The sequence below is a fragment of the Pseudomonadota bacterium genome (assembly GCA_022572885.1).
Classification (GTDB): domain Bacteria; phylum Pseudomonadota; class Gammaproteobacteria; order Steroidobacterales; family MnTg04; genus MnTg04.
Genome location: JACZVC010000002.1, coordinates 1 through 57,671, shown reverse-complemented (window position 1 = coordinate 57,671; position 57,671 = coordinate 1). Strand labels below are relative to the sequence as shown.

The 57,671-nt window shown below is 58.2% G+C and carries 57 protein-coding genes and 1 tRNA gene (1 of these 58 running past the window's edge); 35 read left to right on the top strand and 23 right to left on the bottom strand.

What is annotated here, in order from left to right:
- The 4 genes in view from panB to pcnB are tightly spaced (at most 15 nt apart) and all read right to left on the bottom strand, a layout consistent with a single transcriptional unit that may run on beyond the window.
- Positions 1-296: the beginning of a 3-methyl-2-oxobutanoate hydroxymethyltransferase gene (gene panB / locus IIA05_01105; protein ID MCH9025697.1), read on the bottom strand. 535 nt of this gene lie to the left of the window's left edge; 296 of the gene's 831 nt are visible here — the first part of the coding sequence; it begins with the start codon at positions 294-296; the stop codon falls past the left edge of the window.
- 11 nt (positions 297-307) lie between these two features.
- Positions 308-961 carry a deoxynucleoside kinase gene (locus IIA05_01100; GenBank protein MCH9025696.1) on the bottom strand — a complete coding sequence of 218 codons (654 nt, stop codon included), beginning with the start codon at positions 959-961 and terminating at the stop codon, positions 308-310.
- Entirely contained in the window at positions 958-1,464 is a 507-nt protein-coding gene (folK, locus tag IIA05_01095; protein ID MCH9025695.1) for a 2-amino-4-hydroxy-6-hydroxymethyldihydropteridine diphosphokinase, read from the bottom strand. The genes IIA05_01100 and folK overlap by 4 nt, the downstream gene beginning before the upstream one ends.
- A gap of 15 nt (positions 1,465-1,479) precedes the next feature.
- Entirely contained in the window at positions 1,480-2,829 is a 1,350-nt protein-coding gene (pcnB, locus tag IIA05_01090; protein ID MCH9025694.1) for a polynucleotide adenylyltransferase PcnB, read from the bottom strand.
- Between the two features lie 80 nt (positions 2,830-2,909).
- On the opposite strand from pcnB, the gene IIA05_01085 reads away from it, so the two are divergent.
- A tRNA-Glu gene (locus tag IIA05_01085) sits at positions 2,910-2,984 on the top strand.
- Between the two features lie 359 nt (positions 2,985-3,343).
- Here the strand turns inward: IIA05_01085 and IIA05_01080 are convergent.
- Positions 3,344-4,132 carry a hypothetical protein gene (locus tag IIA05_01080; GenBank protein ID MCH9025693.1) on the bottom strand — a complete coding sequence of 263 codons (789 nt, stop codon included), beginning with the start codon at positions 4,130-4,132 and terminating at the stop codon, positions 3,344-3,346.
- A gap of 254 nt (positions 4,133-4,386) precedes the next feature.
- Here IIA05_01080 and IIA05_01075 point away from each other — a divergent pair, with 254 nt between their 5' ends.
- The 3 genes from IIA05_01075 (at position 4,387) to IIA05_01065 (ending at position 9,420) form a co-directional block, all read left to right on the top strand.
- Positions 4,387-6,687 carry a winged helix-turn-helix domain-containing protein gene (locus tag IIA05_01075; protein MCH9025692.1) on the top strand — a complete coding sequence of 767 codons (2,301 nt, stop codon included), beginning with the start codon at positions 4,387-4,389 and terminating at the stop codon, positions 6,685-6,687.
- Between the two features lie 93 nt (positions 6,688-6,780).
- Positions 6,781-7,143, top strand: coding sequence for a 6-carboxytetrahydropterin synthase QueD (queD, locus tag IIA05_01070; GenBank protein ID MCH9025691.1), 363 nt, complete (start codon positions 6,781-6,783; stop codon positions 7,141-7,143).
- A 12-nt stretch (positions 7,144-7,155) separates the two neighbouring features.
- Positions 7,156-9,420, top strand: coding sequence for a tetratricopeptide repeat protein (locus IIA05_01065; GenBank protein ID MCH9025690.1), 2,265 nt, complete (start codon positions 7,156-7,158; stop codon positions 9,418-9,420).
- 44 nt (positions 9,421-9,464) lie between these two features.
- Here the strand turns inward: IIA05_01065 and IIA05_01060 are convergent, their stop codons facing one another.
- A complete protein-coding gene (locus IIA05_01060; protein ID MCH9025689.1) occupies positions 9,465-9,773 on the bottom strand; it encodes a hypothetical protein in 309 nt (102 codons plus the stop codon).
- A 273-nt stretch (positions 9,774-10,046) separates the two neighbouring features.
- Here IIA05_01060 and IIA05_01055 point away from each other — a divergent pair, with 273 nt between their 5' ends.
- The 3 genes from IIA05_01055 to IIA05_01045 are packed head-to-tail and all read left to right on the top strand — an operon-like array spanning position 10,047 to position 13,634.
- Entirely contained in the window at positions 10,047-11,150 is a 1,104-nt protein-coding gene (locus IIA05_01055; GenBank protein MCH9025688.1) for a hypothetical protein, read from the top strand.
- Complete coding sequence (locus IIA05_01050; GenBank protein ID MCH9025687.1) at positions 11,135-13,162, top strand: hypothetical protein; 2,028 nt, start codon at positions 11,135-11,137, stop codon at positions 13,160-13,162. The genes IIA05_01055 and IIA05_01050 overlap by 16 nt, the downstream gene beginning before the upstream one ends.
- A 43-nt stretch (positions 13,163-13,205) precedes the next feature.
- The gene (locus IIA05_01045; protein ID MCH9025686.1) at positions 13,206-13,634 is read left to right on the top strand and encodes an RDD family protein; all 429 of its coding nucleotides are present in this window, start codon (positions 13,206-13,208) and stop codon (positions 13,632-13,634) included.
- On the opposite strand, the gene lptG is transcribed toward IIA05_01045, so the two are convergent.
- The gene (gene lptG / locus IIA05_01040; protein MCH9025685.1) at positions 13,628-14,698 is read right to left on the bottom strand and encodes an LPS export ABC transporter permease LptG; all 1,071 of its coding nucleotides are present in this window, start codon (positions 14,696-14,698) and stop codon (positions 13,628-13,630) included. The two genes, IIA05_01045 and lptG, sit on opposite strands and share 7 nt — an antisense overlap.
- Positions 14,695-15,813, bottom strand: coding sequence for an LPS export ABC transporter permease LptF (gene lptF / locus IIA05_01035; protein ID MCH9025684.1), 1,119 nt, complete (start codon positions 15,811-15,813; stop codon positions 14,695-14,697). Before lptF ends, lptG begins: the two co-directional genes overlap by 4 nt.
- A 147-nt stretch (positions 15,814-15,960) precedes the next feature.
- Here lptF and IIA05_01030 point away from each other — a divergent pair, with 147 nt between their 5' ends.
- From IIA05_01030 to IIA05_01000, 7 genes are all read left to right on the top strand, one after another.
- Positions 15,961-17,445: a leucyl aminopeptidase gene (locus IIA05_01030; GenBank protein ID MCH9025683.1), complete on the top strand. Its 1,485-nt coding sequence runs from the start codon at positions 15,961-15,963 to the stop codon at positions 17,443-17,445.
- Positions 17,446-17,452: 7 nt separating this feature from the next.
- Positions 17,453-17,884: a DNA polymerase III subunit chi gene (locus IIA05_01025; GenBank protein MCH9025682.1), complete on the top strand. Its 432-nt coding sequence runs from the start codon at positions 17,453-17,455 to the stop codon at positions 17,882-17,884.
- Positions 17,885-17,897: 13 nt separating this feature from the next.
- Positions 17,898-18,212 carry a hypothetical protein gene (locus IIA05_01020; protein MCH9025681.1) on the top strand — a complete coding sequence of 105 codons (315 nt, stop codon included), beginning with the start codon at positions 17,898-17,900 and terminating at the stop codon, positions 18,210-18,212.
- Positions 18,213-18,237: 25 nt separating this feature from the next.
- Complete coding sequence (locus tag IIA05_01015; GenBank protein ID MCH9025680.1) at positions 18,238-21,006, top strand: valine--tRNA ligase; 2,769 nt, start codon at positions 18,238-18,240, stop codon at positions 21,004-21,006.
- A 154-nt stretch (positions 21,007-21,160) separates the two neighbouring features.
- Positions 21,161-22,120: an AAA family ATPase gene (locus IIA05_01010; protein ID MCH9025679.1), complete on the top strand. Its 960-nt coding sequence runs from the start codon at positions 21,161-21,163 to the stop codon at positions 22,118-22,120.
- 14 nt (positions 22,121-22,134) lie between these two features.
- Complete coding sequence (locus IIA05_01005) at positions 22,135-23,115, top strand: DUF58 domain-containing protein (protein MCH9025678.1); 981 nt, start codon at positions 22,135-22,137, stop codon at positions 23,113-23,115.
- Positions 23,112-25,070 (top strand): DUF3488 domain-containing transglutaminase family protein, encoded by a 1,959-nt coding sequence (locus IIA05_01000; protein ID MCH9025677.1) that lies wholly within the window; start codon positions 23,112-23,114, stop codon positions 25,068-25,070. Before IIA05_01005 ends, IIA05_01000 begins: the two co-directional genes overlap by 4 nt.
- Positions 25,071-25,096: 26 nt before the next feature.
- Here IIA05_01000 and IIA05_00995 read toward each other — a convergent pair whose 3' ends face one another.
- The 6 genes from IIA05_00995 to ilvC form a co-directional block, all read right to left on the bottom strand.
- Positions 25,097-26,305 (bottom strand): MFS transporter, encoded by a 1,209-nt coding sequence (locus IIA05_00995; GenBank protein MCH9025676.1) that lies wholly within the window; start codon positions 26,303-26,305, stop codon positions 25,097-25,099.
- A 143-nt stretch (positions 26,306-26,448) separates the two neighbouring features.
- Positions 26,449-28,050, bottom strand: a complete 1,602-nt coding sequence (locus IIA05_00990; GenBank protein ID MCH9025675.1) for a peptide chain release factor 3 — start codon at positions 28,048-28,050, stop codon at positions 26,449-26,451.
- A 29-nt stretch (positions 28,051-28,079) separates the two neighbouring features.
- Positions 28,080-28,589: a ribosomal protein S18-alanine N-acetyltransferase gene (gene rimI, locus IIA05_00985; GenBank protein MCH9025674.1), complete on the bottom strand. Its 510-nt coding sequence runs from the start codon at positions 28,587-28,589 to the stop codon at positions 28,080-28,082.
- Entirely contained in the window at positions 28,589-29,368 is a 780-nt protein-coding gene (locus tag IIA05_00980; protein ID MCH9025673.1) for a uracil-DNA glycosylase, read from the bottom strand. Before IIA05_00980 ends, rimI begins: the two co-directional genes overlap by 1 nt.
- Before the next feature lie 5 nt (positions 29,369-29,373).
- A complete protein-coding gene (gene pssA / locus IIA05_00975; GenBank protein MCH9025672.1) occupies positions 29,374-30,150 on the bottom strand; it encodes a CDP-diacylglycerol--serine O-phosphatidyltransferase in 777 nt (258 codons plus the stop codon).
- A 91-nt stretch (positions 30,151-30,241) separates the two neighbouring features.
- Complete coding sequence (gene ilvC, locus IIA05_00970) at positions 30,242-31,240, bottom strand: ketol-acid reductoisomerase (GenBank protein ID MCH9025671.1); 999 nt, start codon at positions 31,238-31,240, stop codon at positions 30,242-30,244.
- 140 nt (positions 31,241-31,380) lie between these two features.
- On the opposite strand from ilvC, the gene IIA05_00965 reads away from it, so the two are divergent.
- Positions 31,381-33,093 carry a proline--tRNA ligase gene (locus IIA05_00965; GenBank protein MCH9025670.1) on the top strand — a complete coding sequence of 571 codons (1,713 nt, stop codon included), beginning with the start codon at positions 31,381-31,383 and terminating at the stop codon, positions 33,091-33,093.
- 2 nt (positions 33,094-33,095) lie between these two features.
- Entirely contained in the window at positions 33,096-33,674 is a 579-nt protein-coding gene (locus tag IIA05_00960; protein MCH9025669.1) for a lytic transglycosylase domain-containing protein, read from the top strand.
- 7 nt (positions 33,675-33,681) lie between these two features.
- Here the strand turns inward: IIA05_00960 and IIA05_00955 are convergent, their stop codons facing one another.
- Both IIA05_00955 and IIA05_00950 read right to left on the bottom strand, forming a co-directional pair.
- Complete coding sequence (locus tag IIA05_00955) at positions 33,682-33,978, bottom strand: acylphosphatase (protein MCH9025668.1); 297 nt, start codon at positions 33,976-33,978, stop codon at positions 33,682-33,684.
- Between the two features lie 38 nt (positions 33,979-34,016).
- Positions 34,017-34,277 carry a DUF4398 domain-containing protein gene (locus IIA05_00950; protein MCH9025667.1) on the bottom strand — a complete coding sequence of 87 codons (261 nt, stop codon included), beginning with the start codon at positions 34,275-34,277 and terminating at the stop codon, positions 34,017-34,019.
- A 173-nt stretch (positions 34,278-34,450) separates the two neighbouring features.
- Between IIA05_00950 and arsC the strand changes: the two genes are divergently transcribed.
- On the top strand, positions 34,451-34,801 hold the full coding sequence (arsC, locus tag IIA05_00945; protein MCH9025666.1) for an arsenate reductase (glutaredoxin): 351 nt from the start codon (positions 34,451-34,453) through the stop codon (positions 34,799-34,801).
- Positions 34,798-35,394, top strand: a complete 597-nt coding sequence (gene wrbA / locus IIA05_00940; GenBank protein ID MCH9025665.1) for an NAD(P)H:quinone oxidoreductase — start codon at positions 34,798-34,800, stop codon at positions 35,392-35,394. Before arsC ends, wrbA begins: the two co-directional genes overlap by 4 nt.
- Position 35,395: 1 nt before the next feature.
- Here the strand turns inward: wrbA and IIA05_00935 are convergent, their stop codons facing one another.
- From IIA05_00935 to IIA05_00920, 4 genes are read right to left on the bottom strand one after another with little or no spacing between them, the layout of a single operon-like run.
- Positions 35,396-35,692, bottom strand: a complete 297-nt coding sequence (locus IIA05_00935; protein ID MCH9025664.1) for a DUF2069 domain-containing protein — start codon at positions 35,690-35,692, stop codon at positions 35,396-35,398.
- A gap of 37 nt (positions 35,693-35,729) precedes the next feature.
- Positions 35,730-36,437, bottom strand: coding sequence for a DnaA regulatory inactivator Hda (gene hda / locus IIA05_00930; protein MCH9025663.1), 708 nt, complete (start codon positions 36,435-36,437; stop codon positions 35,730-35,732).
- Complete coding sequence (locus IIA05_00925; protein MCH9025662.1) at positions 36,434-36,991, bottom strand: CDP-alcohol phosphatidyltransferase family protein; 558 nt, start codon at positions 36,989-36,991, stop codon at positions 36,434-36,436. Before IIA05_00925 ends, hda begins: the two co-directional genes overlap by 4 nt.
- On the bottom strand, positions 36,988-38,022 hold the full coding sequence (locus IIA05_00920) for a DUF2066 domain-containing protein (protein ID MCH9025661.1): 1,035 nt from the start codon (positions 38,020-38,022) through the stop codon (positions 36,988-36,990). Before IIA05_00920 ends, IIA05_00925 begins: the two co-directional genes overlap by 4 nt.
- A gap of 160 nt (positions 38,023-38,182) precedes the next feature.
- On the opposite strand from IIA05_00920, the gene purM reads away from it, so the two are divergent.
- From purM to IIA05_00905, 3 genes are read left to right on the top strand one after another with little or no spacing between them, the layout of a single operon-like run.
- On the top strand, positions 38,183-39,214 hold the full coding sequence (gene purM, locus IIA05_00915) for a phosphoribosylformylglycinamidine cyclo-ligase (protein MCH9025660.1): 1,032 nt from the start codon (positions 38,183-38,185) through the stop codon (positions 39,212-39,214).
- Between the two features lie 20 nt (positions 39,215-39,234).
- Positions 39,235-39,879, top strand: a complete 645-nt coding sequence (locus IIA05_00910) for a phosphoribosylglycinamide formyltransferase (GenBank protein MCH9025659.1) — start codon at positions 39,235-39,237, stop codon at positions 39,877-39,879.
- Positions 39,880-39,901: 22 nt separating this feature from the next.
- Positions 39,902-40,639 carry a DUF3108 domain-containing protein gene (locus IIA05_00905; protein ID MCH9025658.1) on the top strand — a complete coding sequence of 246 codons (738 nt, stop codon included), beginning with the start codon at positions 39,902-39,904 and terminating at the stop codon, positions 40,637-40,639.
- Between the two features lie 19 nt (positions 40,640-40,658).
- Here IIA05_00905 and IIA05_00900 read toward each other — a convergent pair whose 3' ends face one another.
- The 3 genes from IIA05_00900 to IIA05_00890 are packed head-to-tail and all read right to left on the bottom strand — an operon-like array spanning position 40,659 to position 42,516.
- Positions 40,659-41,225 carry a dCTP deaminase gene (locus tag IIA05_00900; GenBank protein ID MCH9025657.1) on the bottom strand — a complete coding sequence of 189 codons (567 nt, stop codon included), beginning with the start codon at positions 41,223-41,225 and terminating at the stop codon, positions 40,659-40,661.
- On the bottom strand, positions 41,225-42,319 hold the full coding sequence (gene apbC, locus IIA05_00895) for an iron-sulfur cluster carrier protein ApbC (protein MCH9025656.1): 1,095 nt from the start codon (positions 42,317-42,319) through the stop codon (positions 41,225-41,227). Before apbC ends, IIA05_00900 begins: the two co-directional genes overlap by 1 nt.
- Positions 42,316-42,516: a hypothetical protein gene (locus IIA05_00890; protein MCH9025655.1), complete on the bottom strand. Its 201-nt coding sequence runs from the start codon at positions 42,514-42,516 to the stop codon at positions 42,316-42,318. Before IIA05_00890 ends, apbC begins: the two co-directional genes overlap by 4 nt.
- Positions 42,517-43,164: 648 nt before the next feature.
- On the opposite strand from IIA05_00890, the gene IIA05_00885 reads away from it, so the two are divergent.
- From IIA05_00885 to IIA05_00820, 14 genes are all read left to right on the top strand, one after another.
- Positions 43,165-44,925 (top strand): HEAT repeat domain-containing protein, encoded by a 1,761-nt coding sequence (locus tag IIA05_00885; GenBank protein ID MCH9025654.1) that lies wholly within the window; start codon positions 43,165-43,167, stop codon positions 44,923-44,925.
- 146 nt (positions 44,926-45,071) lie between these two features.
- Positions 45,072-46,157, top strand: coding sequence for a PilT/PilU family type 4a pilus ATPase (locus IIA05_00880; GenBank protein ID MCH9025653.1), 1,086 nt, complete (start codon positions 45,072-45,074; stop codon positions 46,155-46,157).
- 14 nt (positions 46,158-46,171) lie between these two features.
- A complete protein-coding gene (locus IIA05_00875; GenBank protein ID MCH9025652.1) occupies positions 46,172-47,248 on the top strand; it encodes a type IV pilus twitching motility protein PilT in 1,077 nt (358 codons plus the stop codon).
- A gap of 65 nt (positions 47,249-47,313) precedes the next feature.
- Positions 47,314-48,984 (top strand): methionine--tRNA ligase, encoded by a 1,671-nt coding sequence (locus IIA05_00870; protein MCH9025651.1) that lies wholly within the window; start codon positions 47,314-47,316, stop codon positions 48,982-48,984.
- A 34-nt stretch (positions 48,985-49,018) separates the two neighbouring features.
- The gene (gene rsxA / locus IIA05_00865) at positions 49,019-49,594 is read left to right on the top strand and encodes an electron transport complex subunit RsxA (GenBank protein MCH9025650.1); all 576 of its coding nucleotides are present in this window, start codon (positions 49,019-49,021) and stop codon (positions 49,592-49,594) included.
- 2 nt (positions 49,595-49,596) lie between these two features.
- Positions 49,597-50,145, top strand: coding sequence for an electron transport complex subunit RsxB (gene rsxB / locus IIA05_00860; GenBank protein ID MCH9025649.1), 549 nt, complete (start codon positions 49,597-49,599; stop codon positions 50,143-50,145).
- Between the two features lie 4 nt (positions 50,146-50,149).
- The gene (gene rsxC, locus IIA05_00855; GenBank protein ID MCH9025648.1) at positions 50,150-51,715 is read left to right on the top strand and encodes an electron transport complex subunit RsxC; all 1,566 of its coding nucleotides are present in this window, start codon (positions 50,150-50,152) and stop codon (positions 51,713-51,715) included.
- Positions 51,712-52,746, top strand: coding sequence for an RnfABCDGE type electron transport complex subunit D (locus IIA05_00850; protein ID MCH9025647.1), 1,035 nt, complete (start codon positions 51,712-51,714; stop codon positions 52,744-52,746). Before rsxC ends, IIA05_00850 begins: the two co-directional genes overlap by 4 nt.
- A gap of 22 nt (positions 52,747-52,768) precedes the next feature.
- The gene (gene rsxG, locus IIA05_00845; GenBank protein ID MCH9025646.1) at positions 52,769-53,410 is read left to right on the top strand and encodes an electron transport complex subunit RsxG; all 642 of its coding nucleotides are present in this window, start codon (positions 52,769-52,771) and stop codon (positions 53,408-53,410) included.
- Complete coding sequence (locus tag IIA05_00840) at positions 53,407-54,093, top strand: electron transport complex subunit E (protein MCH9025645.1); 687 nt, start codon at positions 53,407-53,409, stop codon at positions 54,091-54,093. The genes rsxG and IIA05_00840 overlap by 4 nt, the downstream gene beginning before the upstream one ends.
- A complete protein-coding gene (nth, locus tag IIA05_00835; protein MCH9025644.1) occupies positions 54,090-54,788 on the top strand; it encodes an endonuclease III in 699 nt (232 codons plus the stop codon). Before IIA05_00840 ends, nth begins: the two co-directional genes overlap by 4 nt.
- Before the next feature lie 95 nt (positions 54,789-54,883).
- Positions 54,884-55,735 (top strand): DUF692 domain-containing protein, encoded by an 852-nt coding sequence (locus IIA05_00830; protein ID MCH9025643.1) that lies wholly within the window; start codon positions 54,884-54,886, stop codon positions 55,733-55,735.
- On the top strand, positions 55,728-56,495 hold the full coding sequence (locus IIA05_00825) for a putative DNA-binding domain-containing protein (protein ID MCH9025642.1): 768 nt from the start codon (positions 55,728-55,730) through the stop codon (positions 56,493-56,495). Before IIA05_00830 ends, IIA05_00825 begins: the two co-directional genes overlap by 8 nt.
- 64 nt (positions 56,496-56,559) lie before the next feature.
- Complete coding sequence (locus IIA05_00820; protein MCH9025641.1) at positions 56,560-57,237, top strand: DoxX family protein; 678 nt, start codon at positions 56,560-56,562, stop codon at positions 57,235-57,237.
- Positions 57,238-57,671 lie beyond the last annotated feature (434 nt).

Here is a 57,671-nt window from a genome sequence, read left to right as displayed (position 1 = left end):
AGAAACGGCAGGTCACCGACCAGGAACGACCGGGTCAGGCCGCGGGCAACTGCCTTGCAGTGATAAACGACGTCATCGACGGTGACCGGCACCGTCGTCGGATGCCCCTGGATCACCATGCCCAGCGAATCGCCGGCCAGCACCAGGTCGACGCCGGCCTCATCCACCAGGTTGGCAAAACTTGCATCGTATGCGGTCAGGCAGGCGATCGGCATCCCCTCTGCCTTCATTTTTTCGAGCGTCGAGATCGTTACCGGCGGCTTGTCCGAGTCTCTTTGTTGCAAATGCGTATACATGCGGTCTCCTGTCAGGCGATGCTGCGACTAACCGGGTTGTAAAAATGCCGGCCGCTGCGAATCGAATTCACCTGCTCCAGCAACTGCTGGAAATCAGTATCGTTGCCCACCGGATCGATATCCGCCGTGTTGATAATCAGTAACGGCGATTCGTCGTACTGGTGAAAAAATCGGGCATAAGCTTCCATCAGTTGCTCAAGGTAGTCACGCTTTATCAATTGTTCAAATCTGACGCCGCGCCTGGCGACTCTTTCCAGCAATACCTTGACCGGCGCCTGGAGGTAGATCACCAAATCGGGGGTCGGCGGCTGAATATCGAGGCGCTCATAGATCTGCTGATACAACTCCCACTCCTGCGGGTCCAGTATCAGTTCCGCGAACAGCCGGTCCTTCTCCATCAGGTAGTCGGCCACCTTGACCGGGCTGAACAGGTCGCGCTGGCGTTCCTCCTCAAGCTGACGGGCGCGCTGAAACAAGAAAAACAATTGCACCGGCAACGCGCCGCCGCGCGGGTCCTGGTAAAACCGCTCGAGGAATGGGTTCGACCAGGGCTTTTCTTCGACCAGGTCGCAAGCGAAACTGTCCGCCAGGCGCCTGGCGAGGCTGGTCTTGCCGACGCCAATCGGGCCTTCCACCACGATATAACGCGGACTGGCGACAATCATGTATTGCTGTCTCCTGTATCGGCATAGCGCTGCAAACCTTGTCGTCCGCAAGCGGCCGCCAGTTGGCTCACTCTTCCCCGCCCAGGTATTTCAAGGGCCGGAGCGATTTCTGCCAGAGGATACAGGACAAAACTGCGTTCATGAACACCAGGATGCGGCAACCTCAGCTCGGCGTCATCACTGAGCTCGCGGCCATACACGAGCAGGTCGAGGTCCAGGGTGCGCGGGCCCCAGCGCTGACTTCGCCGTCTGCCCCTTTGCGCTTCCAGTTCGTGCAGCACGCTGAGCAGGTTCGCGGCGGACAGACTGGTCAGCAAGCCACAAACCGCATTGTGGAAATCGGGCTGATCCGGCGGGCCCATCGGCGCGCTGAGGTAAATGCCGGAACAGGTCAGGCTGCGTATATCGGACCGCTGTTTGAGTTTGGCCATGGCCCAGCGAAGCTGCCCGCAAGGATCGTCCAGGTTGCTGCCCAGGCCAACATACGCGGGTTGCCAGCGCATCGTCGCAATACCCGGTTATTCCTGGCCGCCCTGCCCGGCTGAACGCTTGCGCGCGCCCCGCCGCCGCGGGCGGCGCTTGCGTTTGCCGGAACCGGCGCCGCGCCCGACCTGCGCCATTTCACGCTGGGTTTTGTCATCGGCCAGTTGTATGTCTGTCCACCACTGCGCGGCTTGCGTATCGAAATCGCCACTGGATGCCCTTAACAACATGAAGTCATAGGCGGCACGAAACCGCGGGTGATGCAAAAAGCGCAGGCTGCGAACGCCCTTGCGCACGTTGAAACGCGATTGCAAGGCCAGCATTTCCTTCATCGGGATGGTTGTACGTCGCGGAACGCTGATCTGCGATTGCTGTGCCTTGACGATGTCCTCGACCGCCTGTTGCATGGCCGGAATCGGCGGCATGCCACTGCCGTGCAACCGGTCGAAACGTCTTTTGATAGGCGCCCAGAGGAGAACCGCGAACAAAAAGAACGTCGTGACCGGTTTGTCTTCCCTGACCCGCTGATCCGTGGTCGCGAGACCCTCGAGCAACAGTTTCCTGAACTGACTGTCTGTATCTTTCCCCGACTCGGAAACCAGCGCCGGGAAAAGATGGGCAAGCAGACGATAATGTTCGAGTAGTCGTAAACTCTCGACCGCACGGCCGGCCAGGAACATCTTGATGATTTCCTCATAAAGACGCGCGGGCGGCACACCTTCGAGCAAGTGCCCCAGTTCCCACAACGGCACCTCCGATGGATCGTCGATCGAAAAGTCAAGCTTGGCGGCAAAACGCACGGCGCGCAGCATGCGGACCGGATCTTCGCGATAGCGGGTCTCGGGATCGCCGATGACCCTGAGCACGCGTTGTTCGACATCTTTAAACCCGCCGACGAAATCCCAGATGCTGTAACCATCGAGCGTGTAGTACAGCGCATTGGCGGTAAAATCGCGCCGCCAGACATCGTCTTCGAGCTTGCCATAGCGGTTGTCGCGCAGGATGCGCCCGCCTGCGTCCGTCTGCCCGCGGATATCGTCGTCATCCAGTTCGTCATGGGTCGCCCTGAACGTGGCGACCTCGATGATTTCGCGGCCAAAATGAATGTGCGCCAGGCGAAACCGGCGGCCGATCAGGCGGCAGTTGCGAAACAGCTTGCGAACTTCATCGGGGCTGGCATCGGTCGCAACATCGAAATCCTTGGGCTGATGCCTGAGCAGCAAGTCACGGACACAGCCACCGACCAAAAAAGACTGGAAACCGCCCTTGTGCAGCCGGTGCAAGACCTTGATGGCATTGTTCGAGATATTGGCCCGCGACACCGTATGATCTGAACGGGGAATAATCGACGGGCGATGGGTGTTTCGCCCTGTTTGGTCACTCAAATGGGATGCTCCGGTTGAGCAAATCAGACGGGGCCGTATAATACCATCCCACCGCCACCGGCGGCACCCAGAACCACAGCGCTCCCTTCGTCTAGCGGTCAGGACGTTGGCCTCTCACGCCGAAAACAGGGGTTCGATTCCCCTAGGGAGCGCCATAATTTGGAAACTTTCCAATGTAAATTCGAGAGAATGTTTCCGCGGAAATATTTCTGGCATTGACTACGGTCTAAATGGTCCGGCGCCGTCGGCACAGGCTATGTGATCACTCTGTGTTCTCACCGCCAAAAGCTTCATATTGGCACCCGATTAGAAAAGCAGACCTTCGTGGAGCTAAATCTCAACCCCCCATATTTCTCTCAGATGGCCCGATCAAGCCACCCGCACAGGTCGTTGCCTATCAGGCCGCCGAAAGAAAACGACCCCTGGAAGGCTATTTAGCCCCAGGGGTCGTCCAGGCGTCGAATTTCAGAGTGAGGAATCAGCTTTTATCTTAGTCGACTATTCTGGTACATCATCAATCATGATCATGTCCATGTTCAGCATCAGGGTCATGTTCAGTGACCGTAACATTGACATACACCTCCCCATCGCCGATACAAGAGGCGCTCTTTACAGCCTGCCCTTTGTTCGTTGCGGTCAACTGCCAGGCCGTCATGGCTATCACAACAGATTCACCTCCAGTAGGAGGCAACGATATCGTATCCCCGGTCAACAGGAGGGCATAAAGAACCGTCACGATTTCCTCGTCAACTTCGGTGTGCGTGAAGCCATGGAACCAAAAGCTGGCTTGCGCTCTGCCGCCCCGTCCCTCTTGAACGCGCCCCTGATGTATCGAAAAGGTGCCGACGTCCCTGTGATTCTTCTCGTCCTCGTCCTTCTCCTCGTCCCCGTCCTTCGGAAAGCACTTCTTGCCCTGCGTGGTTGAGAATGGAGGAAATGGAGGAGAATCACCCGGTAGGGTATGGAAAAAGCTCAGATCCGTGAACTCACCAATCCCTGGCCGGGCAGGTCCTGGCGGCGACAGTGTCGCATCACCTAGGCCAATCGACGTTCCGTTCCCGAAGGTAAGCCAGGGGTGATCGTCGTCACTTTCGCCAGCAATAAAATCGCCACTAGCAGACATTGGGCCGATCACCACGTCGTAAAAAGTTTCGTCGCGGTCACCGCCGTTACAACCTTTGTGCGGCCCATGGCAACCGGTGTTCGGGTCGGGTTGGTCAGCCAACGCCGGCACGGCTGCAAGGCCCAGCGTAATTACAGCTATAGCTATGGTCACAGCCATAACACGAAATTTGCTTAACATAATATTCCTCCGACGAAATCGGGTTTGAAATGGATTTCGTGCATATTCACTCCGACATTGATTTATACGTCCTGGTGGCAGGAAAAACCTGAAAAAATCCTGAAATTTGTCTGAGCATTTTTCTTGCTCGGTCAGCGAATCACTGGTAGCCAGCCGACTGCAGGCGTAACCTAGGTTTCTTCGCCAATCGGAATCGATGCGGTATGTCTCGACAGCCGAATATGTTGATTGGGGACTGGACCGTTGACCCATCGATGGGTCAATTGACTCGGGATGGCCAAACAGTCCACCTTACGCCGCGGGCCATGGACCTGCTGCGGGTGCTTGCGGACCATGCGGGTGAAGTCGTCGGTCCCGACGAACTCATGGACGCAGTATGGGCGGATATACAGGTCGCACCGGAGACTCTTTATCAGGCGATCGGAGCCATCCGTCGCGCACTCGGCGACGATTCCCATCGACCGAAATATCTGGAGACCATCCCGAAGAGGGGATACCGGCTCGTGGCGAGCGTCCGCTACGAATCTGATTCGGAATCCGGCGACGTAAAATTACCGGCGAGGCGATGGCTCTCGATGTCCCGTTCGGCCGGGAAGCGTGCGGCAATCGCTATGACGCTGATCATCGCGGCGGCTGCCTGGGTGATGGTATACGTGGATAGACGAGGCGTCGCCGAGATACAACCATCGTTGAGCCTGGCGATGATGCCCGCAGTATCGCAATCGGCGAACTCGGACGAGATTCTGCAGCGTATTTCTGATCAGCTGGTGGAGCGCCTTATCTACTTCGACGATGTGACCGTCGTCATTCCGGATGTGCCCGTGTATGGCGGCGAGAATCTCGGACCCTATGTGGCCACGGGTCGCTCGTTAGGGGTGGATGCAGTTCTCATCCTCAGAGCCGATGCCTCGGGGCGCACTACTCTGGATGTGGTCGACCCGGAATCGGAGACGCTTCGCGCGAGCATCCCGGTAGATGCAAATGTGTCTGATGAGGGCGTGTCCACCGACGAACTGATCTTGCGACTCGAACAGGAACTCGATGTGGCGGGGAGCTGGAGCCAGGAGCTTGCCGAGCTCGAAGGACAAAGTCTCGACCCAAGGGAACTGGCAGTCCTCGGTCGTTACTACATGCAGCGTCGCTTTAAGCCTAGCGAGGGCGTGTCCACGTTAGCAGATTCGCTGTCGGTAATGGTTAAATCAATCGCCGCGTTGCGGGCGGCGGTCGATGCGGATCCGGACTTTGTCGACGGCTGGACAGGGCTGGCCCTCGCATTGGCCCTGCGGTTTTCGTACGGAACGGATCAGGCCGCAAAGGAGAGGAGCCTTGATGATGGTCGTGTTGCCATTCAGCGGGCACTGGCACTGGACCCGGACTCGGCCGAGGCATACGCGGCCATGGGTTTGATCCATGATTTCGAGCGCGACCCCGTCATGGCACGGGCTGCGTATGAACACTCACTTGCCCTGAATGCCGATAGCCCGATGGTTTTAAGATGGTTGTCCCGAACCGTCGACACCTTCGGAGAATTCCACCTCGCGGCCGGCTACGCTCGGCGCGCCGCCGAACTCGCGCCCTTCTCCACCGAGTTCCTGGCAACAGCAGCAATGTCCAGCATGATGGTAAGGGACTTCGATAGTGCATCCCGGTTTCTGAATGCTCAACTGCATCTGATACCAACCCATGTCTCCGCGCTGAACAACCTCATAGTCGCACACAGAGACGCCGGACAACTCGACCAGGCGATAAACCTGGGTCCGCGCCTGGATCGTGCGCTTCAGCATCCGTACACGATCCGCCACATGAGCTGGCTGCCAGGGATGATGGCGAACATTTATATTCAAATCGACGCACCTTCGAGTAGCGAGTTGCTGATTCGACAGGCCGAGCGAGATTTTCCGAACGATCAGTACACTTACTGGACCCGATCAAGCTATCTGCTGGCGACCGAAAATATCGACGGCGCGAGGGCGCACATCAGGAACTGGCCAGTAGACCCGGAATTGGCGCACCTGGTAGTCGCCCACGCAACGATGGCCGGTTTGCACGACTACGCGCAGCAAGTACTTGACCAAATGCCCGAAGCAAATGGCCCATTGCCATCGGCCGATCCATTCCTGGTTCGCGGGAAATGGCTTACCAGAGGTCAATTGATGATGGCTGCCTTACCTGCTGTGTACAAGGCATACATCGATGATAATGCGGGGAATTCCAGCGCCGCAGACGCCTTGCTCACAGAGACCTCGGAGTTTCTCGATTATTGGATACAACGCGACGTCGGGACACCCAGCGTCCTTTATTTCCGGGCTGCGATCCATGCTCTGCAAGGGCGGCCCGACGAAGGCGTTGCAGATCTTGCCGCCGCCGTTGAAAAGGGCTTCCGGTACGCGTGGCACATCAGGATCGACCCGGTCCCCGATGGCTTGCGGGGACATCCGGGTTTCGCCGCCGTGCTCGCCGAACTTGAGGATGAACTGGCCAGGCAGCGGGCGCTCATTGATCTCCCGGCAGGACGTGAATTATATGTGGGCAGCCATAGCGCTCTAAATTATTGAGCCGCGCTGGGTGCATTCAGGACCCATCGTTCAAGCGCAAGACCGCCCGGCATTTTCTCCGCGAAAATCTTCCGATTCGATTAAACTCTGCGCATGGAAATCTTCAAGGGCTTTCAGATCGAAGCGGCGCATCGTTTGCCAAACGTGCCCGAAGATCATAAGTGCAGCCGTCTGCATGGGCATTCGTTCCGGATCGAGGTGCACGTGTCCGGCGATGCCGGTGGCGACAGCGGCTGGGTCATGGATTTTGCCGAGCTAAAAAAAGCATTCCAGCCTTTGTTCGAGCAACTCGATCACCATTATCTCAACGACATCCCGGGCCTGGAAAATCCGACCAGCGAAAACCTGGCGCGCTGGATCTGGCAGCGGCTGATCGGCGATCTCACCGGCCTGTGCCGGGTCGTGGTTTGCGAAACCTGTAACTCAGGCTGCAGTTATACCGGCCCGTCTGCCTGACCAGGCCCAGTCTTGCCGGAGCAAAAACTCAACCAGGCGATCGCTTGTTACCAGCAGGGCCAGATCGACCAGGCGCACGGTCTTTGTGCCGAGATTCTGACAGAGCAGCCCGCGCACCCGGCCGCCAATCGCCTGATGGCGGCCCTGTTGGGGGCAAGTGGTAAAACTGATTCGGCGCTGGTCCATATCCGGCGCGCGCTGGACCAGGCACCCGACGATCTCGAAGCCCTGCTCACGCTGGCCAGCCTGCAACGCCGTGCGGGCGAGCCCGGCGAGGCCGAGGCAACACTGGGGCGCACCCTAGTTCTGCACCCGCAGGCAGCTGCCGCGCATTCCAATCTCGCCAATTTATTGCTGGCCATGGGACAAAGCAAACAGGCGATCACGGAATTCGAAAACGCCTTGTCCTGCCAACCGGACTTTCCGGACGCGCTTTATAACCTGGGTGTGACGCTGATGCAGACCGGTGATTATGCCAGTGCGGTGGAAAACCTGGTGCGCTGTTTGTCGGTCGCGCCGGCGGATGCCGATGCCGCTTACAACCTCGGCCTGATTTTTTCGGCGCTGCGAAATCCGGATGCGATCGAGGCCTTCCAGCAGGCGCTGCATTACCGGCCGGATCATCACGAGGCGCATTTCTCTTTGGCCCTGGCGCTGGCCGACCGGCAGCAGTACGAGCCTATGCGCAAACATTTCCGCGCGGCTTGCGAACTTGCGCCGGCGAATGCGGCTTATCGTATTTCCTATGCCGTAGCGCTCGGCCGCTGCCAGCCCGCCGGCGACGATGCCGAACTCGAAAAGGAACTGCTGGCGCTATTTTCCGCGACAGACTTGAACCTCGAGTTGTTGTTGCGGCCGGCGCTGAATTACCTGAGGGCGAAAGCGGGTTTTTGCCTGCTACAGGCGGATGGGACGGCATCAAACATCGACCAATTCCCGGTCGAGCAACTGCTCGAGCAGCTTTGCGAGCCGCTGCTGCTCGCCGTCCTGCGCCACTGCCTGGCGGCGGATGCGGCGATGGAAACCTTGCTGAAAGCGAGCCGGCGCAAGATTCTGCTGTGGGCGACGGCTGCCCCGCCCGCTGGCGCCATCCGAACCAAACTGACCGGGTTTCTTCAAGCCCTGGCCCGTCAGCTGCATGCCAACGAGTACCTGTGGCTGGCCGATCACGAAGAAATAGTGGCGGTTGACGGCTTGCTTGGCGAGGCGACCGGCAACGATTCCTGGCGCGTCTTGCTCGCCGCCTGTTATCGCCCGATCACGGAATTCCCCGAAGCTCTGCGGCAAGCGCTGAGCGACAATCCCGCTTGCGCGGATTTATACCGCTTGCAATTAACCGACGCCATAGAACGCGAGCGGCTTGCCGGCCAAATGGAGTCGCTCGCAACAATCGACGACGAGGTTTCCAGAAAGGTCCGCAGGCTGTATGAGGACAACCCCTATCCGCGCTGGCAGACCGCCAGCCGTGAAAACGGCAAGGATTTCGTATCGCAGATTCGCTCCGTGTTCCCGTTGCTGGACCCGGCGGGGCTGGCCAAACCCGCCCGTCCCGAGATCCTGATCGCCGGTTGCGGCACCGGCCGGCACGCGATCGAAACCGCCGCCAAATTCAAAGACAGCAAGGTACTGGCGGTCGACTTGAGCCGGGCCAGCCTGGCGTATGCGCAGCAGATGAACCAACGGCTCGGTCAGGACAACATCGATTTTCTGCACGCGGATATTTTGCACCTCGCGGCGCTGGAGCGAAAATTCGACTTGATCGAATGCTCAGGCGTGCTGCATCACTTGGCCGACCCGGTGGCCGGCTGGCGGGTGCTGGTCGGTCTGCTCAGGGACGACGGCCTGATGCGCATCGGTCTGTACAGCGAACTCGGGAGAACGGATGTCCTGGCCGCAAGGCAAATCCTGCCTGCGGCCGAGTCGGTCACCGCGGATGACATCCGGAAGTCCAGGGCAGACATCCTGGCGCTGGCGGACGGCCACGCGGCCGCCGGTATCCGCAAGAACCTGGATTTTTTCTCCTTGTCCACCTGCAGAGACTTGTTGTTTCACGTGCAGGAACACCGCTTTACGTTGCCGCAGATCGGCGACTGTCTCGATGAACTCGGCCTGGAATTGATCGGCTTTGACCCTGGCCCGGGCCGCGCAGACAAATTATATCTGCAACGCTTCGCCGGCAATCCGCGAATGGACAGTCTCGACGACTGGCATCAGCTCGAGCAGGAAAATCCGGCGTTGTTTGCCGGCATGTACGAGTTCTGGTTGCGCAAGCGTTAGCGCTACGCCCGCCGGGCGATCGTCAACGCTGGCAGGAACGCAAACTACAAATTCTTGCTACGCGATGCCGCTAGCTGACCATACAGGCTGACAATGGTCTCGGCGGCGCAGTCCGCTTCTTCTTTCGACATTTTCCGGACGCTGGCGAAGACAGGCCCTTCACCGTTGATCGCCGTGACCCGGGTCAAATCACCGGTCAGACGCTCGAACTTGCTCCTGGCGCTTTTGGGTAATTGATCTGGTTCCAGATCACCCAGGTGGCCAATATAGGCGCCGACCAGGCGCTTTTTAATGGATCCGGAACCGGCCAACTCCAGGGTTGCCCGGAAAAATCGCTCTTTGGTATCCAACATCTTGTCCCCTTGGTTATATTCGGACCATTTATCATGGTTGCCGACTTTTATGAGGCTCTCTTGGCGTGCGGCCAAGACCTGTATCGGGCAATTCCGTATGCAATTCAACAGGCTGGCTAAACAATATATACAATTTTGTGGCTTATGCAAATTGGTCCGAATCTAATCTGACAAATTTGCTCGCTGGGGAACTCGCAACCGGGCTATCAGTCGCACCGGAATAACGGTACAAATAAACAAAATCAGCCATAGAAATCTTCGGGAGCCCGGAACATGCCAGCAAAACCATCGCAGCCACGAGTGGCCCCGATTTTGGTCAGCCTGTTGATGTCCGTGGCAACGTTAGCGCCCACGGCGGCACCGGCCAACGAGGCGCAGGCGGCTGCGCGCCTGCAGCAACTTGGCGATATCGTGTCGAACGACCGCCAGCCCGCCGCCAGGACATGGCTTCTTGAGGTCAGCTCAGACCCGGCGCTGACAGTGAATGCGCGGGAGCACCTGCTCTATGAGGGGCTGCTGGCGCTCGGATCGTTGGCCACCCCTGATGATCAAACAACCCAAGCGGTCAAGGAACTGCTGGGTTATCAGTCAGAATCGACGACGATTCTCACGGAGGGCAACCACCGGTTGACCGTCGCGCTGCACGATGTCGCCTCGGCTGCCCGGCTGACCCTGGGAAACTGGCGCATACAAGCTGCCCGCGGCGAAATCCTCAGGAAGATTGCCCGCGGCCAGGCGCCGTTGCCCGCCTGGTCCGCTGACCTGGACGAGAACCGGCACATCGCCGCCGGTCTGGAACAGGCGTTGGCCGAGCTTTCGCCAGCCGAATTGCGAGCCTGGCGCCCGCAGATTTCATCCGCCTTCGATGATCAGCCCCGACTCGCCGGCGGCGTGCTGCTGATCGCGAGGCGACTGGGCGATGTAGGTTTGTACCGGCAACTGGCCATCCAGGCCCCCGCGGCTGTGGTCATCGATATGATGCGCGATCTGGAACAATCGCTGGATTCCGCGCAAAGCCTGGCGATCCTCGACCTGGTCCGGCAACGCGATCAACTGGCATCGGCGGCGATTCTCTCCATCGGCCGTTTACAGGCCGGCTACGCCGGCGCCAAAGAACAATTGTTTGCGCTGCTGGCTGACCCGCAACATGGCGCCTCGGCCGCCGGCGCGCTGGCGAGGTACGGCGATCTGTCTGATATTCGACGCCTCGGCGGTGTGATCCTCGATGACAGCGCAGGAGCGCAAAGGCGCACAGCCGTCCTGGCGCTGCGGCTCCACGCCAGCCCCGCGGCCAGGGCGGAACTTGGCCGGCTGGCGGCCAATCCGCGTTTATCGGCAAATCTCAGACAGGAGATCGCGCAATGGCTGGCCCTGTGAATCGCTCCGTGCTGACTCGCTTGGGTGTCGTGGCCGGCCTGCTGGTCTCGGCCAACGCAGGCGCCCAGTGTCTGTTCGACCAGTTCAACGAGATCGTCAACCCGTTTGCGCCCGGTTGCGGCGATGTCCGGTTCACCTATACCGAGAATGACAGCAGCGGCCTGAATATCGCGCTGGGCTTTCCGCCGCCGTTGCCGGTCGCCTCGCTGACCGCGGTGGACGGGTTCCGTGAATATGTCAGTTTGCATATGCAGCACCAAGCCTTGATGATAGCGAACACCGACCAAGTCACCGGCACCATTGTCGGTCAGACGCTTTCGGGCCGGAATATCTGGGCCTACCGGCTTGGCGATACTGCAGATTCGCTGACTGTAGATGGGCTGCCTGAGCCCGCGGTCATGGTCAACACCGGCACTCATCCCCGTGAATGGCAAACTCCGGAAGCCTCGACCGAATTGTTCGAGACGCTGATCGAGAACAAGGCCGATGGCGGTGTGGGCCAGTACCTGGCCGAAAATCTCAATGTCGTAATCCTGCCGGTTCTCAATATCGACAGTTTTATCCAGACACAGAGTTTTCCGCTCAGCGTCACGGCGGACCCCGGTCAGCCGAGGGATGGCCGCATGCGCCGGAAAAACCTGCGAAACCCGGTGTCACTGGGCGTGGTCGATGCGGACCTGACCACCGTTGGCGATAATTTCTGGGGCGTCGATCTCAACCGCAACAACGCGTTTGGCTTTGGCCTGAACAATGGCTCATGGGGCCAGGGTCGCGAGACCAGCCTGATTTTTCGCAGCCTGAGCGTGGCCTCGGAACCTGAAATACTGGCTTTGCAGAACGGCGCCGCCCTGGGACCGGAGGATCGGCTGCGGATGTACACCGATATCCATTCATTTACCCAGATATATTTCACGCCGCTCACCGGCAATACCCGCCGTGACAACATCACCGTGGCGCTGATGAACCGCATGCGGGTGGCGTCGCCGAGGATTTACCGCGATGGCCGGGACGGGCCCAACGAGGTCGGTAACCAGGGTATCGGCACAACAGCGGATTATTTCGCCTACACCTACCAGATTCCATCCTGGACCCTGGAGACGGAACCGTTGAACGGCGCCCAGGACTACGGTGGCACCAGTACCCATGGCCACAGCGGCTTCATCCTGCCCGACAGCCAGGTGGCCCGGATGCGCGACGATATCACCAGCATGCTATGGCTGGGTTTCTACCGCCAGGCCGCGCCGCCCAGGATTCAAGCGGTGCAGATCAGCGAAGCGGCGACCGGCAACATCGTTTACGCAGCGAGCTGGGTCTCGGCGGGCGGCAACAACAGGACCCTATCCGTGACCAGCAGTAGCGCAATGGTGCCCGGCGGCGATTACCGGTTGTGGCTGGCTTTCAACAAGCCCATGCGCTTTCGGAACTCTATCGGAAATATCATCCGATATCAGGGGCAAACCGTTGATGGCGCGACCGGCAGCGCCCGACTGGAACTGCCCACCGTCGCGGGCGAACCCGCGGTATCCATACCGATCAATACGGCATCCGCCTGGCTGAATCAGCCTGGCGGAGCACCGAACGGTTACCTGCGTTATGCGGACGACGCGGTCGTGGCCGTTTTCACGATACCGGCCAACCTCAGTATCAGCAGCGCCGTGCCCGCGGTCCTGGCGATCAGCAATCTCGATTTTGCGGTGGCTACGCTGGATGCCAACCCGGCGACCGCGGTGGACTGGTCGAACGGCGCCTGGATCAATTACGAGGATCAGTTTGGGGTCGCCGGTGACATCGGCGGCGTGGATTGCACGCTGCAGGTTTTCGTGGCGCCGAACAGCACCGACCCCGCACCGGCGGAAACCGCCGCCTGTGCCGCGGCCATCCCCCCGCCACCGCCGCCTCCATCACCACCGCCACCATCAGGTGGTGGCGGCGGCCTGAGCTGGCTGCTGGGAATGCTGCTGCTAACGATCGGCTGGCGTTTCACCGTCAACGGCTCGGGCAACCGGCGATAAACGCTGGTGCATCCCGCCACCGTTGATCTAAACTGCCGGCGCGATGGGTACCGCTGACACGAGACCGGGTCTGCTGCGCCGACTGGGCGCAATATTGTATGACTCCTTACTGCTGCTGGGCCTGTTGATGCTGGCGACCGCCCTGCTGATGCCGATAACCCACCGCGCTATCGAAATCGACAATATCGCCTACCGGCTTTACCTGCTCGCGGTGGTCGCCGGTTACTTTGCCGGTTTCTGGTTAGTACGCGGGCAGACGCTGGGCATGCGGGCCTGGAAGATCCGGCTGATCCGCTCCGATGGCCAGGCGCTGACCCTGAGCGATGTCAGCTTGCGGCTATTGTTTTCACTACTTTCGTGGGCGCCACTCGGCCTCGGGTTCTGGTGGACTCTGCGCAGCGACCGCCGGCTGGCCTGGCACGACCTCTGGTCGGGAACCGAACTGGCCAATGCAGACCGCCCCGATCAGTGAACCCGGCTCAAGCCCACGGTAACCAGCACGGCAAGCAGCACGACCGGACCCCAGCCGACCAGCAGCGGGTCCAGATCGTAAACATCGCCCGAATAATAGAGGCTGCGCGAACCCAGGCGATAACTCATCCCGATAACGATACCGGCCACCAGTCGCGCACCGATGCCGCTGCGTTGCATGGGACCGAGCACGAACGGCAACGCCAGCAGCAGCATCAGGGGAACCGATGCGGTGGTCGCGATGCGCGTCCAGAACGCCTGCTCGTAATGACTGGTTTCAAGATCGTTTTTACGCAGGTAGTGGTAATACTCATAGAGACCGCGAGCCGACAGATGATCGGTATCGATCGCCGACAGTTCCAGGAGATCAGGCTGTAACAAACCCGGGCTTGCGGTTTGCGCCGCCGAAAACGTCGATATGCCATCTTCGCTCAACTGGCTTTCGCGCATGTTTTCCAGGAACCAGTCGCCTTCTTCATTGGTGCGCGCGCCATCTGCGCGAATCACCGACCGCAGGCGACGCTGATCATCGAAGCGATATATATACAGGCCGCCGACCTGCCCGCCGCTCATCATCTGGTCGATGCTGATTATATCGTTGCCTTCCTTGATCCAGGCGCTGGTGTTGGAACCAGCAATGCTGATTTTCTGATGTTGCTTCAGCGTGCGAAACTGGCGCGCGGCCTGATCGAGCGGCGGCGCGATGAACTCGCCAAAGGCTCCGGTCAGCACCATCAGCACGCTGCCCGCCATCAACACGGACCTGGCCAGGCGCCAGACCGACGCGCCGGACAAACGGATCACATGCAACTCGCTGTGGGCGGCCAGGCCGCCCAGCCCGATCAGCGCACCCAGCAAGGCGATGATGGGCATGGCCTGGTAAATCTGCGATGGCAGGGTCAGCAAGGCGAACACGAAAGCATCCCCGATGCCATAGGCGCCGTTGCCGACGTATTTCGACTGGCCGATAAAATTGACAAACAAGGTGAGTGCGGCCAGGACCATCAGTATCACGCCACATCCTTGCAAGGTCGCTCTCATCAGGTAACGGTCGAAAATGTTCATGCGTCCGGCGCCCCGCAATCCGCCGGCAATTTTTTTCTCATCGGCCAGACCATGCGCAAGCGTTGTTGGACGAACAGCATCACGGCAAGCAAAACCACCAACGCGTGCACCCACCAGGTACCCAGCCAGAACGGAACCACCGCCTGGTCCATCATGATCCGGGCCGTGGCCATCAGGTTCGAGTAAATCAGGTAAATCAGTACTGCGAATATCAGTTTGCCGTATCGTCCGCGGCGTGGATCGGTTCGGCTCAATGGTACGACCAGCAAGGTCAGCGCCAGCACGGACACCGGCTGCGACAGGCGCCAATGCAGTTCAGTCCGGCGCTCAATATCGGTGGCGCCCAGCAATTCGGCCGTCGACATCAGTTCCAGGTCGTCAGACTCCAGATCGGGCTCGGGTAGGCCGATCGGGATGCCGTGTTCGGAAAACTCCATGGTGCGGAATGCAGCTTCTCCCGGAATGCCTTCGTAGCGCCTGCCATTGAAAAGTATCAGGCTTTGCGAGCCGTGTTCGTCGACTTGCTGCACGCCGCGTTCCGCGACGACGATCTCCAGCCGATCCGCAATTTCACGGCGTATGAAAAGATTGTGCAACTGACCATCCTGGTCCACGCGTTCGGCATAAAACACGGTATTGCCGCTGCCCAGGGTCCTGAACTGGCCGGCCTCGAGGTTACCGAATGCCAGTGCCGCCTGGTCTGCGCGCTCCAGTTTGAAACGCTGGTTTGCGGCCCAGGGATCCAGATCCACCGACAGCCAGGTCATCAAGGCGGTTACCGGCAGGGCCACCATGAACAAGGGACGATAAAGACGTTTCGGTCCGATGCCACAGGCTTGAAAAGCCGGCATTTCGCTGTCCTGGTACATGCGGCCAAGCGCCAGCATCATCGCGAGAAACAGCGCAAACGGAATCAGCGTGGTCAGAAAGCGGACGCTGGTCAGACCCAGCAGCACCCCAAGACTTTCACGGGCAAAATCGTTGGCGGCAGCGCTGGCCAGCAATCTCGCAACAACATTGCTGAACAGGAAAAACAACAGCACAAAGGTCACCATCAGCCAGACCGTGACGACCTCACGAAAGATATACCGGTCTGTAATTCTCAGTAATAGCATCCAATATGACCCGGGAATCAAGTAAACTAATCAGCTTTCGCGCCGGAGACGGCTTTTAGCGAAGCCGCTTTGCGCCGGACAACAAACATTAAACCACGTCTGCCGGGGGCTCAATAAACAATCGCCTACGGCGTAACTGGAGTTTTTATGGAGTTTTTTGCCAGGTCCGGAAACCCCGCCGGACAACGCACCGACTGCGCCATCGCCGGTGTTTACTCGAATGGCGATTTGCCGGCGGCGACCCAGGCGATAAACAAGGCGACCCAAGGTCTCCTGGACAAGTTGCGAAAACAAGGCGATCTGCCAACCAAACCCGCGGACTGCATCTGGCTGCCTGGTATCGGCGATACCGTGTTTCGTGGGTTGTTGCTGGTCGGCCTGGGCAAAAAGAGTCAATACGATCTGCCGCAATACCGGAAATCACTCGCTGCGGCGCTAAAGACCCTGCATGGCAGCGGCGTGCGCAACGCCATCTCATACCTGGGCCATCATGCGGAAAGCGCTGAAGACATCTATCGCTGGACCCGGCTCGGGGTAGAAACCGCAGTGGCTGCGAATTATGAGTACCGCACGACCAAATCGGGGAGATCAACCTCCCGCCGTCCGGGAAAAATCGGCTTCGCCATATCCCAGGGCAAACATCGCCGAATCGCCGACAAAGGTATCCGGCATGGCCAGTGCATTGCCGTCGGGCAGAGTCTTGCCCGGGAACTGGGCAATTTGCCAGCCAATGTCTGCACACCGTCCTACCTGGCAAAAATCGCGCGTGATATGGCGAAAAAACACAAGAAGCTGCAAGCAGAGATTCTTGGGCCGGCGCAAATAAAAAAACTGGGTATGGGCGCGTTGCTAGCGGTGACCCAGGGCGCAAAAGAGCCTGCCCGGGTCATTGTTTTGAAATATCGCGGGGCCGCTGCGAGCAGTAAACCGATTGTGCTGGTCGGCAAGGGCGTCACCTTCGATACCGGTGGCGTGTGCCTCAAGCCACCGCCGGCAATGGATGAAATGAAGTTCGACATGTGTGGCGCCGCCGGGGTAATCGGCACCATGAGCGCAGTCGCGGAACTCGACTTGCCGATCAACCTCGTCATGGTCGTGCCCAGTTGCGAGAACATGCCCGGCAGCAATGCGACGCGTCCCGGGGACGTAATCACCAGCATGTCGGGAAAGACCATCGAAATACTGAACACCGATGCGGAAGGCCGGCTGATTCTTTGCGATGCGCTGACTTATGCCCGCCAGTTCAAGCCGGACACGATACTCGACGTAGCCACCCTGACCGGCGCCTGCGTGGTCGCCCTGGGCGGCACCTTTAGCGGCATAATGACGCGGGACGACAAGCTGGCGGCGGAATTGCTGGATGCCGGTCGGCGAGCTTGCGACCGTGCCTGGCGTCTGCCTATGGACGAAGAATACAACCAGCAACTGCGCAGTAATTTTGCGGATTTTGCCAACTCGGCAGGTCGCGAGGGCGGCGCTTCGATTGCCGCCAACTTCCTGGGCCGGTTTACCGAAGGCTTGCGCTGGGCGCACATCGATATAGCGGGCACGGCATGGAAAGCCGGCAAGGCCAAGGGAGCAACTGGCCGGCCGGTTTCGATGTTGGTGGAGTATTTGCTGAGCCGATGTTGAGATCGCGATGACGCGCGTCGATTTTTATATCCTCGAGGAATCCCGGCACGATCGGTTGCGGCTGGCTTGCCACCTTGCGGAAAAAGCTTACTTGTCCGCCATGACGGTCTATATACACGCGGCCTCTGCTGCACAGGCCATGCAGCTCGATAAGCTGCTTTGGGTTTTTCGTGACGGCAGTTTCGTGCCCCACCGCTGCTTGGACCGGTCCGGCGCAACGGAAAAATGTGCCGAGGCGGTCGTCATCGGCTGTGGCGAAGATTCGCAGGGACACCACGGCATGCTGATCAATCTCGCCAGCGAGGTTCCCGAGATATTCAGCCGCTTTGAAAGGGTTGCGGAACTGGTTGGCCGCGGAGCAGAGACGCGGGCAAGCGGGCGTCAGCGATTTCGTTTTTACCGCGATCGCGGTTACTCGCTGAATACGCACCGAATGTGAAATAATCCGCGATATGAACGCCAACGACGGGAAAAAACCTGACCCAATCCCGGTACTCACCGATGTAGTCACCGATGCCGCGGCAACCGGCGCCGATTCCGCCGTGGCTGCGCCGCCGCTGTTTGATGAGAATCGTCTGGCCGAGCTACAAACCGAACTGGCATCCCGCAGCTTCGAGCTGACTGACCGGCTGCTGCATGCGGCTTTTCAGGAAATGGAAGCGTCGTTATTCGAGCAAGTCGCCAACCGCTTGCGCAACGAACTCCCGGAATTGATCGACCAGATCCTGCGTGACTACCTTGAAGTGTCGCCGGACCCAAACGACTGACCCCCGGCATTCTGACAGGACTCTTATGGACAAGACTTATTCCCCCGGGGAAATCGAACAACGCATCTACCGGCGCTGGGAAGAAAGCCGGTATTTCGCGCCAACGGGCCAGGGTCAGCCTTATTGCATCATGATCCCGCCACCGAACGTCACCGGCACCTTGCACATGGGGCACGCTTTCCAGGTCACGATCATGGACGCGCTGACCCGCTATCACCGGATGCTGGGGCAAAATACGCTTTGGCAACCCGGGACCGATCACGCGGGCATCGCAACCCAGATGGTGGTCGAACGGCTGCTTGGCGCCGAAGGGCTGCATCGCCGTGAACTTGGCCGCGACGAATTCGTCAACCGCGTCTGGCAATGGAAGGAACAATCGGGCGACAGGATTTCAGGGCAACTCAGGCGCATGGGATCATCGGTGGACTGGAGCCGCGAGCGATTTACCATGGATGACGATCTGTCCGCGGCGGTAATGACGGTTTTCGAGCAACTCTATGATGAAGGGCTGATATACCGGGGCAAACGGTTGGTCAACTGGGACCCTGTCCTGCACACGGCATTGTCGGATCTCGAAGTCCTCTCGCAGGAAGAAGACGGCCATCTTTGGCATATGCGATATCCACTGGCCAGCGGCGATGGCCATTTGACGGTCGCCACGACGCGCCCCGAGACCATGCTTGGCGACACCGCCGTTGCAGTCCATCCGGACGATAAACGCTATGCATCGCTGATCGGCCTGAAAGTGCGCCTGCCATTGTGCGACCGGCTGATTCCAGTGATCGCAGACGATTACGTCGATCCTGAGTTTGGCAGCGGTTGCGTGAAAATCACGCCGGCACACGATTTCAACGACTACGAAATCGGCCAGCGACATGATCTGGATGTCATCAACGTCCTGAGCGATGACGCCTCGATGAACGAAAATTGCCCGCCAGCCTATCGTGGGCTCGATCGTTTTGTTGCCAGGGAGAAAGTGGTCGCGGACCTGGAGGCGTTGGGTCTGATCGAACGGGTCGAGAACCACCGGCTGATGATTCCGCGTGGCGACCGCAGTCACGCGATCGTCGAACCATACCTGACCGACCAGTGGTATGTAAAAATCGCACCGCTGGCGGAACCCGCGATTGCCGCTGTCGAAAATGGCGATATTCGCTTCGTGCCGGCGAACTGGTCGAAGACTTATTTCGAATGGATGCGCAATATTCAGGACTGGTGCATCAGCCGGCAACTGTGGTGGGGGCACCGCATTCCGGCCTGGTATGACGAGCAGGGCAATATCTATGTCGCGGCCGATGAAACTGCGGTGCGGCGAAAATACGGGTTAGCGACGGATCTCGCTCTGCGTCAGGACGAAGACGTGCTCGACACCTGGTTTTCATCGGCCCTGTGGCCGTTCTCCACGCTGGGCTGGCCCGAAAAAACCGCTGCGCTGGATACCTTTTATCCAACCAGCGTACTGGTCACCGGCTTTGACATTATTTTCTTCTGGGTCGCCCGCATGATCATGATGGGTCTGAAGTTCACCGGCGAGGTCCCCTTCAGGGAAATCTACATCCATGGCCTGATTCGCGATCAGGATGGCCAGAAAATGTCCAAATCCAAGGGCAACGTGCTCGACCCGCTGGATCTGATCGATGGCATCGATCTGGACAGCCTGCTGGAAAAACGAACCAGCGACCTGATGCAGCCGCATCTGAAAGCAAAAATAGAAAAAGTCACCCGAAAACAGTTTGCCGATGGCATCGACGCGTATGGCGCCGACAGTTTGCGTTTCACTTTTGCCAGCCTTGCGACCACCGGCCGGGATATTCGTTTTGAGCTGGGCCGTATTGAGGGCTATCGCAATTTTTGCAACAAGCTGTGGAACGCGGCGCGCTATGTGCTGATGAACACCGAGGGACAAGATTGCGGGCTCGGCGGCGATTGTGAATACAGCCTCGCGGATCGGTGGATTCGCTCGCGGTTTTGCGCCGCTGCCGCGGAGATTTCCCGGCAAATGAAAGCGTATCGGCTCGATCTCGCGGCGAAGGCCCTGTACGAATTTACCTGGAACGAGTTCTGCGATTGGTACCTGGAACTGTCAAAGGCCGTGCTCCAGGACGATACTGCCGGTGACAGTGCGAAAAGAGGGGCTCGGCGGACGCTGATTACAGTGCTCGAAGCCTTGTTGCGCGCGATCCACCCGCTGATGCCGTTTATCAGCGAGGAAATCTGGCAAAAAGTCGCGCCACTGGCCGGCGCCGGCGGCGAAACCATCATGCTCGCACCCTACCCCGGCGCCGATGAATTCGATCGCGACGAAAAGGCGGAGCAGGACATGGTCTGGCTGCAAGGCCTGGTTCTCGGGGTCAGGCAAATTCGCGGTGAAATGGACATCGCACCGGCTAAACCCTTGCCGCTATTGCTAAAAAATGCCTCGGACGAGGATCGAAGCAGGCTGGAAAAGCTACAGGACTTCTTGTTGCATATCGCGAAACTGGAAAGCATTCGTGTTCTTGCCGATGATGAGACGGCGCCGGATTCTGCCACCGCCTTGCTCGGCACCATGGAAATCCTGGTGCCGATGGCCGGTTTGATCGACCGCGATGCCGAACTGGCAAGGCTGAACAAGCAAATCGAGAAACTGGATAACGATTTACAGCGCAGCAAGCAAAAATTGGCCAACCCGAATTTTGTGGCCAACGCGCCAGCCACCGTCGTAGAAAAAGAACGACAGCGGGTCGTGGAAATGGAAGACGCGCAGGTGCGATGGCGTGAGCAACTGCTAAAAGTTCGTAAGCTGGGCGCTTGACGAGCGCGCGCCCCGCAGTGAACTGAACTATGTTAAGCAGGTCACAGCCACGGCGATAACAAGCTGATAGGCTGGATTTTCGGGATGATCCGACCAAAAGACGGTCGAGCAAAGATCATCATTAATCGGTTATTTTTGGATCAGGGTTTCAGCGATGAATCGACAGGCGGCGGCAACAGCAAGCGAAAGCCGGGTAACGGAACAGCAGCAGCAGGTAAACGCTGTTCTCGATCAACTCAACGAAATCATACTCGGCAAGGACCACCAGCTGCGCCTGTCGCTGACTTGCCTGCTGGCGCGAGGCCACTTGCTGATCGAGGATCTGCCGGGTGTCGGCAAGACCACGTTGGCCCATGCCCTGGCTCGCACGCTTGGACTCAATTACAACCGGATTCAGTTCACCAGCGATCTGCTACCGGCCGATGTGATCGGCGTTTCCGTGTATCTGCGTGACGACAACCGCTTCGAGTTTCACCCGGGACCGATTTTTTCCCAGCTGGTGCTGGCCGACGAGGTGAACCGGGCGACCCCGAAAGCGCAAAGCGCCCTGCTCGAGGCGATGGAAGAAAACCAGGTCAGCGCCGATGGCGACAGTTATCCGCTGCCGGATCCGTTTTTTGTCATCGCAACCCAAAACCCGGTCACCCAGATCGGCACCTTTCCGCTCCCCGAATCACAACTGGATCGTTTCCTGATGCGGATCTCGCTGGGTTTTCCGGGTCCGGAGATGGAACGCCGCCTGATCGCCGGGCAGGATCGGCGCGCATTGCTCGCCTTGCTCGAACCGGCTTTGCAAACTGCGCAACTGAAATCGTTGATGGATACCGTGTCATCGATCCATGTTTCCGATGTGTTGCTCGATTATGTGCAGGCCCTGGTCGCATTCACCCGCGAATCGCCGGATTTCGTCCATGGCCTGTCGCCCCGCGCCGCCATCTCGATCGTCAAGTGCAGCCGGTCCTGGGCAATGATTCATGGTCACCCGGGCGTGTTGCCCGAAGATGTCCAGGCGATTATCCCGGCAGTCGCCAATCACCGGCTGCGCTTGCGCGACGAACTGCACGCCAGCACCGAACCGGGTGAACTGATGCTGGCGGCTGTCTCCGTACCCTGAACGATTTCACGCCCGTGGCGGCAGGCATTCCAAAATTTATCAAGGAACGGATAGCGGCCTGGGCGTTAAAGCGTCAAGGGCGCGACCGTCTGCCCGTTACGCTGGATAAACGACGGGTTTATATCCTGCCGGGGAAAATGGGGTTTATTTTTGCCGCCATGCTGTTTGCCATACTCCTGGCCAGCATGAACTACGGCAATAGCATGGGTTTTGCGCTGACTTTTCTGCTGGCCAGCCTGGGCCTGGTCGCCATGCACCATTGCCACGGAAACCTGACCGGAACGGTGGTGCGGGCGATTGGCGCGCAACCGGTTTTTGCTGGTGAAGATGCCGTATTTGAAATCCTGCTGCAAAATTCGGAGCACTCAGCCAGGTATGATCTGCGTGGCGAATCCAGCGATTACCTGGGCAGTACGACCGATATGGCAACGGATTGCAGCGGCGTTATCCGCCTGTCGATCCCCACCCGCAAACGAGGCTGTCTGCGTCTGCAGCGATTCGCGGTCAGCACGCGCTTCCCGCTCAATCTTTTCCGCAGCTGGAGCTGGATACACCAGCCGGCCGATTGCCTGGTATTCCCGCGCCCGGCGGCGGCGGCGCCATTGCCCGCCAGGCAATCCGGTTCGCACTATGATGCGGTCGCCGCCGGCGATGGCTCGGACGATTTCTCCGGTCTGCGCAGCTTCCGGCCGGGCGATTCGCCACGCCATATCGCGTGGAAAGCGCTGGCCCGAGAGCAAGAACTGCTGGTCAAGCAGTTTTCCGGCGGCGCGGCGGAACAACTGTGGCTGGACTGGAACCTGGCCGGTCCGGGCGATGACGAACGGCGTTTGTCACTGCTTTGCTATTGGATACTGGCGGCGAATTCTGCCGGCATGCTCTTCGGTCTGCGTCTGCCTGGTACGGAAATTCCCCCGGCCAGCGGCGCCGAGCACCAACTGATCTGCCTGAGCGCACTGGCCTTGTACCCCTCGCCGAGCGAGGGTGAGTCATGAACAGCCGCGGATTTCGCGAGCAACGCATGAACTGGACGCTGCTGGGTATCGGCCTGGCGTTATTGCCTCACCTGCCGCGACTGCCGATGTGGATCAGTATTTTCCTGGTCACCGTCGGCTTGTGGCGCTGGCAGGCTGAACGCCATGGCTGGTCGTTGCCACCGCGGACGCTCCGTTTTCTGGTCGCCGTCACCGGTTTTGTCGGCATCGTGCTGACCTATCGCACCATCAATGGGCTTACCGCCGGCACCGCCCTGCTGGCAATCATGATGGGCATGAAACTACTGGAGACTCGCGGCAAAAGAGACCAGATCCTGTTGCTGTTCATCGCTTACTTCCTGGTGCTGGCGAGTCTGCTGTTCGACCAATCCCCGTGGACCGGCGTTTACCTGCTGGTCAGCGTGTGGATCATCACCGCCGCTCTGCTGGCGGTCAGCAAGTCCGGCGATGCTCTGCCCCTGAAGCAGAATCTGAGGCTGTCCGGACGCATGCTGCTGCACGCCGTGCCGCTGATGCTGGTCATGTTCTTGTTTTTCCCCCGCATCAGCGGGCCTTTCTGGTCCATGCCGACCCGCGCCGGCGCATCGACCGGCCTCAGCGATCAAATGAGCCCGGGTGAAATATCCGACCTTTCCTTGTCGGCGGAAATCGCCTTCCGCGCTCGGTTCGATGGCGACCTCCCGGAACCCCGGGAACGCTATTGGCGCGGCCCGGTACTCAGCGCTTTCGACGGCATGCGGTGGAGCGTCGTTGTGCCATCCGCCCAGGCTGCGCCCGCCCTGATCGATTTCCACGGCAAAGAATATCGCTACCAGGTCACGCTGGAGCCCCATCAGAGAAACTGGATATTTGCGCTCGACCTGCCGGCGAGTTGGGATCGGCGAGGCACCACGATGAACCGCGATCTCCAATTGATCAGCCGGCAGCCGGTCAGACGACTGACCGGCTACAACGTGGTTTCGCATACCCGGTTCACGGCCGATCTGTCTTTGCCGCAACGGCTGGCCTGGCGCAACCTGGCGATACCCCCCGACCGAAACCCTAAGACGCAGGCGCTGGCCCGGCAAATGTTTGCCGATGCGGGCCATGCAGAGCTGTTTATTTCGCGAGTCCTGCAGATGTTCACGGAACAGGATTTTTTTTATACACTGCAACCGCCGCGAACCGGTTATCGACACAGCGTCGATGACTTCATGTTTGCAACCCGCCAGGGTTTCTGCGGCCATTACGCTTCCGCCTTCACCTTGATGATGCGCGCCGCCGGCATCCCGGCGCGCGTGGTGACCGGTTACCAGGGCGGGGAATACAACCGGCTGGGCGACTACCTCGTCGTACGCCAGGCCGATGCCCATGCCTGGTCCGAGGTCTGGCTTCCCGGCCGTGGCTGGCAGCGCGTCGATCCCACCGCAGCCGTTGCGCCAGACCGGATTCTGCAGGGCCTTGCGGGAACGCTGCCCGATGCTATGTCGGCCCAGGAGCGCTTTCTTCGCTTGCACCCGGCGCTGATACAAATGCGGCAAGCCTGGGACGCCATGCACAACGCCTGGAATGAATGGATACTCGATTACGATTTCGACCGTCAGCGATCATTGCTGGAAAAACTGGGATTCGAGAAACCGGATTGGAAAAGTCTGGCTGCCGTGCTGGCGGTCGCGATGTCGCTGGCGTTGTTTTTCCTGGGTCTGTCCACGGCCAGGGGATTCCGGCGCCGGAAACTGCATCCCGCCGACAAATCCTGGCGGCTTTTCTGCCAGCGGCTGGCGGGCAAGGGCCTGGCGAGGAAAAGCGATGAAGGCCCATTGAATTTCGCCCGGCGGGTGATCGAGTCGCGTCCCGATCTGAGCGCCGTGATCGGCGAAATTGCCGATGACTATATCGCGATTCGTTATTATCCAAACCCCGGCAGCGAACGGCTCAGACTACTCAAGGCTCGGGTGGCTGCGTTTCGGCCGTGAAGCGGTCCTGCAGCAGCTTGGCAGAGCTATGTCTCCCCTCCCAGGGCATTGGCTTCCCGCTGACCTTTGTCCGGATCCACCAGGAACAACACGGCCGCGCCAAAAAGAAACAAGGGCGCGATAGCCATGATCGCGTAACGCGGATTTTGCGTGAACAGGGCCACGCCGGCCACCAGGTACGGACCGAGCACCGCGGCAAATCTTCCCAGCATGTTGTAGAAACCGAAAAACTCAGCGGTCTTGTCGCTTGGAATGATACTGGCGTATAGCGCCCGGCTCAGGCTTTGCACGCCTCCCTGGACCAACCCGATCATGATCGCAAGCATATAGAACTCGGTAACCGTCTTTAGATACATGCCGGCCCAAAGCGTACCCACAAAGTAAACCGTGATGCAGATCATGATCCCCTGCTTGGCGCCAATCCGATTGCCGAGCCAGCCAAACGCCAAAGCCGCGGGGAAACCGACAAACTGAGTCAGCAACAGGGCTTTAATCAGGTCAGTTGGCGCAATATTCAGGTTGATGCCGAAATCCACGGCCATTTTGATGATGGTGTTGACGCCGTCTATGTACAACCAGTAGGCAACCAGAAACAACACGATCGTTTTCATAGAACGGATTTTTTTCAGCGTATGCTTGAGTTGCGTCAGACCGGCGGTCACCGCCTGCCAGCTGCTGCTCTTGTTGACGGTCGGTGTTTCCCGAACCCAAAGCATCGCGGGAATGCTGAACACGGCCCACCAGACGGCAACCGTGACAAAGGAAACGCGTACCGCCTGGGTAGCATCGACCAGGCCAAACCATTCCGGGTGCTCGTACATCAGCACATTTACCAGGAACAGCAGGCCGCCGCCGAGGTAGCCCATCGCGTAACCAAAACCGGAAACCAGCGAGAAATTCTCTTGCGCGTTGATATCGACCAGCAGCGAATCGTAAAACACGTTACTGCCGGCAAACCCCATGGTCGCCAACGCATAGATGACCGCGGCGTATTGCCATTGGCCCTGCTCGACAAAATACAAGGCGCTGCTCATCACCACGCCCAGCGCCGCGAAGGTAAAAAGAAAGCGCATCCGGCTGCCGCCGCGGTCGCCGATTGCACCGAGGAACGGCGCGAGAAAAGCGATGATCAGGCTCGCCGTACCGTTGGCAACGCCCAGGCGAAAGGTGGTGACGCTGCCAGCGACCCCGACACTCCAGTACTGACTGAAAAAGATCGGAAAAAACGCCGCCATCACGGTCGTGGCATAAGCGGAGTTGGCCCAGTCGTAAAACGCCCATGCCAGCACCGGCCTCTGCCGCAAAATCCGGATATTCACTGCCGATCCCCGTCCGCCATGGCAGCGACTATATCCCGGCTGCCTGGAGTCTGCAGGACTTAGCCTGCACTCTTCCTGCTCTGGTGCTCGCGGGTCGCACTGAATTCAAGATCTGGCCAACGTTCCTCGGTCAGCGACAGGTTGACCCTGGTGGGCGCGATATAGACCAGCTCGCCAGCATGATCCACCGCCAGGTGCTCGCCCGCCTTGTGCCTGAATTTTTCCAGTTGTTTCTCGTCGCTGGCGCCGACCCAGCGAACCGTGGCGACATTGATTGCCTCGAACAGACATTCGACGCCGTATTCCTCGCGCAAGCGGAATTCGACCACCTCGAATTGCAGCGGGCCGACCGCGCCCAGGATCAAATCGTTATTCCGAAATGGCCGGAATAACTGCGTGGCCCCTTCCTCGCACAGCTGATCCAGCCCTTTTTGCAGCGCTTTCATGCGCAGCGGATCGCGCAGCACCGCGCGCCGAAAAAGTTCCGGGGCAAAACTCGGTATGCCCGTGAACTCGAGATCCTCGCCTTCGCTGAAGCTATCGCCAATATTGATCGTACCGTGATTGTGCAGACCGATGATGTCGCCGGCACAGGCATTGGTGGCATGTTTGCGGTCGGCGGCCAAAAATGTCAGCGCGTCGGCGATTTTCATGTTTTTCCGCGTGCGTCCCTGGAACAGCTTCATGCCGGGTTTGAAACTACCGGAACAGATTCTCATAAAAGCGATCCGGTCCCGGTGCGCCGGATCCATATTGGCCTGTATCTTGAAGACAAAACCGCTAAAGGCGTTTTCCTGGGGCTCAACGACGCGTTCCATGGCCTCACGTGGCTGCGGCGGCGGTGCGTATTCGACAAAGGCATCGAGCAGTTCCCTGACGCCAAAGCTGTTTATGGCCGAGCCGAAAAAAACCGGGGTCTGGCGGCCGGCGAGATATTCTTCTATCGAGAATTCGGTGCTCGCACCCCGGACCAGTTCCACCTCGTCGCAGAATTCCTCGGCCATGTCTCCCAGCAACTGGCCAGCCTCGGGACTGTGCAATCCGTTGATGACCCGGGTCTGCCCGGCCTTTGCCCGGTCATCGGTCCGGTACACATACAGGCGATCCAGGGCCAGGTGATAGATACCTTTGAGCCTGTTGCCCATGCCGATCGGCCAGGTCACCGGCGCGCAACGGATTGCCAGGACGTTTTCTATCTCATCGAGGAGTTCCACTGGCTCGCGGCCCTCGCGGTCGAGCTTGTTGATGAATGTCATGATCGGTGTGTCGCGCAGGCGACAGACATCCATCAATTTGATCGTGCGCTGTTCGACGCCTTTTGCGCAGTCGATAACCATCAGTGCCGAATCGACGGCGGTCAGTGTACGATAGGTGTCCTCGGAAAAATCCTCATGACCTGGCGTATCGAGTAAATTGATGATGTAGTCGCGGTAGGGAAACTGCATGACCGATGAGGTCACCGATATTCCCCGCTGTCGTTCCAGCGCCATCCAGTCCGAAGTGGCATGACGGCTTGCCTTGCGGCCCTTGACCGTCCCAGCCAGCTGGATCGCACCACCGAACAACAACAACTTCTCAGTAAGCGTCGTTTTCCCCGCATCGGGATGGGAAATGATTGCAAATGTTCGCCGCCGACTGATTTGACTGGCCAAGCCTGGCATCTGTTTCAACCCTGGAAAAGGCGCGAAGTCTACACCAGACGGGGGCGCGGGTCAGCGCCGTGCTCGCTCTTCGTTGCCTCGTTAAAGTTCAGCGCATACACCATCGCGTCTTCACGGCCCTGCCGTGAACGGTAATATTGCCGTCGCACGCCAATGAGTTCGAATCCTTCGGATGCATACAAGACCCGGGCGGCATCATTGCCGGGACGGACTTCCAGATAGATCCGGCTCAACGACTGCTTGCGGCAATACCCCAGAAAATCACGCAACAAGCGACGGCCAAGCCCCTGCCTCCGGCACTCCGGAGATACCGTCAGATTGAGAATGTGGGCTTCACCGGCACCGGCAGACAAAACGGCATAGGCAGCTGGCCAGCCTTGCAGATCCAGGACACGGCAGTAATAACCCACGGCAAGGCAATCGGCAAGAACCCCTGCCGACCAGGGAAAGTCATAGGAAGCGGCCTCGATAACGACAACCCGGGCCAGGTCACGGGTCTGCAATGCCCGGATTTCAATGGGTTTTTCCGCAACAACCATCAGGCCTGCAGCGCGCTTTGCCCGGCCAGGACCGTTTTCGCCAGCAACATGTCCTCCCACACTTTGGCCTTCTGGCTGGGGCTGCGCAACAGGTAAGCCGGGTGGTAGGTGACAACCATCGGTATCTGGTCCTGATAGCGATATATCTTGCCCCGCAATTTCCCCAGCGGCTGATCGGTATCGATCATGCGGTGCGCTGCGACCTTGCCGAGGAGAACGATGATTTTTGGCTGCAGCAGGGCGATCTGGCGCTGCAGAAAAGGATAACACCGGTCCGACTCCTGATGCTGCGGGTTGCGGTTGGCGGGCGGCCGGCACTTGATCGTATTCGCAATATAGACCTGCTCGCGGCTCAGGCCGGCAGCATGCAAAATGGCATTCAATAGTTGCCCGGCGCGGCCGACAAATGGCTCACCCTGCTGATCCTCATCCTTGCCTGGCGCCTCGCCGATAAACATCCACTCCGCCGCCTGATCGCCAACGCCGGGCACGGCCTGAATCCGGTTTTGATGGAGCGGGCAGCGGGTACAGCCGGAGATACGCTGGAGCAGTTCGCCCCAGGCCAGGGTTGCGGTGTCGTCAGCGGAATCCGCTGTCATCGGTTGCTCAAGAGCCGGCGATACGACCGCCCGTGGTTTGGCCGCGGGTGCCACCGGATCGCCTGCTCTGCCCGGTTCCTTTGATCCCGCCCCAGGTGCAGCCGTGGTGGCGTCTCGTTTTCGCCAGACAGTCAGCCCCATCGCTTGCAGGCAAATTTGTTTTCTTTCGCTCAGAGTCACGAATTTCAGTCAATCAGTTGCCGCTGGCGCCGCCTGGCGAAGAACCGCCAGCCGGCCATCGCCGGGCCCGACAACGCATAAAAAGACGACATGGTCAGCAGCACGACCGGTGGATCCAGCGATATCAGCATGAAGAGCAACGGAATCAGGATCACATAGGCAAAGGGCACGCGGCCGCCGAGATTCAAATCCTTGAAACTGTAATAACTGAAGTTGCTGACCATCAACAACCCGGCCATGACGGTCACGCCGAAACCCAGCGCCAGCACGATAATGCCCTCAAGCTCCAGCCTGTCACCCAGCCAGATCATGCTAGCGATCAGCGCGGCGGCTGACGGGCTGGGCAGACCCTGGAAATATCGCTTGCCGGTGGGCAGTACGCGGGTATTGAACCGCGCCAGGCGCAAGGCGCAGGATACGGCATACATAAACGCAGCCAGCCACCCCAGGCGTCCCCAGGCCAGGCCGTATTCGGAAATCCGTACCACGCCCCACTGGTAAACGACCAGCGCCGGCGCCAACCCGAAGGAAACCATATCCGACAGACTGTCGTATTCCTTGCCAAAATCGCTTTCGGTGCTGGTCATTCTTGCAACCCGGCCATCCAGGCCATCCATAAACATCGCGATGAACAAGGCGATGGCTGCACGCCTGAAATTACCGTCAATTGCAGCGACAATGGCATAAAAACCGGCAAACATGGCGGCAGTCGTCACCAGGTTGGGCAACAGGATGATTCCCTTGCGCAGTTTCTCTTTTCGATTGCTGGTTTTTGCTTTCATTGGCTTGCGACGTCACACCCTTTAAAACGCACCGGGCGACATCGCCCATTGTAACCCTTGCCCGGGCGGTCGCACCGAGCGCGAGCCAGGATTATTCTTTTTTTTGCAGCCATGGCATCCTCGCGCGCAGTACGGCGCCCACTTTCTCGATTTCGTGTGACTCTGCCGCCGCTCTCCGCTGCCGGATCAGCGGCGACCCGGCCTCGATCTCGGCGTCCAGTTCGTCTGCGAAACGGCCATCCTGGATTTCAGCCAGAAGATCTCTCATCGCGGCTCGGCTGGCCTCGTTGATCACCCTGGGTCCGCGCGTATAGTCGCCGTACTCCGCGGCCACGGAAATGGATTGCCGGGTCCCGGCGATGCCCCGGCGATGCAGCATATCGGCCATCAGTTTGACCTCATGCAGACAACAAAAATAGGCAATATCCGGGGAATAGCCCGCCTCGGTCAGGGTTTCAAATGCGCTGACGACCAGCTGATCGATTCCGCCGCAGAGTACCGCCTGTTCGGCAAACAGATCCGTTTCGGTTTCTTCCGCGAAAGTCGTCTCCATCACCGCCGCGCGGCCATGTCCGTTCACCTTTGCATACGCGAACGCCAGCGCCCTGGCCTGCCCGCTGGCATCCTGGTGCACACCGACCAGGGCCGGCACGCCCAGGCCAGCTTCATACTGCAAGCGCACTTGCTCACCGATGCCCAGCGGCGCCACCAGCAGAACATCGAGGTCTTGCCGCGGCACGATGCGCCGGTAATGGATGTTGTAGCCATGCGCAAAGATCAGCGCACTGTGTTTTTTCATTCTGCTGGCGAGGATATTTTGATACAGGGCCACTTGCTCGGCATCGGGTACCAGCATCACCACCAGCTCGGATTCAGCCGCTTTTTCCAGCGATACGGGTTCCAGGCCCTGCTGCCGGCAGGCATCGGCGGAGGCGGAACCTGCGCGCAACCCGACCACCACATCCTGCCCGGAATCCCTTAGATTCAACGCGTGCGCCCGCCCCTGGGCACCGAAACCCAGCACCGCTACCCGCTTGCCAGCTATAGGCCCTGGGTCGATATCCTTGTCCGCATAGATTGCAGCGCTCATGCGGACGATATTGCAGGCAGGGCCGGCCGCTGGCAAATCAGGACCGCCTGGAATTACGCTCTGTACCCGGCCACCTCAGGCCCGATACAATCTTCCCGCGAAAGCTCAGCACGCGCTGAACGAAAAAGGAATGCCCCAAGATGCGATTGTCGCGATTGCCGTTAAATACCCTGAAGGAAGTGCCCGCCGATGCGGAAGTGATCAGCCACCAGCTGATGCTGCGCGCGGGCCTGATCCGCAAGCTCGCTTCCGGTCTGTATACGTGGTTGCCGATGGGGCTCAGGGTTCTGCGGAAAATCGAACAAGTGGTGCGCGAGGAAATGAACCGCGCCGGCGCTTTCGAATTGCTGATGCCCAGCGTTCAGCCCGCTGAACTTTGGCAGGAATCGGAGCGCTGGAACGAATACGGCCCCGAACTGCTGCGGTTCAAGGACCGGCATCAGCGCGAATTCTGCTATGGCCCGACCCACGAGGAAGTCATCACCGATATCGCGCGCAGGGAACTGAAAAGTTATCGCCAATTGCCGGTCAATTACTACCAGATCCAGACCAAGTTCAGGGATGAAATCAGGCCGCGTTATGGCGTCATGCGCGCGCGCGAATTCATTATGAAAGACGCCTATTCTTTTCATCTGGATCAGGAAAGCCTGGATGCCGGTTATCAGGCGATGTACGTCGCCTATAGCAATATCTTCACCCGTCTGGGCCTGCGCTTCAGGCCGGTACAGGCCGATCCCGGCGCTATCGGCGGCAATGCTTCACAGGAATTTCACGTGCTCGCGGATTCCGGCGAGGATGCGATCGCCTTCTCAAATGGAGACGATTATGCGGCCAATCTTGAAATGGCCGAAGCGCTGCCGCCGGTGGCCGGGAAGAAAAAACCGGGCGGGGATATGCGGTTTGTCGATACGCCCGATGTTTGCAGCATCGACGAACTCTGTAGGTTTTTGAACACTGATCCGAGCGCGTGTATCAAGACTTTGCTGGTGGATGCGGAAGACGCCGGCCTGATCGCCCTGGTTTTGCGCGGTGACCACGAACTGAACGCCCGCAAGGCGGAAAAAATGCCTGGCGTCAGCGAACCGCTGACGATGGCGACCGCAGACAAGGTAAAGGAAATCATCGGCTGCGAACCGGGTTTCATCGGCCCGGTCGACTTACCCTGTCCGTTGTATGTCGATCACAGCGCCGCGGCGGTTGTCGATTTCGTCTGCGGCGCCAACCAAAAAGACAAGCATCGGGTAAACGGCAACTGGGGTCGCGACCTTCCTGACTGCACTTCGGTGGATTTGCGAAATGTCGTCGATGGAGACCCCAGCCCGACCGGCAAAGGCACTTTGTCGGTAGCCCGTGGCATAGAGGTAGGACACATATTCAAACTCGGTGACAAGTACAGCTCGATGATGAATGCGCAGGTACTCGACGCCAACGGGAAAACGCAAACCCTGATCATGGGTTGCTATGGCATCGGCATCACGCGGATTGCAGCCGCTGCCATCGAGCAAAACCATGACCAGCGAGGCATCATCTGGCCACCGGCGATGGCGCCGTTCGATGTTGCGCTGATCCCAATCAATCAACACAAATCGGACCGGGTCAGGGATGCCGCAGACCAGCTCTACGAGGAACTGAACGCCATGGGATTGCAGGTGCTCGTTGACGACCGCAACGCCAGGCCGGGCGTGAAATTTGCCGATATGGATCTGATCGGCATTCCGCATCGAGTGGTTGTCGCCGAAAAAGGCCTGGATGCGGGAACCTTCGAATACAAGAACCGGCGCGACGACGAACCCCGGCATTTGTCCATTGACGAATTAAAGGATTTGCTCCGCAGCTCGCAGACCGGGACCTGACCATGCCGCCAAAACTGAACAAAACCTGGCGTGGACTGATGCTGATCCTGATGTTATCCGGCACAACCGCGCTTGCGCAGACGCAGCCGGATCCCGAACTGCGGCGCTTGTTGATCGAAGCGGCCAATGACTCGAGCAGCTTCGCGGATAGATTCGATGCCGAGGTCTGGCTGACCGATATGTCCGGCAGGCTGGCCAGGCAGGTTCCCGACACCCGCAAACGCTTGCAACTACTCAAGCAAATTCATTTCGAGGCTACCCGCAAAGGCCTTTACCCCGAACTGGTTCTCGCGGTGATCGACATAGAAAGCAATTTTGATCGATTTGCTGTTTCCTCCGCCGGTGCAATCGGCCTGATGCAGGTCATGCCATTCTGGCTCAAGGAAATTGGCAGGCCCGATGATAACCTGGTCCATGCGCAGACCAACTTGCGCATGGGGTGCACCATACTCAAGTATTACCTGGACCTCGAAAATCAGGATCTGATTCGCGGGCTGGCCAGATACAACGGCAGTAAGGGACGAAGAAAGTATGGCGACCTGGTCATCGACCGGCTGAACCGGAAGTGGTATCGGAACTAGCCCGCTCCTAGCCGACCAGGAACCGGCCCGGCACCAGGTCGCCGGCTGACTCTACGCTGATGAGCTCGGCGGTCACCGCGTCCACCCGGGCAGAAGGCGGCCCTTGATGCAGCCAGTCCTCGAGCAACCCCAGCTTGTCCGGGTCACCGAAGGCAACGATCTCAACCCGGCCGTTTGCCAGATTCCTTACCCGGCCGCTCAACCCCAGCGAACTCGCTTGTTCTGCCGTGCTGACCCTGAAAAAAACGCCCTGAACACGCCCTGATACCAGGTAACGGCAATATTCGGCACTTTGACTCACTATTCCTGGCACCGCTGGGGGTTTTGGAGAGCCCGGACTTATTAATGTTGTTCTGTATCGGTAGCCTCGAGGGCCGTGTTGATCGCAACATCCGCCCAGCGTTTTGCCTCCCGGGCATCGTTTTTCGCGCCATTGTAGGCCCTGCGATTCAATTTGGCTTCGGCATCTGAAAGAAACTGCCGGGCGTCTTTGAGCGCCATCGTCGCGTATTCCTCCGCGCCCGCAGTAATAGCCGCCTGTATGGCCTGGCGCGCATCGCTCATTTCCTGGACCGGCGGATTGCTCGCGCAAGCGCTGAGCATCAGTAAACTGGCTGCTGCGAGGATACGAAAAGCTTTTGTGCGGCGCTTCTTGTACATTCCGGCCCATCGAAAAACGGAAAGGTTTAGAACGCTAACAAGGGCACCCTATTCCGTCAAGCCAAGCCCCGCTACTATCGACCGAGCCAAAAGCTGCCAAAACAAAGGATTAGACCTTGGAAACCGTCATCTACCACAACCCCCGCTGCTCGAAATCACGCGCAACACTACAATTGCTGCGGGATCGGGGGCTGAATCCGACCGTTATCGAGTACCTCGTCGACCCGCCTGGCAAGGAAACCCTGCTAAAAATCCTTTCCCTGCTGATGCTACAGCCGAGACAGCTCATGCGGCGCACCGAAAGCGTTTATCAGGAACTGGGCCTCGACAACGCCGGCCTGTGCGATGATGAACTTATCCAGGCGATGCTCGACAACCCGGTCCTGATAGAGCGGCCCATCGTATTGGCCGGCGGGATGGCGCGAATTGGCAGGCCACCCGAACAAGTGCTGGAGATTCTTCGATGAATGCCGAAATCCTGGTTCTTTATTATTCCAGGGATGGTGCAACCGCCGAACTGGCACGCCAGGTGTGCCTGGGTATAGAGTCGGTCGAAAAATGCAGCGCCAGACTCAGGACGGTGCCCGCCGTCAGCGCCGATTGTGAAGCCAGCGAGCCGGTGGTTCCCGAAGACGGACCGCCCTACGCCACGCAACAGGACCTGAGCGACTGTGCCGGCCTGGTCATGGGTAGTCCGACGCGCTTTGGCAACATGGCGGCGCCGTTAAAATATTTTCTCGATGGCAGCGGCAGCCTTTGGCTGTCCGGCGGCCTGGCGGGCAAACCGGCAGCAGTTTTCACGTCGACCCAATCTCTGCACGGCGGGCAGGAATCCACCCTGCTGACGATGCTGATCCCCTTGCTTCACCACGGCATGCTGATCCTCGGTCTGCCCTACACCGAACCGCTGGTTAGCGACACGAGCTCAGGCGGCGGACCGTACGGCGCCAGTCACTGGGCCCATCGGCAGAAGCAGCCATTGATTCGGGATGAGGAAAAGAAGCTGGCGATTGCCCTGGGCAAGCGGGTCGCAACGGTCGCAAGTAAACTCGGCTCCTGATTCAACCGCTGGTTCTCAGACTCAAGGCCAGGCAGAAAAACAGCGTGCAACTGAAAAAAACCAGGGCCGCGGACCAAAGCCGCAGAGCTGGATTGGCAATCAGTTCCATCAGGCCAAGCGCGACCGGAAGCGCCAGCAGCATCATCAGCCAACGATAAGTATAGGTCCGTGCAGCCAAAACCCCGGGTACCGATATCAGCATTACGACCAACGGCAGCCAGGCCCACGCTGGGTATGCCGGCAGAATCAATGCGGCGAAAATCAACAACAAGACGGTGGCGTGACTTGCCACCAACATCGGTCTGAGCAGGACAGGGGGCCGTGGCCAACCCTTCTCAGCCAAGGCCATCGCCCCGGCTCAGCACATCACGGACAAAGGGCACGGTCAGCCGGCGCTGCGCCCTGAGGGATGCCAGGTCGAGCGTATCCAGCAGTCGGTATACCGAGCGCATGTCTCTCGGGAAACGCCGCAAAAGAAACCGGCTGGTTTCTTCCGGCAACTGCAACCCTCGGTGTTGCGCGCGCAGCGCCATCGCTTTGTGCAGATCTTCGCCGCTGACCGGGTCCACGCGGTAAACGGGACCCCAGTTCAGCCGCGATTGCAGATCCGGCAGCCCGAATGGGATTTTTGCCGCCGGTCTGTCGGCCGAAACCAGCAGGCTGCCGCCGTTTTCGGCAACATCATTGAACAGCCTGAACAAACCGGACTCCCAGTCAGCCAGACCGGCGATCCGTTGCACATCATCCAGACAGACCAGCGAGAATTCCTCAAGGCCCGCAAGCATTCCCGCGTCCAGTTTTTCTTTCAACGGCAGGTAGGCCGCACGCCGGCCCTGCCCGCCAGCCTCCGCACATGCGGCCTGCAATAGATGGGTCTTGCCGCTGCCCGACCCACCCCACAACCAGATCAAGCGTTCACTGCCGCTACGCGCCAGCGACTTCAAATGAGTCAGCAAAGCGCCATTCCCGGATTCGAAAAAACTGTCGAACACGGCCTGATCCGACAACTGTACCGGCAACGACAACTGTCGGGACTCAGTCACCTGGCATCCGCACCGGAAAGGTAGGCCTTGCGGCCCCAATGCCAAACATAGTCAACACCGCTGATAATGGTGGTAACCATCACGCAGGCGCCCAGGACGATCACCCAGGACTGCCCCGGCCAGCCGTAACCCGCTCCAGATACGACCACCATCACCAGCACCAACTGCATCAAGGTATTGAGCTTGCTGATATCGGTAGGCTGCGCCTGCACCGTGCCAAACAACCAGTTGTAAACCAGGCCGCCAGTGACGATCGCCAGGTCACGACCGACCACCAGCACCGCCAACCAGAGGGGGATCAGGCCAACCAGCGTCAGCGTAATGAACATCGATACCATCAGAAATTTATCGGCCAACGGGTCGAGGATTCCACCGAGACGTGAACGCCAGCTAAAACGTCTCGCCAAATAACCATCCAGCCCGTCCGAAAACCCGGCGATAAAAAACAGCCAGAGCGTGGCCACGAAATTGCCATGCCACAACAACCAGACCACCGGACCCACCAGCAATATCCGAAAAATACAGATCATGTTGGGAATATGTTTCGCTATCACTGGCGATACCTGTACACGATAGTCCCGGGCATTGACACCGGGTATTCAAAATCTTCGGCAAACAAAATCTTGCCAAGCTTGATCGCACTCGCGAATTGATCCGGGCCGGCGCGCAATTCAACGCTGAACAGCACCTCTTCGCCATGGACCCGGTCGACCGCGACCGAATTGACCAATGACAGGGATTCGAGATATAGCCTGACTCGCCCATAAGCCACCAGGTCGCCGATCCCCCTGACCAAGACCAGTTGCCGCCCGCTGTCATGGCGGTCGATGGCGGCAAGAACGCTTGCAAACTCATCAGCCGCACGGTCGATACCCGCGCTCAGGTTGCCCAGCCAGTTATGTACCTGCCCGGCAAAAAGCAAAGTCCAGCTTACCCGGTAAACCGGCCCATCCACGTCGGTCCGCCGTTTCGCCCGCGCGAATCCCACCAGCACGGCATCGGCATCGTAGCGATCACTGGCAGAGAAAATGTTGTCCTCAAAAACACCGCGTAAATCGGCCACATCGATCGCCTGCCGATCCTGCGCATCCATCAACGGAATGATGACCGGGACGCCACGCTGGTTCGCTGTCTCTTTCAGGCTTTCGACAACCGGCCCCAGGTCATCTGCTGCAAGAATCTTGCGCCGGCCACGTTCATCGGTCAGCACCAGCCAGACCAGGGTTACCGGCCTCTCCTGGCCCCAGACCGGCAGGCCCAACTCGCTGAGCCGCCGGTTGATCGCCTGCCCGTCGAAAGAAATAAGCAAGGTGCGGCTGTCGATATAGCCAAACTGCTGAATAAAGTCGCGCGCCTTGCCAAGGAGGGCCTGAGTTTCTTCTGCCTGGCCAACCTGGCGGGTCCCGGTTACCCGAGTCAGCACGACTGCCATCGCGTCCTCGAATGCCTGCTCCAGGGTTGCCGCGTCACGCGCACTGACCTCCGTCCGGACCTGGTAAAGATTGCCAAACACCGAAGCTATCGCTGGCGGGTTTACCAGCATCAGGCACAGCGCAGCAAGTATCGTCTTTATCCAATCAATCATTTTTCGCCTGATCTGTCTTTTTGCTATCCGGGCCAAGGTCGAACAGGTAAAATTATTACACATACCGAAGCCGCAGCCTGCATATTGCGCCGATGATTTTCGGATTTGACAGCCGGCGGTCTGTTGGCAAAGGCAAAACCAAAAAGGAAGGAATCGATCCATGGCCGATAAGCCTGCGTTCACTTACCGGGATGCCGGTGTCGATATCGATGCCGGCAAGCGCTTGGTTGAACTGATCAAACCGGCGGTCGCCAGGACCAGGCGGCCGGAAGTCATCGCAGGTCTGGGTGGATTCGGCGGCCTTTTCCGGGTGCCCACCGACCGTTACCGGAAGCCGGTCCTGGTTTCCGGAACCGACGGGGTCGGTACCAAGCTGAGGCTCGCCATCGACATGAATCGTCATGACACCATAGGCATCGACCTGGTCGCCATGTCCGTCAATGACGTATTGGTGGCTGGTGCCGAGCCATTGTTTTTTCTCGATTACTATGCGACTGGAAAACTGAAGCCGGAGACCGCCGCATCGGTGGTCGGAGGAATCGCCGAGGGTTGCCGGCAAGCCGGGTGTGCGCTGATCGGCGGAGAAACCGCGGAAATGCCTGGCATGTATCACAACGATGATTATGACCTGGCCGGATTCTGCGTGGGTATCGTCGAAGAAGACGCGCTGCTGGACGGCAGTCGCATCGAGCCCGGCGACATGTTAATCGGGCTGGCGTCGTCTGGCTTGCACTCGAACGGCTATTCGCTGGCGCGGAAGGTGCTGGAATCCTCGGCCGCCGGTCTGGACAGCCCCTTTGGCGGCTCCACCCTGGGCCTTTGCCTGCTCCAGCCGACGCGTATATATGTCTCCGCGATCATCAATCTGATAAAGCGCCATACGATTCACGGCCTGGCCCATATTACCGGCGGCGGGCTGACGGAAAATCTTCCGCGAATATTGCCCGCCGGCTGCAGCGCCGTGGTCGACCTCGAGAGCTGGCAACGCCCCGAAATCTTTTGCTGGTTGCAGGATCACGGCGGGATCGATGACCGTGAAATGCTCAGAACATTCAACTGCGGTGTCGGCATGGTGATCTGCCTGGCCGCCGAAAAAGAGGCCGACGCCCTCGCATCCCTGGGCTCTGACGGTGAACGCGCGTTTCGCCTTGGAATCATTGAAAAAGGGGATGGCGAGGTTCGCTTTCGGTGAACCCGTTGCCAGGCGCTCCGCTGACGCTGGTGGTACTGATTTCCAACCAAGGCAGTAATCTGCAGGCGATCATCAACGCCATAGCCAATCAGGAAATCCACGGCAAAATTCTTGCCGTGGTCAGCAATAATTCGCATGCGCCCGGCCTGCGGAGAGCAAAAAACGCAGGCATCCCGACCGCCGTGGCGGAGCGCGCCGATTTTGCGACCAGGCAAGATTTTGACCGCCGGCTTTTGCAACTTGTCCGTGATTACGATCCCGGTCTGGTCGTGCTGGCCGGGTTCATGCGAATTCTTGATGATGAATTTGTCGAGTATTTTGATGGTCGTTTGTTGAACGTTCATCCATCGCTGCTGCCAAAATATCCGGGATTGAACACTTACCGCCGGGTGCTGGCGGCGAAAGACAGTGTGCATGGCTGCAGCATCCACTTTGTCAGCTCCCGGGTGGATGGTGGACCGGTTATCGCCCAGTCCGAGGTACCCATCCGGGCCGATGATGACGAAATCAGCCTTTCAGCCAGGGTTCAGGCTACCGAGCATAAACTGTATCCCATGGTTATCGGCTGGTTTGCCCGCGGTGGACTGCGTTGCCAGGACGAAACGATCATGCTGGACGGCAAGCTGTTGGGAAAGCCCAGAAAAATTGCGTTCACGGTCGGTTAACAAACGAATTATGTCGATTAAAATGCAAACAATCAGTGGCCTGGCGGCGCTGCTGGCGACGGCCAGCGTGGCCGGCGCCGCAACCGAAATGCCGCCCGTCCAGCAGCCGGGAGCCCTGCAGCCTTTCTCGGCCAGTTACAAGGTTATGCGGGGGAAAAAACGCGTCGGCGTCTCCAGGGTCGAACTGATTGCCGATACCGATGGCTTGTTTGTTTACCGGACCCGAGTCATTCCACGCGGCCTGGCCCGCTTGTTCGTGCATCGGGATGTTAAAGCTGAAAGCCGCTTCATCCTGAAAAATGGTCTGCCACATCCACAATCGTATACTTCCAATGGCGCGAAAAAAAATGACATCCAACGCCTTGTGTTCGATCCACTCAATAATGAAATATCGAGTCTATACAAGGGCACAGAAAAAACCTTGCCATGGTCGCCGGGCGTACTGGATCTCCTGAGCATGGAAATTGCAATGAAACTGCAGTTTTCCCGTGGCGAAATTCCCACCGGATACACGGTGGCCGAAAAAAACGGCACCCGGGAATACCATCTCGAAATAGAGGACACGGAATCCATTCAGACGCCCTTTGGCGAATATGCCGCAGTCAGGATAAGGCGGCAAAAAACCGGTTCCGACAATCATGCCATCATCTGGCTGGCGCCCGAACTGGACTACCTGATGCTGCGTTTCGATAAATACAAGCGAGGGAAAATCGATTTTTCCATTCGCCTGAAACTCTATGATCCTGCGCCTGCGAATTGAATGATAGCTGGCCCGCCGATCAGGCCTTTGGCAGGGTAACCCCGGTCTGGCCCTGGTATTTTCCGCCGCGATCGAGGTAGGAAGTCTCGCAATCTTCATCTGACTCAAAAAACAGCATCTGGGCAACGCCCTCGTTCGCATAGACCTTGGCCGGCAGTGGCGAAGTATTGGAAAATTCCAGCGTCACATGGCCCTCCCACTCCGGCTCCAGCGGCGTGACATTGACGATGATTCCGCAGCGCGCGTAAGTTGATTTTCCGAGACAAATGGTCAGTACCCGGCGCGGTATCCGGAAATACTCGATCGTCCTGGCCAGCACAAATGAGTTTGGCGGAATAATGCAAACATCGGATTTCAGATCGACAAAACTGTCAGTCTTAAAATGTTTGGGATCGACAATAGCGGAATTGATATTCGTGAATATCTTGAATTCAGGGGCGCAACGCACATCGTAGCCATAGCTGGAAGTCCCGTATGACACCACCGGGCCGTTGCCGTTTTTCCTGACCTGCCCCGCTTCGAACGGCTCGATCATGCGATGCTCGGCAACCATGCGTCTTATCCACTTGTCTGACTTGATGCTCATTAGCGGTCCTCGATACTGATTTTCGGGAACAGGTGACTGTAATCCCTGCGCTTTGCCGCGAGTTGAACGCTCATTCTCAGCGCAATCTGCTGGTAACGCTTGGCCAGCGGACTCTCCTCGTCGGCGACGACGGTTGGATTACCGCCGTCTGCGTGCTCCCTGATGCGAATATCCAGCGGCAGGGAACCCAGCAATGGCACCTTGTATTGCTCCGCCATTTCCCGTCCCCCGCCACTGCCAAAAACGTGTTCCTCGTGGCCACATTGCGTACAAATGTGGGTACTCATATTTTCGACGATTCCGAGTACCGGGACTGAAACTTTCCCAAACATCTTCAAACCCTTGCGGGCATCGAGCAAGGCGATGTCCTGTGGCGTGGTGACGATCACGGCGCCGCTTAGCGGCACCTTTTGCGAGAGGGTTAGCTGGGTATCGCCGGTGCCTGGCGGCATATCGACGATCAGGTAGTCCAGTTCACCCCACACGGTATCGGTTATCAGTTGGGTCAGCGCATGGGTGACCATCGGCCCGCGCCAGACCATCGCCTGCTCCTGGTCGATCAGAAAGCCGATGGACATGGCGCTGATCCCATGCGCCTGCAGGGGTTGCATGGTCTTGCCATCGGTGCTGCCGGGACGTTGCCCGCCCAGACCCAGCATTAGCGGCAGACTCGGGCCATAAATATCGGCGTCCAGGATGCCGGTTTTTGCTCCCTCTCGCGCCAGGGCCAATGCGATGTTGACCGCAGTCGTCGATTTGCCGACCCCGCCCTTGCCGGAGGCAATCGCGATGACGTTTCTCACCTGCCCCAGCGGTTTCAAAGTGGCCTGGACGGCATGCGCCGCCACCCGCCAGGCTATCCTGAGCTTGACCGGGCTTAGCCCCAGCTGTTTCTCGATCAACGGAGTCAGCTCAGCAATCAGCTTGTCCCGGTACCGGTCCGCGGGAAACCCCAGGCTGATCTCGACGGCCAGGCCACCGTCCGCCTTGTTCACATTGACGACCTTAGCCACATCGGCAAGCGGGTACCCAAGCTCGCTTTCACCAAAATCCGCGAGAACTTTGCCAAGCCCCGGATCGATGTCATTTTTCATTGGCAGATGGAAATCACAGAAAGGTAGGCTATTGTACCCTGTCCCAGCTTGTCACTGAACAATTGAGGGCTGTGATTCATGTCGCTATTTTGCTGGCCGCCGTGTGGCATAATGCCGCAAATATTGGTGCAAACTCCCTGAAAACCGTGGATATTCACCGCAGGCGTGGCATGGCCGCCAGACAGCGAGGCCAGCATAGTTATGACGACTGAGACATACAATCCATGAAGTTTCTTTCTGCCCTGCGGGCCGAACGCCTTATGTCCCAGGTTCTGGAACTGGGCGAGGTGGAATCGCCGGCGGCCTTGAAAGCGCTGGAGAAGCTGTCCGCCCTCGGTGGCAGCGCAATTCCACCGGTCCTGGAGGCCCTTGCGCATGCCGACAAGAAACATACCGTAGCCTATGTCGATGTCCTGTCGCAGACGCTCACCGATAAGACTTTTCCCCTGTACGGAGAGGGACTGAAGGAAAACAACGAGCGGGTGGTCGCCGGCATCGCCTGGGCCATGACCAGCAGCAATCAGTACAACCCTTCATTACTGCTGGAATTGCTCCGCGATCCGGACACCAACAAGGCAGCCGTCATCAGCATCCTCAAACACAACAACAAACGTCTGAACGTATACGAGCTTTTGCGCGTGGCGTACAAGGTCGAGCCGCACGAAAAAGCGGCGATCTTTGGCCTGATCGCGAGCCTGGTCAATGAAGACATGGTGCCTGACCTGATCGAACGCATGGAGGGTAAGGACTCGATAGCCAAGGTACACATCATCAATCTCCTGTACCGCTACAACAAGCCCGAGGTCAGACGCTGCTTCGAAAAGCAGCTCGCCAACAGGAACAAGATGGTCCGCCAGGCGGCGCTGACCGCGTTAAGCCACATGGACGGAGACATCGATTCGGAAGCGGTCATGCGATTGTTGCGCGACCCGGATCTGGAGGTGCAAAACAAGGCAATCGACCTGGTGATCAAGATCAACCACCCCGACACCGTCAAGCACCTGATCCACATCCTCAAAGACGAGTCCGAATTTGTTCGCCGAGCGGCCGTCGAGGTGCTGAACGAAATCGGCGATGCCAATTCGATCAAGCATCTGCTGGAAGCCATCGCCGATGAAGACTGGTGGGTGAGATCCCGCGCGGCCGACGCATTGGCAAAAATCGGCGGATCGCGGGTCGTGGATGCGGTAATGGAACTGATCGGCGACAAGGACGAAGGCATAAGGCGGGCGGCTATCGAAATCCTCAATGTGACGCGCGACGAACGAGCCATCGGCAAACTGATTGCCGCAACCAAAGACAAGGACTGGTGGGTCAGTGAACGCGCGGTAGACGCACTGGCCGAAATCGGCAGCAAGGAAGCGGTGCCGGCGTTGGTCGAAATGGTGAAATCCAACCACCAGGCAATGCCGGTCATTATCCGCGCGCTCGGCAAGATTGGCGATGCGGAATGCATCGATACGGTACTGCCGTTGCTGGACCGGGAGGAAAAAGCAATCCGGCTGGAAGCCATGGCGGCCCTGTCCAGCCTGGCGGATGCGAGCCATTCAGAGACCGTCCGGAAAGCCATAGCTGCCCACGCCGGTAGCAAGGATGAAACCGTCAATCGCGCCGCAAACAGGGCAGTGAAGAAACTCGATCGGCGTTTCTCGGATACGGCGGTTCTCTCGGATGAGGAGGTCGCACAATATGCCGAACCTGACCATACCTTGCTCATGGATAGCCGCGAAGTCGCTGAAGTCATCATGGCAGCTGAGCAAGCCAAGATTCTGGACATTACCACCCTGAAACCAGGCGATGTCATCGCAGACCGTTACAAATTCATCACCCAGATCGGCAAAGGCGCTTTCGGTACCGTGTTGTTGGTTGAAGACAGCGTGGTAGAAGAACAACTGGTACTCAAATTTCTTAATCCGAATATTTCATCGGATGAAGAAATGCTCAAGCGCTTCGTACATGAGTTGCGTTACTCAAGAAAAATCACCCACAAGAACGTCATTCGAATCTATGATTTTCTTTTCCTGCAGGGCCTGTATGCCATCTCGATGGAATATTTTCCGTCGCATACGCTGGGTGGCGAAGTTATCGATGAAAAACCGCTGGCTACCAAAAAGGCCGTACGTTTCGCTTGTGATATCGCCACCGGTATGGCCGTCGCCCACGCCGCCGGCATCGTCCACCGGGATCTGAAACCGGCAAATATTCTGATCGACGAGGAAGGCCTGCTGAAGATCGTGGATTTTGGCGTCGCGGCAGCACAAAAAAGCGGCGACACCCAACTGACCAAGACCGGCTACGTGATCGGTTCACCGAAATACATGGCCCCGGAACAGATTCTTGGCAAGAAAGTCAACGTTCAGGCGGATATCTACAGCCTTGGCATAATTCTTTACGAATTATTGACCGGTGTACCGCCATACCGCCGCGGTGACCACATGTCGGTGATGTACCAGCATGTACAGGGCAAGGCGCCATCAGCCATCGAGGTCAACGACAAGATACCGCAGGAACTGAGCGAAATCATCCGCAAGGCCATGGCGCTGGACCCCAAGGATAGACATGAATCCATGGATGATATCTATCAGGCAATGGACGCGTACCTTTGATATTCTAGGCCCTGGAATCATTCAGGGTGGATTCAAATGAGCAGCAGACGATCGAGCAATGCCGATAATTCCGGCGGCGTGCAACGGCGGGCGGTTACCCCCGTTACCCTGGGAAAGTTGCCTGAAATGCCGGTAGGCGTGCGCTGATGGCAAGAATCGATGCGTTTTTGAAACTCGGCCTGCAGCAAGGATGCTCCGATATCCACCTCGCGGTCGGCGTCCCGCCGATGCTCAGGCTGAATGGCGACCTGACTCCAATCCGCTTTCGCGATCTTGGCGATACTGAACTGCAAGGATATGTCGACGAAATCCTGACCGAAAACCAGCGTGACCGGTTTGACACGGGTGGCGACCTGGACTTCGCCTATGTCAGTGAAGACGGCGGCCGGTTCCGGGTCAATATTTTTCGCAAGGAAACCGGTGTTGGCGCAACCTTCAGACACATCCCGGACGAGGTACCGGAGCTGGACGAACTTGGCATGCCGCCAATCGTAAAGAAACTCTGCGACTATCATCAGGGCATGATCCTGGTTACCGGTTCGACCGGCACCGGAAAATCGACAACCCTCGCCGCGATGATCGATTACATCAATCGAAATCGTCGGGTGAATATCATTAGCCTGGAAGACCCGATCGAATTTGTCCATGCCAGCAAAAGCTCGCAGATTATCCAGCGGGAACTGGGCACCCATATACACTCCTTTGCCGATGGCGTCCGAGCCGCAATGCGCGAGGATCCGGATGTGATTCTGGTTGGCGAACTGCGCGACGAGGAAACCATTTCAATGGCGATGACCGCTGCCGAAACGGGGCATCTCGTTCTCGGCACCTTGCATACGACCGGGGCTGTAAAATCCATAGACCGCATGATCGACGCTTTGCCGGCCGACCTCCGCGAACAAACCAAAGCGTTTCTGACCCAGGGTCTGATCGCTGTGATCTCCCAGGTGCTTGTCAGGACACCGGATTCCAGGGGCCGCAAGGCAATCCTGGAAATCATGATCATGACCCGGGCTATCGCCAAACTCATCTCGACGGACCAGACCCACCAAATCCCGTCCCAGTTGCAAACCGGCAAGAACCTGGGGATGCAAATGCTCGATCAGGCCTTGCTTGACGCCATTGAGGCCAAGGAGATCGACCCGGACCATGCGGTGACCTTTGCGCAGGATAAATCCTTGTTCAAGCGTTTTGTCACCGATGCCAGCCTGATGCCCAGATTCGAAACCTGAAACGGAGATTGCCTGTGAGCCTGATCGAAGAGTTGCTAAAGGAGACGGTGGAAAAAAACGGCTCCGACCTGCATTTCGTCGCCGGAGACCCACCCCGTATCAGGCAGTTCGGCGACCTGCATACACTCCGCCCGGAACCCCTTGGCCAGGAAGAAGCCGAGACCGAACTTGGGCAGATCATGACTCCCAAGGCGCAAAAGGCGCTGGACAAGCACGACGGCGCTGATTTCGCCTATACCTTGGGTGACATCGCCCGATTCCGGGTCAATATCTTCCGCCACCTCGGTGGACTGGGCGGTATTTTCCGGACCATCCCGAGCAAGACCCTGACGCTGGTCGACCTTGGCATGCCGACCGTCGTTGGCGAGCTTTGCCGCTCGTCCAGCGGTCTGATACTGGTCACTGGAAAAACCGGTTCCGGCAAATCGACGACGCTGGCGGCGATGATCGATGCCATCAACAAACGCATCAAAGGTCATATCATTACGATCGAAGACCCGATCGAGTTCATTCACAAACAGGTAAATTGCCTGATCAGCCAGCGGGAAATCGGGACGCACACCTACAGTTTTGCTGCCGCCCTCAAATCTGCGTTGCGCGAAGACCCGGATGTCGTCCTGGTTGGCGAAATGCGCGATCTTGAAACGATGAGTATCGCGGTTACCGCGGCCGAAATGGGAATCCTGGTCATGGGAACCCTGCACACGAACGGCGCGGCCGCTACCGTCGACCGGATCGTTCATGCTTTTCCGGCGGAAAAGCAAGGCCCGGTTCGGTCGATGTTGTCGACATCGTTGAGGGGCGTGATTTCACAGCAACTGGTCAGGCGAAGCGACAAGGACGGCCGGGTCGCCGCCCTGGACATACTGATCAACAATCCGGCGATTTCCAACCTGGTTCGCCAGGGAAAACTGGACCAGCTGGAAAACACGATGGCGAGCAGCGCCGGCGTTGGCATGTGCACCATGGACGGGTCGCTGATGTCTTTGTACAACAAAGGGACAATCTCCGCCGAAGAGGCCTATATGAAGGCGCTCGACAAGAAGAAATTCGAGGAGATCAGAGAGCTGGAAGCGCCCCGAAATGGCTGACCCTTGTGGCATAATCCGCCCTTGATACACAACGGCTTAACGAACACTCCGGGCGCTGAACCATAATGAGTAGACAAAAACGCCAGATCCTGGTGAGCAGCGCCCTGCCTTATGCAAACGGCCCCTTGCACCTCGGCCATATGCTGGAATACGTGCAGACAGATATCTGGGTGCGTTTTCAAAAGCTGCGCGGCAATGACTGTGTGTTTGTCTGTGCCAGCGACGCCCATGGCACGCCGATCATGCTGACCGCGGAAAAAGAAGGCATCACACCGGAAGAACTCGTAGCCCGGGTTGCCAGGAGCAACGAGCGGGACTATGCGGATTTCCATATCGAAATGGATAACTTTCACAGTACCCATTCCGAGGAAAATCGCCAACTTGTAGAAAGTATTTTCGCCACCCTGGTGGAGAACGGCCACATCACCCGCAAGAAAATCTACCAGGCCTTTGACGAACAGCGCAACATGTTTCTCCCCGACCGGTATGTACGCGGCAATTGCCCCAGGTGCGGCGCGAACGAACAGTACGGCGATAGCTGCGAGGTCTGCGGCGCGACCTATTCGCCATCCGAACTGGTCAACCCGATTTCGGTCGTTTCGGGAAATCCGCCGGTGAAAAAAGAGTCCGAACACCTTTTTTTCCGGCTTGCCGATTTTGCAACCATGCTGCGTGAATGGATACACAGCGGCCAATTGCATACCAGCATAGTCAACAAACTGGACGAGTGGTTCGAAGCGGGTCTGCGCGACTGGGATATTTCACGAGATGCGCCTTATTTCGGCTTCGAAATTCCAGGGGAAGACCGCAAGTATTTTTACGTCTGGCTGGACGCCCCGGTCGGTTATATGTCGAGCTTTCTCCAGTATTGCCGCAACGAAGGCATCGATTTCGACAGTTACTGGCGACCAGGCGGCAGCACCGAACTTTATCATTTTATCGGCAAAGACATCATTTATTTTCATGCGCTTTTCTGGCCGGCCGTCCTGCATGGGGCCGGTTACCGGATTCCGACCGCGGTGCTGGCGCATGGTTTCCTGACCGTCAACGGCGCCAAGATGTCCAAGTCGCGCGGTACTTTTATCACGGCCAGGACATACCTGGAGCATCTGGACCCCGAGTACCTCAGATATTATTTCGCCGGCAAGCTGGGGCCCGGCATCGACGACCTCGATTTGAATCTCGAGGATTTCAGGCAACGCGTAAACAGCGACGTCGTCGGCAAGCTGGTCAATATTGCCAGTCGTTGCGCCGGCTTCGTTCAGAGGCTGGCCGATGGAAAACTGGCTACCGAGCTACCGGATCCGGATTTGTTTGCCCGCTTTGCGGATGCGTCCGAGACTATCGCCGATGCCTACGAGAAACGCGAATACTCGCGGGCTATTCGCAAGATCATGGCGCTGGCCGACGAGGCAAATCGTTTTATCGATGAAAACAAGCCGTGGGTCCTCGCCAAGGGCGAAGGCAACGAACAAAAGATTCTGGCCGTCTGTACACAGGGTCTCAATCATTTCAGGCAGCTTTGCATTTATCTCAAGCCGGTGTTGCCCGAACTCGTTGCCAATGCCGAGGATTTTCTGCAATCCGGCGAATTGATCTGGAACGATTTGCAAAAACCGCAACTGGGGAGTGCAATCAATCCGTTCAAGCCTCTGGCCCGAAGAATCGAGACGGCGGATATCGAAAAAATTCTGCTGGCGTCACGTGAAGGACTGGCGCCATCGGCCAATCACTAAGAGCGGGACTACATGATCAGCATCAAGGTATGAGATGAGCGAACTGGCTTTGATTATCGTCAGTACCGTTCTGGTCAACAATTTCGTACTGGTGAAGTTTCTTGGCCTGTGCCCGTTCATGGGCGTGTCGCGGAAACTGGATGGCGCCGTGGGCATGGGCCTGGCGACGACTTTTGTCCTTACCTTGTCTTCCGCGGCCAGCTACCTCCTGCATCATTACCTGCTCGAACCGCTGGGGCTGACCTACCTGAGGACGATTACTTTTATTTTGCTCATCGCCGCAATGGTTCAATTCACGGAAATGTTGGTGCGGCGGTCCAGCCCTCTGCTTTATCAGATCCTTGGAATATATTTGCCGCTGATAACCACCAATTGCGCGGTACTCGGCGTGACCTTGTTGAATGTCCAGGAATCACATGGCTTCGTGGAGTCGCTGCTGTACGGCTTCGGGGCCGCGCTCGGGTTTTCGATGGTCCTGGTTTTCTTTTCCGCGATCCGCGAAAGAATTGAACTTGCCGATATACCACAGCCCTTTAAGGGCGCATCGATCGCGCTGATCACGGCGGGGATTATGGCGCTCGCTTTTATCGGCTTTAGCGGGCTGGTCTAGGCATAGTCTTGATCGCGATCATTACAATCGGCTTGCTCGCGCTCGCTTTGGGACTGGCGCTTGGCTTTGCCGCGAACCGATTCAGAATTACCAAAGACCCGGTAGTCGAGCAGATCAACAACCTGCTGCCACAAACACAGTGCGGCCAGTGCAACTTCCCGGGTTGCCGGCCCTATGCGGAGGCAATAGCCGCGGGCGAGGCGGATATCAACCAATGCCCGCCTGGCGGCGAAGCGACGATCCAGGCGCTGGCCAAGCTGCTCGGCCGGGATATCAAATCGCTCGATCCCGATTATGGCGAAGAAAAACCGCTCACAATAGCAGTCATCGATGAAGATCTGTGTATCGGCTGCACGCTCTGCATTCAGGCTTGCCCGGTGGACGCCATACTGGGCGCCAGCAAGCAGATGCACACGGTGATCGAGTCCGAGTGTACCGGTTGTGATCTGTGTGTGGAGCCCTGCCCCGTTGACTGTATCGATATGGTTGTCCCGGAGCCGCAACCGGGTAGCTGGAAATGGCCCAGCCCGGAACAGCGGGTCGGCCAGTAAGATCATGGAACAGCAAGACAAAGTCATGCCACGTCGTTTCAGGGGCGGCCTGAAACTTTTACCCAACAAGATTCAATCCACGTTGACCCCGATTCGACACGTTGGGATTCCGGACAAACTGGTGATTCCGCTGAGCCAGCACATCGGTCGCGAGGCCATACCGCTGGTAAAGGCCGGCGACAAAGTTTTCCAAGGGCAGCCGATCGGCGCGGCCGATGGCGAGGTGTCGGCGCCGGTGCATGCGCCGACATCGGGAACTGTAGAGTCCATAGGCATGCACCCGGTTCCGCATCCGGGTGGTCTTAGCGCGCTGTGCGTAGTACTCAGGTCGGACGGCAAGGACCATGCGATCGATACTGGCCTTGCCTGCGTGGATTACCTGTCGCTGAGCCCGGAGGAAATCCAGGACCGGATTCACCAGGCCGGCATCACCGGGCTCGGCGGCGCGATGTACCCGACGGCTGCCAAGATGTCCAAGGCCGAAGACAGGGGCATCAAGGCTCTGGTCGTCAATGCCGCCGAATGCGAACCCATTATCAGTTGCGATGACATGTTGATGAGGGAGCATGCGGATGATTTGATAACCGGGATTCAGATCATGCTGCACGCGATGTCTGCGCCAAGAGCGCTGATTGGCATTGAGCGAGACAAGCAAAGAGCCATAGCCGCACTCGAAAAAGCGTTAGCCAGGATTGGCGACGAGCGCATCGTCCTGCGAAAAATATACTCGATATATCCCGCCGGCGGAGAGCGGCAACTGGTGCAGGTTCTGACCGGCCAGGAGGTACCCCATGACGGCTTACCACAGGACATCGGTTATTTGTCGCAGAATGTCGGTACGGCGCTGGCGATCAAACACGCGTTGATTGATGGGCAGCCGCTGATTTCACGAATCACGACCGTTGCTGGGAAAGGCGTCCATCTGCCTGGCAACCTCGAAGTCAGGCTGGGAACACCCATCGCAGACCTGGTCGCGGCCTGTGGCGGCTATCGCGACGGCGCCGACGCAATGTTGATGGGCGGCCCGATGATGGGATTTTCACTGACCGATGACCAACTGCCAGTCATCAAGGGAACCAACTGTGTCACGGTCGCCGGCCCGAGTGAGTTGCAACAGACCGATTTCGCGATGCCGTGCATACGCTGCGGCAAATGCGCGCAAGTATGCCCTGTCACTCTGCAACCGGAGGAACTGTACTGGCAGGTCAAAGGCGGAGACCTGGACAAAGCGGCCAAGCTTTCGGTCGGCGCCTGCATTGAGTGTGGTTGCTGCGACTATGTTTGCCCAAGCCACATCCCCCTTGCCCAGTATTTTCGATACGCCAAGTCGGAGTTGTCCGCACGTGACCGGCAACAGCAAAAGTCGCAACTGGCAAAAAACAGATTCGAGGACCGCGCAGCACGCATCAGTATCGAGGAAGACGCGCGGCAGGCGCGACTGACCGCCCGCAAAAAACGGCTCGCCGAGGGCAGCCAGCAGGAACGCGAACGGCAGATTGCAGCCTCGGTGCAACGCGCACAGGCAAAGACCGATTCAACGGTCGAACCGGACCAGGATTTCGGCGAATGAAATTTGAATCCCAGTTCGCGCCACATATCACGCCCTCGGGCAGCGTACGGCGCATGATGCAACGGGTACTCAAGGCCCTGATCCCGGCAGCCATCGCGCATGTCTATTTCTTCGGTCCCGGGCTGATATTCAATATTGTCGTTGCCGGCGGAGTTGCGCTCGCGGCCGAGGCTGCGATGCTAAGACTGCGCGGGCTGCCATTGCGGCCGTATCTGATGGATTTCAGCGCACTGGTGACCGCGGTGTTGATCGCCTTCACGCTGCCACCGCTGACGCCCTGGTGGGTAACGGCGACCGGCGCGACTTTCGCCATCGTTATTGCCAAACACCTCTACGGTGGGCTCGGGCAAAATCCATTCAATCCCGCAATGACCGCCTATGTGGTTTTGCTGGTGTCTTTTCCGGTCTACATGACCAGCTGGCTGCCGCCGCTGAACGTGGACATCGGTATTACCCACCCCGATTTCGGCGACAGTCTTTTTTACCTGCTCACCGGAAACCTGCCGGCCGGGCAAGCGATGGACACGATCACCGCCGCTTCGCCACTGGATGTGACGAGGAACGAGTTGGCACAGGCGAGGAACTACTCGGAAATCAAGAACGGGCCGTTGTTTGGAAATTTCGCCGGGAAAGGCTGGGAGTGGATCGGCATATACAGTGCATTGGGTGGCATGTGGCTACTCTACAAGGGCGTCATCCGCTGGCAGATCCCGACGTTCATGTTGCTCGGCCTGTTTGTGACAGCAGCCATCATGTACTTGCTGAACCCGGGCGCCTATGTGCCATCCGGGTTTCACCTGTTCGCCGGCGCCGCGCTGTTCGGTGCGTTTTTTATTGCAACTGACCCGGTCACTGCACCGATATCGCCCCGCGGTCAGAAAATATATGGCGCGGGTATCGGCATTCTCGTTTACGTGATTCGTACCTGGGGCGGGTTTCCGGATGGTGTCGCCTTCGCCGTGCTGTTTATGAATATGACGACGCCATTAATCGACCATTACACCAGGCCACGGGTTTATGGCCATGACTGACCGCGGAAACTTGTTCAGGTTGATGAGCCGCTCCGGTCTGAACCTGTTTTTGTTTGCCGTAATCGGCGTGGGAGTCGTAACTTTTTTCTATGCGCTGACAGCAGACAGGATAGCAAAGAACGAGCGCGAGTACATGATGCGCAGCCTCAACGAGTTGATACCCGCGTCAGCCTACGATAACGATTTTTTTACGGATACCATTGATGTAATCGATACGAAACTGCTTGGCAGCGACCAGGGCGTCGCCGTTTACCGGGCGCGCCGGCTAGGACAGCCGGTCGGCCTGATCATATCACCGCAGGCCCCCAATGGTTACAACGGCGTGATTCGCCTGCTGGTTGGCATCTATGCCGATGGCACGCTGGCGGGAGTCAGGATCGTGGCTCACCGCGAGACACCGGGTCTGGGCGATGGGATCGACCAGCAACGCTCCGACTGGGTTGAGCAGTTTCCTGGCCTGTCGCTGGCGAGTGCCCTGCCAGCGGACTGGCAGGTGAAGAAAGACGGTGGCCGGTTCGATCAACTCACCGGGGCGACAATCAGCCCCCGGGCCGTGGTTCAGGCAGTCCACAAGGCGATGTTGTATTTTAACCAGCATCAACAACGGCTGTTTGCTGCAGCCGCCGGCGATAGTTACCGGTTTGAGACGGAAAGCCAGCCATGAACACCGCCAACAGGGAAATCGTTAACACCGGCTTGTGGAACAATAATCCCGCGCTGGTTCAATTGCTGGGGCTTTGCCCGCTGCTGGCGGTCAGCAACAGCCTGGTCAATGGCCTGGGACTTGGCATCGCAACCATCGCTGTGCTCTGTGCTTCAAACCTGGTGGTGTCTTTAAGCCGCAACTGGTTGCGGGACGAAATTCGCATCCCGGTCTTCGTGCTGCTGATCGCCTCGCTGGTAACCGTCATCGAACTGGTCATGAATGCCTGGTTTCACGGTCTGTACCGGGTGCTCGGCATCTTCGTACCACTGATCGTCACCAACTGCGCGATCATCGGCCGCGCCGAGGCGTTCGCCTCCCGAAACCGGCCGCTGCCATCGCTGCTCGACGGTCTGGCAATGGGCAGTGGATTCGCGGCAACGCTGGTCGTGCTTGGCGCAGCGCGGGAGCTGATCGGGCGCGGCAGCTTGCTGGATGGCGCCGACTTGCTGTTCGGCGATATCGCCAGCAACTGGACCTTGCAGTTTTTCGACCCGGAACACGGATTTCTCCTCGCGCTGCTGCCCCCGGGCGCATTTATCGGCCTCGGCATGCTGGTGGCGTTAAAAAATACCCTGGATCACCGCTATGCCCGCCTTGCAGCGGTTGCACCGGGCAGCGATGTGGCGAGCGAGCGGGCATGAACCGCGCCAGGCGGCTGGAAATTTTTAGCAGATTCAAAGCCGCCAATCCCACGCCGACGACCGAACTGCTTTACCATTCCGAATTCGAATTACTGGTTGCCGTCATCCTCTCCGCGCAAGCCACCGATATCAGCGTGAACAAAGCGACCCGCGGCCTGTACGCGGTCGCCGCTTCGCCATCGGCGATGCTCGGACTCGGCGTGGATGGCTTGAAAAAACACATCCGCAGCATCGGTCTGTACAACACCAAGGCGAAAAACATCATCGCCACCTGCCGCATGCTCGAGAAAAAATTTGCCGGCGAGGTCCCGCGCACCCGGGTCGAACTCGAAAGCCTGCCCGGGGTCGGTCGCAAGACCGCCAACGTCATCCTGAATACCGCCTTCGGCGAAATAACCATCGCCGTCGATACGCATATTTTCAGGGTTGCCAACCGCACCGGTATCGCGCCGGGGAAAACCCCGCTGGAAGTCGAAAAAAGACTGCTCAGGCTGGTCCCGGAAGAATTTCGCCAGGATGCGCACCACTGGCTGATATTGCATGGCCGATACATCTGCAAGGCACAACGCCCGCTTTGCCCGCAGTGCCCGATCGAGGACCTGTGCGAGTACCGGCAAAAAACAGGCCAGCCCGACCCGGCGAAAAAGAAGCAGGGAAACCCTGACCCGCTTGTCGGTCGAACGGACCGGGCGTAAGCTGGATCGCCGAATTTGTAATAATTACCCGCCGGTCGCGGTCATTTGCTGCTAAGGACGGGTCGATGCCTGCAAGCGAATGTCCGGAGGACTGAATGAGCGAAAACTATCCCGTTAAAGGCGCCGGACTGGGTCTGCGCCGGGGTTTGTTGAATCCTCTGGAGAACCAGTCGCCGGAGCAGATCGGTTTCCTGGAGGCCGCGCCGGAAAACTGGATCGGCGTCGGTGGCCGGCTGGGGAAACGGTTTCGCGCGTTTACCGAGAGATACCCGTTCGTTTGTCACGGCCTGTCTTTGTCGATCGGCGGCCCCGAACCGCTGGATGTCGAGTTTGTACAGCAGGTGCGGCGCTTTCTCGACGAGCACGGCATTCGCTTTTACACCGAGCATCTGAGTTACTGCAGCGACCACGGCCACCTCTACGACCTGATGCCAATCCCTTTTACCGCCGACGCGGTCCATCATGTCGCCGACCGGATTCGCCAGGTACAGGATATCCTGGAACGGCCTTTTGCGATCGAAAACGTTTCCTACTATGCGGCACCCGGCCAGGAGATGACGGAAATAGAGTTTATCAAAGCGGTACTCGAGGAAGCCGATTGCGGCCTGCTGCTCGATGTCAACAACATCTATGTCAACAGCATCAACCACAACTATGACGCGGAGGAATTCCTGACCGCGTTGCCGGCAGACCGCGTGGTTTACTTTCACGTTGCCGGGCATTACGTGGAAGCCGAGGATTTACGAATCGATACCCATGGCGCCGATGTGATTGACCCGGTCTGGCAACTTCTCGACAAGGCTTATGCCCATTGCGGCGTCGTACCGACCCTGCTCGAACGCGACTTCGATATTCCGCCGCTGGCGGAGCTGATGCGTGAGATGGATATCATTATCGAGTTGCAGAAAAAATGGTCGCAGCCCTCGGCGAGAGTTTCGCATGGATAAAAGCTTGCCGTTCCAGCAATTGCAACACGCTTTTGCCGCGCATATTCGCGACCCGGAGAATCAACCAGCGCCGGGAGGTATCGAAGACCGGCGAATGACAATTTATCGGGACCTGTTTTTCAACAACCTGGTCAAATTGCTGGCCGGAACCTTTCCGGTATTGAGCAAAATAATGGGTGACGAACGCTGGCGCGTTCTGATCCGCCAGTATTTCTCCACACATCGCTCGCAGACGCCGTATTTTCTGCAGGTTCCCAAAGATTTTCTGGGCTACCTACAGGATGAGCACACGGCCGCGAATGACGAGCCGCCTTTTTTGAACGAGTTGGCCCACTATGAGTGGGTCGAGCTTGCCCTGCAGATCGATACGGCGGAATTCGATCTTGCCGGCATCGACCCGGATGGCGACCTGATGGCCGGCCGGCCGGTGCTGTCGCCCCTGGCCTGGGTGCTGGCTTACGACTACCCGGTACACCGGATTTCCCCGGCAAACCAGCCGCAAGAGCCTGCCGGGCAAAGCACGTTCCTGGTGGTTTATCGGAACCGCGACGACCAGGTGGGTTTCATGGAGATCAACGCGGTCACCGCCCGCCTGCTGGAGTTACTCCAGGACGCTGCAATTACCGGAACGGGTGGTGAACTCCTGGCCCGAATCGCTACCGAAATTAAACATCCCAACCCGCAGGTAGTCAGCGAGGGCGGCAAGGATATTCTTGCAGACCTTCACGACAAAGACATTATTCTCGGTACCCAAACCTGACGCCCCAACGGGCTGGTTCAGAATCCCGACTGGCGGCAAATAATCTCTATCCAGGAGTCGAAATATGACCGCAATTTTGAACCATGTCAGCAAATTTAATGCGCAACTGAAAAATATCACCAGCCATCTCGATGGTGTCGCTTCGCTGGCGTTGCGCTTGATCCTCGGACCGGTGCTGATCGTGTCGGGATGGGAAAAGCTCACTGGCGCCAATTATTTCGGCAGCATGCTGGAGAGCTTCCCTTTTCCTTTTAATATTCTTCCGCCCGAGTTGAGCTGGCAGATGTCGATCTGGATCGAATTGATTGGTGGATTTTTACTGCTGGCGGGCCTGGCCGTACGCTGGATATCCCTGCCACTGATGGTCATGATGTTCGTCGCCGGATACTCGGTTCATCTCAAGAACGGCTGGGCGGCGATCGCCCCGTCATTTCCGTCACCGGTCTGCGTGCAGGGAACCACCGAATACGATACGGCTGGCCCGTTCAAAACCTTCGTCGAGTGTCTGAACACCAACGAGCGCACGATCGAAGGCTCGAAACGGCTGGCCAAGGCCAAGACCATCCTGCGCGAACACGGCAACTATCGCTACCTGAACGGCAGCGGGTCCATCGTCAAGCTGAACAACGGCATAGAGTTTGCCGCGACTTACCTGGTGATGCTGATGGCCTTGCTGATTATCGGCGGCGGCCGCTATCTCAGCACCGATTACTGGCTGGCCAGGAAGTTTCGCATCGACTGATGCGACGGTCAGGTCGCCTGCCTGCGGACCGGCACTATCGGATTCCACCTTTAAGAACGCTGCCATGCTGTCCAATCAATAGTGTCCACTGCTGGTGTTGATGCCTTTTAAAGACGTTGGATGTCCTGATTTTTCCACACATCCTCTCAAGAAACGGAATCTCCGGTATACCCGGAGCGATCCAGACCTTCAGGTCTCTCAGGTGCCCGCGTTACCAGTGGCCCCGAAAAAGTGTCTTAGCTGGGGCAAAATAGACCCACGAACTCAAGCCTCGCAAGCACTTTGACTGAATTAAACGGCTGACTAAGCTACTCTTGGTCCAGACGGTGGGAGCCTGTTATGGTCAACATCTCGCAGTTCATCAATGAACTAAGGCGCCGCAACGTGTTTCGCAGCGGCGTTGCCTACGTCGTCGTTGCGTGGCTGCTGATCCA

Excerpts from the sequence above, each read along its gene's own strand:
- IIA05_01100 (MCH9025696.1), bottom strand. The coding sequence starts at position 961 with ATGATTGTCGCCAGTCCGCGTTATATCGTGGTGGAAGGCCCGATTGGC.
- IIA05_00920 (MCH9025661.1), bottom strand. The coding sequence starts at position 38,022 with ATGATTGATTGGATAAAGACGATACTTGCTGCGCTGTGCCTGATGCTG.
- IIA05_00960 (MCH9025669.1), top strand. The coding sequence starts at position 33,096 with ATGCCGCCAAAACTGAACAAAACCTGGCGTGGACTGATGCTGATCCTG.
- IIA05_00830 (MCH9025643.1), top strand. The coding sequence starts at position 54,884 with ATGAGCGAAAACTATCCCGTTAAAGGCGCCGGACTGGGTCTGCGCCGG.
- IIA05_01050 (MCH9025687.1), top strand. The coding sequence starts at position 11,135 with ATGGCTGGCCCTGTGAATCGCTCCGTGCTGACTCGCTTGGGTGTCGTG.
- IIA05_01060 (MCH9025689.1), bottom strand. The coding sequence starts at position 9,773 with ATGTTGGATACCAAAGAGCGATTTTTCCGGGCAACCCTGGAGTTGGCC.
- IIA05_01020 (MCH9025681.1), top strand. The coding sequence starts at position 17,898 with ATGAACGCCAACGACGGGAAAAAACCTGACCCAATCCCGGTACTCACC.
- IIA05_00990 (MCH9025675.1), bottom strand. The coding sequence starts at position 28,050 with ATGCCAGGCTTGGCCAGTCAAATCAGTCGGCGGCGAACATTTGCAATC.
- IIA05_00900 (MCH9025657.1), bottom strand. The coding sequence starts at position 41,225 with ATGAGCATCAAGTCAGACAAGTGGATAAGACGCATGGTTGCCGAGCAT.
- rsxG (MCH9025646.1), top strand. The coding sequence starts at position 52,769 with ATGAGCCGCTCCGGTCTGAACCTGTTTTTGTTTGCCGTAATCGGCGTG.
- purM (MCH9025660.1), top strand. The coding sequence starts at position 38,183 with ATGGCCGATAAGCCTGCGTTCACTTACCGGGATGCCGGTGTCGATATC.
- rimI (MCH9025674.1), bottom strand. The coding sequence starts at position 28,589 with ATGGTTGTTGCGGAAAAACCCATTGAAATCCGGGCATTGCAGACCCGT.
- lptF (MCH9025684.1), bottom strand. The coding sequence starts at position 15,813 with ATGCTATTACTGAGAATTACAGACCGGTATATCTTTCGTGAGGTCGTC.
- IIA05_00825 (MCH9025642.1), top strand. The coding sequence starts at position 55,728 with ATGGATAAAAGCTTGCCGTTCCAGCAATTGCAACACGCTTTTGCCGCG.
- rsxA (MCH9025650.1), top strand. The coding sequence starts at position 49,019 with ATGAGCGAACTGGCTTTGATTATCGTCAGTACCGTTCTGGTCAACAAT.
- ilvC (MCH9025671.1), bottom strand. The coding sequence starts at position 31,240 with ATGAGCGCTGCAATCTATGCGGACAAGGATATCGACCCAGGGCCTATA.
- lptG (MCH9025685.1), bottom strand. The coding sequence starts at position 14,698 with ATGAACATTTTCGACCGTTACCTGATGAGAGCGACCTTGCAAGGATGT.
- folK (MCH9025695.1), bottom strand. The coding sequence starts at position 1,464 with ATGCGCTGGCAACCCGCGTATGTTGGCCTGGGCAGCAACCTGGACGAT.
- rsxC (MCH9025648.1), top strand. The coding sequence starts at position 50,150 with ATGGAACAGCAAGACAAAGTCATGCCACGTCGTTTCAGGGGCGGCCTG.
- IIA05_00870 (MCH9025651.1), top strand. The coding sequence starts at position 47,314 with ATGAGTAGACAAAAACGCCAGATCCTGGTGAGCAGCGCCCTGCCTTAT.
- IIA05_01000 (MCH9025677.1), top strand. The coding sequence starts at position 23,112 with ATGAACAGCCGCGGATTTCGCGAGCAACGCATGAACTGGACGCTGCTG.
- nth (MCH9025644.1), top strand. The coding sequence starts at position 54,090 with ATGAACCGCGCCAGGCGGCTGGAAATTTTTAGCAGATTCAAAGCCGCC.
- IIA05_01055 (MCH9025688.1), top strand. The coding sequence starts at position 10,047 with ATGCCAGCAAAACCATCGCAGCCACGAGTGGCCCCGATTTTGGTCAGC.
- queD (MCH9025691.1), top strand. The coding sequence starts at position 6,781 with ATGGAAATCTTCAAGGGCTTTCAGATCGAAGCGGCGCATCGTTTGCCA.
- IIA05_00905 (MCH9025658.1), top strand. The coding sequence starts at position 39,902 with ATGCAAACAATCAGTGGCCTGGCGGCGCTGCTGGCGACGGCCAGCGTG.
- apbC (MCH9025656.1), bottom strand. The coding sequence starts at position 42,319 with ATGAAAAATGACATCGATCCGGGGCTTGGCAAAGTTCTCGCGGATTTT.
- IIA05_00840 (MCH9025645.1), top strand. The coding sequence starts at position 53,407 with ATGAACACCGCCAACAGGGAAATCGTTAACACCGGCTTGTGGAACAAT.
- IIA05_00935 (MCH9025664.1), bottom strand. The coding sequence starts at position 35,692 with ATGTTGGTGGCAAGTCACGCCACCGTCTTGTTGTTGATTTTCGCCGCA.
- pssA (MCH9025672.1), bottom strand. The coding sequence starts at position 30,150 with ATGAAAGCAAAAACCAGCAATCGAAAAGAGAAACTGCGCAAGGGAATC.
- wrbA (MCH9025665.1), top strand. The coding sequence starts at position 34,798 with ATGAATGCCGAAATCCTGGTTCTTTATTATTCCAGGGATGGTGCAACC.
- IIA05_01045 (MCH9025686.1), top strand. The coding sequence starts at position 13,206 with ATGGGTACCGCTGACACGAGACCGGGTCTGCTGCGCCGACTGGGCGCA.
- IIA05_00950 (MCH9025667.1), bottom strand. The coding sequence starts at position 34,277 with ATGCTCAGCGCTTGCGCGAGCAATCCGCCGGTCCAGGAAATGAGCGAT.
- IIA05_01080 (MCH9025693.1), bottom strand. The coding sequence starts at position 4,132 with ATGTTAAGCAAATTTCGTGTTATGGCTGTGACCATAGCTATAGCTGTA.
- IIA05_00850 (MCH9025647.1), top strand. The coding sequence starts at position 51,712 with ATGAAATTTGAATCCCAGTTCGCGCCACATATCACGCCCTCGGGCAGC.
- IIA05_00880 (MCH9025653.1), top strand. The coding sequence starts at position 45,072 with ATGGCAAGAATCGATGCGTTTTTGAAACTCGGCCTGCAGCAAGGATGC.
- IIA05_00890 (MCH9025655.1), bottom strand. The coding sequence starts at position 42,516 with ATGCTGGCCTCGCTGTCTGGCGGCCATGCCACGCCTGCGGTGAATATC.
- IIA05_00965 (MCH9025670.1), top strand. The coding sequence starts at position 31,381 with ATGCGATTGTCGCGATTGCCGTTAAATACCCTGAAGGAAGTGCCCGCC.
- IIA05_01015 (MCH9025680.1), top strand. The coding sequence starts at position 18,238 with ATGGACAAGACTTATTCCCCCGGGGAAATCGAACAACGCATCTACCGG.
- IIA05_01010 (MCH9025679.1), top strand. The coding sequence starts at position 21,161 with ATGAATCGACAGGCGGCGGCAACAGCAAGCGAAAGCCGGGTAACGGAA.
- IIA05_00885 (MCH9025654.1), top strand. The coding sequence starts at position 43,165 with ATGGTCCGCCAGGCGGCGCTGACCGCGTTAAGCCACATGGACGGAGAC.
- IIA05_01075 (MCH9025692.1), top strand. The coding sequence starts at position 4,387 with ATGGGTCAATTGACTCGGGATGGCCAAACAGTCCACCTTACGCCGCGG.
- IIA05_01025 (MCH9025682.1), top strand. The coding sequence starts at position 17,453 with ATGACGCGCGTCGATTTTTATATCCTCGAGGAATCCCGGCACGATCGG.
- IIA05_00820 (MCH9025641.1), top strand. The coding sequence starts at position 56,560 with ATGACCGCAATTTTGAACCATGTCAGCAAATTTAATGCGCAACTGAAA.
- IIA05_00995 (MCH9025676.1), bottom strand. The coding sequence starts at position 26,305 with ATGGCGGCGTTTTTTCCGATCTTTTTCAGTCAGTACTGGAGTGTCGGG.
- IIA05_01030 (MCH9025683.1), top strand. The coding sequence starts at position 15,961 with ATGGAGTTTTTTGCCAGGTCCGGAAACCCCGCCGGACAACGCACCGAC.